Origin of the sequence: Corallococcus sp. CA049B (assembly GCF_003611685.1) — a bacterium.
GTDB lineage: Bacteria > Myxococcota > Myxococcia > Myxococcales > Myxococcaceae > Corallococcus > Corallococcus coralloides.
On sequence record NZ_RAWC01000046.1, the window covers coordinates 1 to 51337 of the forward strand.

The 51337-nt window shown below is 68.7% G+C and carries 42 protein-coding genes; 21 read left to right on the forward strand and 21 right to left on the reverse strand.

Annotation, left to right across the window (positions count from 1 at the left end; genetic code table 11):
* The first annotated feature begins 54 nt into the window (after window positions 1-54).
* Together D7W82_RS13350 and D7W82_RS13355 are read left to right on the forward strand one after the other, a co-directional pair.
* Window positions 55-1350 (forward strand): MFS transporter, encoded by a 1296-nt coding sequence (locus D7W82_RS13350; RefSeq protein ID WP_233587494.1) that lies wholly within the window; start codon window positions 55-57, stop codon window positions 1348-1350.
* 286 nt (window positions 1351-1636) lie between these two features.
* Window positions 1637-2674, forward strand: coding sequence for a hypothetical protein (locus tag D7W82_RS13355; protein WP_120618717.1), 1038 nt, complete (start codon window positions 1637-1639; stop codon window positions 2672-2674).
* 81 nt (window positions 2675-2755) lie between these two features.
* Here the strand turns inward: D7W82_RS13355 and D7W82_RS13360 are convergent, their stop codons facing one another.
* The 7 genes from D7W82_RS13360 to D7W82_RS13390 all read right to left on the reverse strand — a co-directional run bounded on the left by D7W82_RS13360 (window position 2756) and on the right by D7W82_RS13390 (window position 16144).
* The gene (locus D7W82_RS13360) at window positions 2756-5821 is read right to left on the reverse strand and encodes a hypothetical protein (RefSeq protein ID WP_147439313.1); all 3066 of its coding nucleotides are present in this window, start codon (window positions 5819-5821) and stop codon (window positions 2756-2758) included.
* Window positions 5818-6990: a tryptophan 7-halogenase gene (locus tag D7W82_RS13365; protein ID WP_120618719.1), complete on the reverse strand. Its 1173-nt coding sequence runs from the start codon at window positions 6988-6990 to the stop codon at window positions 5818-5820. Before D7W82_RS13365 ends, D7W82_RS13360 begins: the two co-directional genes overlap by 4 nt.
* A complete protein-coding gene (locus D7W82_RS13370) occupies window positions 6987-8996 on the reverse strand; it encodes a LodA/GoxA family CTQ-dependent oxidase (protein WP_120618720.1) in 2010 nt (669 codons plus the stop codon). The genes D7W82_RS13365 and D7W82_RS13370 overlap by 4 nt, the downstream gene beginning before the upstream one ends.
* Window positions 8997-9234: 238 nt before the next feature.
* Entirely contained in the window at window positions 9235-10467 is a 1233-nt protein-coding gene (locus D7W82_RS13375; RefSeq protein WP_120618721.1) for an HlyD family secretion protein, read from the reverse strand.
* A 3-nt stretch (window positions 10468-10470) separates the two neighbouring features.
* Window positions 10471-12102, reverse strand: a complete 1632-nt coding sequence (locus D7W82_RS13380; RefSeq protein WP_120618722.1) for a DHA2 family efflux MFS transporter permease subunit — start codon at window positions 12100-12102, stop codon at window positions 10471-10473.
* Between the two features lies 1 nt (window position 12103).
* A complete protein-coding gene (locus D7W82_RS13385) occupies window positions 12104-12724 on the reverse strand; it encodes a TetR/AcrR family transcriptional regulator (RefSeq protein WP_120618723.1) in 621 nt (206 codons plus the stop codon).
* A 147-nt stretch (window positions 12725-12871) separates the two neighbouring features.
* The gene (locus D7W82_RS13390; protein ID WP_120618724.1) at window positions 12872-16144 is read right to left on the reverse strand and encodes a C45 family autoproteolytic acyltransferase/hydolase; all 3273 of its coding nucleotides are present in this window, start codon (window positions 16142-16144) and stop codon (window positions 12872-12874) included.
* A 219-nt stretch (window positions 16145-16363) separates the two neighbouring features.
* On the opposite strand from D7W82_RS13390, the gene ada reads away from it, so the two are divergent.
* Window positions 16364-17437 carry a bifunctional DNA-binding transcriptional regulator/O6-methylguanine-DNA methyltransferase Ada gene (ada, locus tag D7W82_RS13395; protein ID WP_120618725.1) on the forward strand — a complete coding sequence of 358 codons (1074 nt, stop codon included), beginning with the start codon at window positions 16364-16366 and terminating at the stop codon, window positions 17435-17437.
* Window positions 17438-17454: 17 nt separating this feature from the next.
* On the forward strand, window positions 17455-18135 hold the full coding sequence (locus tag D7W82_RS13400; RefSeq protein WP_233587496.1) for a 2OG-Fe(II) oxygenase: 681 nt from the start codon (window positions 17455-17457) through the stop codon (window positions 18133-18135).
* A 71-nt stretch (window positions 18136-18206) separates the two neighbouring features.
* On the opposite strand, the gene D7W82_RS40055 is transcribed toward D7W82_RS13400, so the two are convergent.
* A complete protein-coding gene (locus D7W82_RS40055) occupies window positions 18207-18839 on the reverse strand; it encodes a hypothetical protein (protein WP_147439314.1) in 633 nt (210 codons plus the stop codon).
* A gap of 797 nt (window positions 18840-19636) precedes the next feature.
* Between D7W82_RS40055 and D7W82_RS40060 the strand changes: the two genes are divergently transcribed.
* Together D7W82_RS40060 and D7W82_RS13410 are read left to right on the forward strand one after the other, a co-directional pair.
* Window positions 19637-20257: a hypothetical protein gene (locus D7W82_RS40060; protein ID WP_147439315.1), complete on the forward strand. Its 621-nt coding sequence runs from the start codon at window positions 19637-19639 to the stop codon at window positions 20255-20257.
* An 809-nt stretch (window positions 20258-21066) separates the two neighbouring features.
* Entirely contained in the window at window positions 21067-22131 is a 1065-nt protein-coding gene (locus D7W82_RS13410) for a DUF3103 domain-containing protein (RefSeq protein WP_233587498.1), read from the forward strand.
* A gap of 80 nt (window positions 22132-22211) precedes the next feature.
* Here the strand turns inward: D7W82_RS13410 and D7W82_RS13415 are convergent, their stop codons facing one another.
* A complete protein-coding gene (locus D7W82_RS13415; protein ID WP_120618729.1) occupies window positions 22212-22769 on the reverse strand; it encodes a cysteine hydrolase family protein in 558 nt (185 codons plus the stop codon).
* Between the two features lie 112 nt (window positions 22770-22881).
* Between D7W82_RS13415 and D7W82_RS13420 the strand changes: the two genes are divergently transcribed.
* Window positions 22882-23865, forward strand: coding sequence for a GlxA family transcriptional regulator (locus D7W82_RS13420; protein WP_120618730.1), 984 nt, complete (start codon window positions 22882-22884; stop codon window positions 23863-23865).
* A gap of 38 nt (window positions 23866-23903) precedes the next feature.
* On the opposite strand, the gene D7W82_RS13425 is transcribed toward D7W82_RS13420, so the two are convergent.
* Window positions 23904-25322: a cytochrome P450 gene (locus D7W82_RS13425; protein ID WP_120618731.1), complete on the reverse strand. Its 1419-nt coding sequence runs from the start codon at window positions 25320-25322 to the stop codon at window positions 23904-23906.
* A gap of 21 nt (window positions 25323-25343) precedes the next feature.
* Entirely contained in the window at window positions 25344-27374 is a 2031-nt protein-coding gene (locus tag D7W82_RS13430) for a lipoxygenase family protein (RefSeq protein ID WP_120618732.1), read from the reverse strand.
* A gap of 283 nt (window positions 27375-27657) precedes the next feature.
* On the opposite strand from D7W82_RS13430, the gene D7W82_RS13435 reads away from it, so the two are divergent.
* Window positions 27658-29721, forward strand: coding sequence for a lipoxygenase family protein (locus D7W82_RS13435; protein WP_120618733.1), 2064 nt, complete (start codon window positions 27658-27660; stop codon window positions 29719-29721).
* A gap of 6 nt (window positions 29722-29727) precedes the next feature.
* On the opposite strand, the gene D7W82_RS13440 is transcribed toward D7W82_RS13435, so the two are convergent.
* Window positions 29728-30621, reverse strand: a complete 894-nt coding sequence (locus D7W82_RS13440; RefSeq protein WP_120564234.1) for a 1,4-dihydroxy-2-naphthoyl-CoA synthase — start codon at window positions 30619-30621, stop codon at window positions 29728-29730.
* An 87-nt stretch (window positions 30622-30708) separates the two neighbouring features.
* Here D7W82_RS13440 and D7W82_RS13445 point away from each other — a divergent pair, with 87 nt between their 5' ends.
* From D7W82_RS13445 to nth, 3 genes are read left to right on the forward strand one after another with little or no spacing between them, the layout of a single operon-like run.
* A complete protein-coding gene (locus D7W82_RS13445; protein ID WP_120618734.1) occupies window positions 30709-31026 on the forward strand; it encodes a putative quinol monooxygenase in 318 nt (105 codons plus the stop codon).
* A gap of 1 nt (window position 31027) precedes the next feature.
* A complete protein-coding gene (locus D7W82_RS13450; protein WP_120618735.1) occupies window positions 31028-32194 on the forward strand; it encodes an iron-containing alcohol dehydrogenase in 1167 nt (388 codons plus the stop codon).
* Window positions 32195-32204: 10 nt separating this feature from the next.
* Complete coding sequence (gene nth / locus D7W82_RS13455; protein WP_120618736.1) at window positions 32205-32840, forward strand: endonuclease III; 636 nt, start codon at window positions 32205-32207, stop codon at window positions 32838-32840.
* Window positions 32841-32844: 4 nt separating this feature from the next.
* Here the strand turns inward: nth and D7W82_RS13460 are convergent, their stop codons facing one another.
* The 3 genes from D7W82_RS13460 to D7W82_RS13470 all read right to left on the reverse strand — a co-directional run bounded on the left by D7W82_RS13460 (window position 32845) and on the right by D7W82_RS13470 (window position 35229).
* Entirely contained in the window at window positions 32845-33642 is a 798-nt protein-coding gene (locus D7W82_RS13460; protein WP_120618737.1) for a hypothetical protein, read from the reverse strand.
* 102 nt (window positions 33643-33744) lie between these two features.
* Window positions 33745-34095 carry a hypothetical protein gene (locus D7W82_RS13465; protein WP_199727744.1) on the reverse strand — a complete coding sequence of 117 codons (351 nt, stop codon included), beginning with the start codon at window positions 34093-34095 and terminating at the stop codon, window positions 33745-33747.
* 108 nt (window positions 34096-34203) lie between these two features.
* Complete coding sequence (locus D7W82_RS13470; protein ID WP_120618738.1) at window positions 34204-35229, reverse strand: AraC family transcriptional regulator; 1026 nt, start codon at window positions 35227-35229, stop codon at window positions 34204-34206.
* Between the two features lie 96 nt (window positions 35230-35325).
* Between D7W82_RS13470 and D7W82_RS13475 the strand changes: the two genes are divergently transcribed.
* Both D7W82_RS13475 and D7W82_RS13480 read left to right on the forward strand, forming a co-directional pair.
* Window positions 35326-36129 (forward strand): hypothetical protein, encoded by an 804-nt coding sequence (locus D7W82_RS13475; RefSeq protein ID WP_120618739.1) that lies wholly within the window; start codon window positions 35326-35328, stop codon window positions 36127-36129.
* 4 nt (window positions 36130-36133) lie between these two features.
* Entirely contained in the window at window positions 36134-36382 is a 249-nt protein-coding gene (locus D7W82_RS13480; protein ID WP_147439316.1) for a hypothetical protein, read from the forward strand.
* Here D7W82_RS13480 and D7W82_RS13485 read toward each other — a convergent pair.
* A complete protein-coding gene (locus tag D7W82_RS13485; protein WP_120618741.1) occupies window positions 36379-36876 on the reverse strand; it encodes a hypothetical protein in 498 nt (165 codons plus the stop codon). The two genes, D7W82_RS13480 and D7W82_RS13485, sit on opposite strands and share 4 nt — an antisense overlap.
* A gap of 365 nt (window positions 36877-37241) precedes the next feature.
* Here D7W82_RS13485 and D7W82_RS40065 point away from each other — a divergent pair, with 365 nt between their 5' ends.
* From D7W82_RS40065 to D7W82_RS41500, 6 genes are all read left to right on the forward strand, one after another.
* Window positions 37242-37970, forward strand: coding sequence for a collagen-like protein (locus D7W82_RS40065; RefSeq protein ID WP_233587500.1), 729 nt, complete (start codon window positions 37242-37244; stop codon window positions 37968-37970).
* Window positions 37971-38151: 181 nt separating this feature from the next.
* Complete coding sequence (locus D7W82_RS13495) at window positions 38152-38703, forward strand: IS630 family transposase (protein WP_120618742.1); 552 nt, start codon at window positions 38152-38154, stop codon at window positions 38701-38703.
* Window positions 38601-39197, forward strand: a complete 597-nt coding sequence (locus tag D7W82_RS13500; RefSeq protein ID WP_120618743.1) for a transposase — start codon at window positions 38601-38603, stop codon at window positions 39195-39197. Before D7W82_RS13495 ends, D7W82_RS13500 begins: the two co-directional genes overlap by 103 nt.
* Before the next feature lie 514 nt (window positions 39198-39711).
* Complete coding sequence (locus D7W82_RS40070) at window positions 39712-40572, forward strand: collagen-like protein (RefSeq protein WP_147439318.1); 861 nt, start codon at window positions 39712-39714, stop codon at window positions 40570-40572.
* A 218-nt stretch (window positions 40573-40790) separates the two neighbouring features.
* A complete protein-coding gene (locus D7W82_RS41495; RefSeq protein ID WP_233587502.1) occupies window positions 40791-41207 on the forward strand; it encodes a hypothetical protein in 417 nt (138 codons plus the stop codon).
* A complete protein-coding gene (locus tag D7W82_RS41500) occupies window positions 41183-41470 on the forward strand; it encodes a hypothetical protein (protein ID WP_233587509.1) in 288 nt (95 codons plus the stop codon). Before D7W82_RS41495 ends, D7W82_RS41500 begins: the two co-directional genes overlap by 25 nt.
* A gap of 2 nt (window positions 41471-41472) precedes the next feature.
* On the opposite strand, the gene D7W82_RS13520 is transcribed toward D7W82_RS41500, so the two are convergent.
* The 3 genes from D7W82_RS13520 to D7W82_RS13530 all read right to left on the reverse strand — a co-directional run bounded on the left by D7W82_RS13520 (window position 41473) and on the right by D7W82_RS13530 (window position 44533).
* Window positions 41473-42423, reverse strand: a complete 951-nt coding sequence (locus D7W82_RS13520) for a DUF1152 domain-containing protein (RefSeq protein WP_120618747.1) — start codon at window positions 42421-42423, stop codon at window positions 41473-41475.
* Window positions 42424-42430: 7 nt separating this feature from the next.
* Window positions 42431-43360 (reverse strand): hypothetical protein, encoded by a 930-nt coding sequence (locus D7W82_RS13525; RefSeq protein ID WP_147439320.1) that lies wholly within the window; start codon window positions 43358-43360, stop codon window positions 42431-42433.
* Window positions 43361-43477: 117 nt separating this feature from the next.
* On the reverse strand, window positions 43478-44533 hold the full coding sequence (locus D7W82_RS13530) for a hypothetical protein (RefSeq protein ID WP_147439321.1): 1056 nt from the start codon (window positions 44531-44533) through the stop codon (window positions 43478-43480).
* Window positions 44534-44662: 129 nt separating this feature from the next.
* On the opposite strand from D7W82_RS13530, the gene D7W82_RS13535 reads away from it, so the two are divergent.
* Window positions 44663-46327: a M14 family zinc carboxypeptidase gene (locus D7W82_RS13535; RefSeq protein WP_120618750.1), complete on the forward strand. Its 1665-nt coding sequence runs from the start codon at window positions 44663-44665 to the stop codon at window positions 46325-46327.
* A gap of 172 nt (window positions 46328-46499) precedes the next feature.
* Window positions 46500-49226, forward strand: a complete 2727-nt coding sequence (locus D7W82_RS13540; protein WP_120618751.1) for a CHAT domain-containing protein — start codon at window positions 46500-46502, stop codon at window positions 49224-49226.
* Window positions 49227-49238: 12 nt separating this feature from the next.
* Here D7W82_RS13540 and D7W82_RS13545 read toward each other — a convergent pair whose 3' ends face one another.
* Together D7W82_RS13545 and D7W82_RS13550 are read right to left on the reverse strand one after the other, a co-directional pair.
* Complete coding sequence (locus D7W82_RS13545; protein ID WP_147439322.1) at window positions 49239-50120, reverse strand: hypothetical protein; 882 nt, start codon at window positions 50118-50120, stop codon at window positions 49239-49241.
* The gene (locus tag D7W82_RS13550; protein ID WP_120618754.1) at window positions 50117-50929 is read right to left on the reverse strand and encodes a cupin-like domain-containing protein; all 813 of its coding nucleotides are present in this window, start codon (window positions 50927-50929) and stop codon (window positions 50117-50119) included. Before D7W82_RS13550 ends, D7W82_RS13545 begins: the two co-directional genes overlap by 4 nt.
* Between the last annotated feature and the right edge of the window lie 408 nt (window positions 50930-51337).

A 51337-nucleotide genomic window follows, 5' to 3' on the forward strand; every position in this document is an offset into this window, starting at 1 on the left:
GTTCAGGACGCCAGAGGTGTCTAGAATCCCACCCTCCCCTGTCCTCCCCTGTAGGTGTCGCCCTTGATTGAACAAGAGACCGCCCTTCCGGCCACCGCTCCCGCCGAGGAACCGCGCTGGGCCTGGCCCCCGCTGTTCGGCCTCTTGGAGGTGCAGTTCGGCGCCGCGGTGGGCTACCTGCAGACGGCGGTGCCGTACTGGCTGGCGAAGGACGGGATGCCGCTGGCGGAGATTGGCGTGCTGTCCGGCACGGCGTTCTCACCGCACGCGTGGAAGCTGTTGTGGGTGCCGCTCATCGACCTGGGGCCGTGGCGCCGCGTCTGGTACGGCGTGAGCACGCTGCTCACCGCGCTGCTGCTCCTGGCGTGCGCGATGTTCCCGGAGCCCGCGCGGCACCTGGGCGTCTTCACGCTGCTGCTCACGGCGTTGCAGGCCGCGGCGACGACGGCGCACGCGGCGCTCAACGGGCTGATGGCCACGACGTCCAAGCCGTCCGACAAGGGGCGCACGGGCGGCTGGCAGATGGCGGGCAACGTGGGCTCCACCGCGATGATGGGCGCGCTGGCCATCTTCCTGGCGACCCAGTTCTCCCGGCAGGTGGCGGGCATCGTGCTGGCCACGCTGGTGCTGGCGAGCGGCGCGGGCATCTTCTGGATCACCGAGCGGCATGACCCCTCCGCCGTGCCCACCGGGCCGCTGTTCAAGGCGGCGGTGGACCGGGTGAAGAGCATCGTGATGGACCTGGTGAAGACGGCGTTCAGCCGCGACGGGCTCATCATGCTGGTGCTGTGCCTTGCGCCGGTGAGCTGCGGCGCGCTCAGCAACCTCTTCAGCGCGATGGCGGGCGCGTACCAGGTGCCGGAGCACACGGTGGAGATGGTGAACGGCCCGGGCATGGCCGTCACCGGCGCGGTGGGCTCGCTGATGGGCGGCTGGCTGTCGGACCGGATGAACCGCAAGCTCGCGTACGCGCTGATGGGCGGGGCCACCGCGATGGCCGCGTTCGCCATGGCGGCGGGGCCCATGACGACTGACACGTACATCTGGGGCTCGCTCGCGTACAGCTTCGCGAACGGCGCGGGCTTCGCGGCCTTCGCCGGCATGGTGCTGGAGATGGTGAGCGACGGCGCGGCGGTGACGACGAAGTACTCGCTCTTCGTCGCGGCCTCCAACTTCGCCATCAGCTACACGACGGCGCTGGACGGGCACGCGTCGGAGTTCCGCGGCATCGGCACGCGCGCCACCATCGCGGCGGACGGGCTGATTACCCTGGTGGGCATCAGCATCGTGGCGATCATCTTCGTGCTCTTCCTGCGCAAGAAGCCCGCCGCGGCCCCCGCCACCGCGTGAGCGCCCTGGCCCCTGCCGGCAGCGCGGCGCGAGGCGGCGGGTCCTGGTGACGAACAGCGCGGACGTGGAGCCGGCCGTCACGCGCTGATGGCATGCGGGCTGACACGTCAGCCCCTGTGCCTGCCACGTCAGGGTCGTGGCGAAGGCCCACCGCTTCGCCGGGCCGCCCGAATGGTTCCAGCCAGTTGGGGTTCGAACATCCTTGGCATTGAGGCTGCACTTGCGGGGCCGCAGCCCCGCGAGCCACGCCTCACGGGGAAAGTCACCCAAACCAAGGTGGACACCCATGACCCAGTACAATGACTTGTTCTTCCGTGTGAACACCGGTGACACCGGTGAGCGCAACTTCGGGAACGAGCCGACCAACACGATTGCCTATCAATCGCCGGACATCATCCCCCAGGGCCTCGGTCCCACGCCCAATCCGGCGGAGTTCTTCACCGGGAACTACAGCTCGGACGTGGGGCAGAACCTGATCGAGAGCGGCGACAACTACATCTACCTGCGCGCCAAGAACCTGGCCGGTGAAGCCCGGTCCGGGAGCGTGTCGCTGTATGCCGTGCCGGCGAACCTGCTCTTGTACCCCTACTTGTGGGCGGGCAATGAGTTGCAGACCAGCGACAAGAACGTCGACAACGGCAACAAGAACATCATCAAGGCAGACAGCGGCAGGATCGCCGTGACGGACAACCCGTTCGTCTGGAGGGCCCCCACCCCGGACCATTACTGCCTCATCTCCCGGGTCTCGACCGCGACGCACCCGGACCCGATTCCCACCACGGCCGTGGGGAACATGGATCAGCTGACGGAGTTCATCCTGGACAACCCGGGATTCGGCTGGCGGAACGTCACCATCGTGGACGCAAACAAGCCGGACTACACGACCAAGGGCATCGCCTTCGAGCAGGGCTCCACCTCGGCAATGGTGACCTTCGACATCAAGTGCGTGAACGTCCCCCCGGGCGCGAGCGTCTCCTTCTCCGCGGGGACGCCGGGGCCTTCGCCCCTCATCCGCATGGACGCGACCCCGGTGGGCAAGACGCTTCCGGACCAGGATGGCAACACCAACTGGCACACGGGGATCGACTGCCTCGTGCCGGCCAACTACAAGACGACCATCGACTATTCGTATTGGTCCAACAACCTCGCTCCGAATCCGGGGATGTCCATCACGGTCCGGGTCCTCCCGTTCGTCTCCTCCGACCACCGGCTCTACGGCCGGCTCTTCACGCCGGAGCAGCTGGGGATGACCCCCGAGCGGAGCAAGGCGCTGGCGGGCAAGCGCGGCATCGTGCTCGGCTCCCACACCACCGTCTTCCGCTGAGCGGCACAGGGCGCATGGAGAAGTGAAAGCGGCCACCGGCTCTTGAGAGCCGGTGGCCGTTTTCGTTGATGCCGCGGTGCTTCAGCGCTTCGTCACGCGGGCCTCACCCAGGACCATGGACCAGTTGTTCATGACCTCCGTGGGCTGGGTTGCGCCATAGGTCTGGCCCTGAATGGATGTCTTCGTGTTGAGGTGGCTGCTCATGTAGATGAGCCGGCTCATGGCGGGCCCCGGCTGCTGGTTTCCCTGGAGCGCGTCCTTGAACCGCGCGCCGAGATAGCCCGGAGGGATGCTCTGGTAGTTCAGCCGGACCCGGATGGAGGCCCACGAAGGAATCTCCGACAGGGGTACCTGGTACACCAGCGTGTCCTCGCCCTCGGCCTCCCGGGGCTGGCTGTCGCTGGGGTAGTCCGGATCACTCTCGATGCCAGGCTGGGTTCCCTGGACCTCGCTCAGGGGCATGGTGATCCGCGCCAGCTGGTAGAGGTCCAGCCCCAGCTGAAGCTCGCCGCCCTTGCGCAGGCTCGGCGGCTTCCAGCCCGCGGGGAGGATCCGGTTGTCCTTCAGGTCCTTGAACTGCTGGAGCTCCAGGCTGGTGACCTTCTTGGCGTCGTCCATGACGCGGGTCTCGTAGATTTGGACCTGATCCTGCCGCTGGAGCGTCTGGTAGTGCGGCTGGAGCTGGCCGGGGTCGGACGAGAACTCGCCCGCGAGGATGTTGTCGCCACTGGCATTGCAGGGGCCATTGCAGATGGCGCCTTGCGCGTTGGGTTGTCCCGACGCCCAGAGCGCCTTGCCGGACGCGTCCAGGACCTCGAACTGGATGAAGGCCCGGCGGAAGCCCGCGCCGCTGGGGAACTTGTGCCCTGCGTTGTTGAGGAGGGTGACGGGGACGCTCAGCATGCCGTTGTCGGTGGACATGTTCCCCAGGGAGATCTGCACGGCGGGGAGCCGTGGATTGTAGGAGCCCTGGGCCGTGCTGTACGCGAGGTCCAGGATGGACTGCTCGGCGTTGAGCAGGTTCTGCGCGACCACGTAGTTGCGCCTGGCATCCGTCAGCGGTGCGACGGTGCCATCCGGGAAGCGCAGGGCGAGGAAGAGGTCATCTAGGAGGAGCACCTCGCCACTCCGGCCGGTGAAGCCAAGCTCCAGCCGCTGGACGTCCGTGCCCAGGGCCATGGTCGCCTGACGTGCCTGCCACCTCGACTGTCCCGGGTCGACCGCGAGCGGAGGGGTCGTGGACGCCGCGACGCCTTGCGCGTTGAAGGTGCGCACGACGAGCTCGCCGCACGAGAACTGGTCGCACCAGGCGGTGGCGCCCCAGAGGAGGGTCGTCTTGCCACCGCCCTTCTGGAGGGCGTCCTGGTAGCGGCCGAGGTCGATGCTCAGCGTCGCGCTGCCCTCCTTGAGCTGGAAGAAGTAGCGGCCGTGGCTCGGGCGGATGGAGCGTCCCTCGTCGCCCGTGAGCTTCTGGACGGCGGCGATGGCGCTGTGCTCGCTCCAGCCCGCCGTGTTGCCATCCTCGGCGCCCGGGTTGGGGACGAGGTTGGGCGTGCGGTTCAGGATGTCTGGGGATTGGAGATAGGGCGGGACGCGTGAGTCCGCCGACAGGTAGAAGTCCAGCCCGAGCACGTCCGGGAACTGCTGGAACATCTCGTGGACGAACAGGTTGATGCCCAGCAGCGTGTGCCGGTTGTATTCGCGCGCCACCGGGGGCGGGCTGCCCTGGTAGAACGGGTCCAGGTCGTCGTTGTACTGCGCCACGTACACGCGGTTGTCGTGGGGGGATGACGGCGAGGTGAGCGGCATGTGGCAGCCCTGGCACGTCGTCTTGGAGTCGGGGTAGCCGCTGTTGAGCCACTCGAAGTAGGTGGTCTGCTCATAGGCGAGCGCGACGCAGGGGTCCTTCGTGAAGTTACCGTTGGCGTCGAAGGTCGTCTGGCTGGCGTCGCAGCTCGCGGGGCGCTCGTAGCCTTCGCTCGCTTCGGAGATGGGCATGCCGGGCCTGTAGTTGGTGGGGACCTTGGGGAGGATGACGACGTGGCAGGCGCCGCAGACCATGGAGTCGCGCAGGTAGCTGTGTCCGTCCACGTGCGCCGCGGTCTCCAGGCTCACCCCCGCGGCGGCCATGGGCTTCGCGTTGAGGCCGAAGTCAGGCCCGAGGATGGCGCCGGGGTGCAGGTTCATGGACGAGGTGAAGGGGAAGGACGGCGGCGTGAGCGTCTTCTTCTCCTCCGCGCTGACCAGCCGGTCCGACACGGTCGCGCCGAAGAGGTCTCCGTCGGAGCCGTAGAAGAGGCTGTAGTCGGTGCCGTTCCAGGGCTGGCCCTCCTTGGGCGCCATGGAATGACAGACGGCGCAGGAGAGTCCGTCCCGGGCCAGCGCGCCGTAGGTCGCGTATTGCGAACCCGCCTCGGGGGTCGAGGGGAACGGGTTCTTGTAGGGCGCTCCCTCTGGCGTCGCGTAGAGGGTGTAGTGGTCGAACGGGGCGTTGTTGGCCAGGGCCTGGCGCTCCGCCAGGGGGGAGTGGCATCGCATACAGAGCTGGTCCACCTGATAGTGCTGGTGCGGCGACAGCGAACGGGTCGTCTCCACCTGGGCAAGGAAGACAGGGTCCCGGCCCGCCAGCGCCTTGATGGAGGCGCTCCAGTCTCCGAAGGGGGACCAGTTGGCGGTCAGGTTCATGGGGTCCCCGCCGCTCGGCCAGAGGCTGCTGACCGTGGGCTGTTGCCAGAACGCCATCTCCGGCAGGTCGCTCTTCTCGGCCTTCCAATCCGAGTCATGGCAGGACTGGCACACCAGGGAGGAGTTGAAGTCCTGGCTGCCAAGGTTCAGCCCGTTGTGCGCGATGTCCAGGTTCCGGGGCGGCAGCTTGACGAGGTCGCCGCTCTGGATCCTGGGCAGCTGAACGCCCAGCTGCGTCGAATAGAACTTCAGGAAGGCCTGGGCCTCGTCGCTGGACTCGGCGAGGGGCTTGAGCAGGGCATTGCCTCGCGGGAACACGGGATAGGGCGGAGGGACGAGGCCATCCCCTCCGCTGCCGCTCGTGGCCAGGACCACGGGTTTGGGCGCCTGGCTCCGCACGACCACCGCGGCCGCGATGGCGAGCACGGCGCCCGCCGTGACAATCACATACCTCGTCTTCATGGGTTCACCTCGGTGGAATGGGGGCGGAGGAGCTGCGCTGGGGGCGCGGCGGGAGCGGGCAAGGCCTCCCACCGGTTCTTCCAGAAGGGGGCCTGGGGCCACCGCTGCTCCTGGCGGTAGTAGGCCGCGCGGGTGCGTTGATGGTCCTGGAACCGCGTGTTCAGCGTGGACTCGTAGTCCTGGAGCGCGTCCGCGTCGCCGCGCAGGCAGCGCTCCAGCGCGTCGGCGGCCAGGAGCGCGGAGTCCAACGCCTTGGTGATGCCCTGGGAGGACAGCGGATCATAGGTGCAGGCCGCGTCGCCCACGGCGAGCCACTGCTCCCCCCGCGCCCGGTCCAACTGTCCGACGAGCACGGGCACCGCGACGAGCGCCTCGCCGGCGAAATCACAGACGTCCAGCCGCGCCCGGGTCGCCGGCGCCTGCCTCAGCAGGTTCATCCAGGAAGCGGGCGTGGCCCAGCGAAGGCCGCGCAAGGAGTCGCCATCGCCGATGAGCGCGACGACGACCCGCCCCCTCGGCAGCAGCGCCGAGTACCACCAGCCCTCCGGGCAGGCCTCCACCAGCGCATGAGTGGGGAAGGCCGCGTCGCCCGGAAGCTGGAAGGCGCCATACACGGCGAAGCAGCGGTCGCTCACGAGCCGCCGCGCGCCGCGTGCCGAGGCGAAGGTGGCCTTGCCTCCCGTGGCGTCCACGACGAAGCGTGCCCGCAGCGTGCTGGGGTCTGCTGCCCCATGGGCCAGGCGGAGCCGGTAGCCGCTGCGCCCCAGGGACTCCGAATCCACCAGGGTCGCCGCTCGAAGCACCCGAGCGCCTTGCCGGAAGGCTTCGAGGCTCAGCCGTTCGTCGAAGCGCGCCCGGTCCAGATGCCAGGCGGAGCCCCAGGGGGACATCATCGTGTCATGGAAGCCCGGCTCCGCCCTGCCCCAGCATGACGACGTGCCGCGGGAGGCCAGGTGTCCGTCGCGCAGGAAGCCTTCCCAGACACCCAACCGGGACAGCGGCAGGCGGACGTCTGGAGGAAGGGTCTCTCCCAGCCGGGGGGCGTCATAGGTGGTTCGCTCGACCAGGGTGACGGAGAGCGACGGCGCCCGCCTCCGCAAGGCCACGGCCAGGGCCGCGCCCGCGGGGCCACCGCCGATGATGGCCACGTCGCAGGAGTCCTCGCTCACGAGTTGGCCACCTTGGCGAGGGCCGGTTCCTCTTGGCCCGAGGCGGGCGCGTACGTCCGCTCCACCTCGATGAACGTGGGCGCGGGCGGATTTCCTGGCGCGGCCTCGGGGCCCTGCAGGGAGACGGGGGCATCCGACCGCTTGAGGACGAAGCCCAGCTCCTTCCAGTGGAAGACCATGTCCTCGTCCGTGTCGAAGTTGATGTCCGTCGGACGCGTCCAGTAGTCCTGGTGCCATTGCTGGTCTTCTCCCAGGTAGCTCACGAAGTAGGGCCGCTGGGCGGGCCACCACCAGAGCGACGTCCCCTGGACGGTCTGGTTGGAGCACTCGTTGAAGTCGGCCTGCCAGGGCAGCGCCATGTACTTGCTGGCATCCCCCGGCTCCAGGCCCAGCCCGTCGTGCGGGTTGATGTTCCACTGGAGCGGCTGGTCCCTGGGCCTGTCGCGGTGCTTGAAGCGGAAGCCCGCGGCCGGGTCGTCCTGGAAGAAGTTCGCGTCCCGGGCAATCCACGTCATCTCGATGCCCGGGCAGAACGCGCCGCCCACGCAGTTCTCCAGCACGGCGCGGTCCAACCGCGCGCCCTCCGACGCGGGGGACGCGGGGGGCGAGTGGTCGACCTTGCCCGCGCTGTATTGCTGGAGGAGGAAGTACTGGGTCCGCGTGAGGCTCAGGAACTTCCGGGGGAGGGTTTCGGAGATGGGGTTGTCGCCCGCCATCTTCGGCATGAGGTCCGGCGTCGGCCCGTTGACGTCGTCGGGGTTCCGGATCTTTTGAAGGAAACGGGGGCCCAGGTTGCCGCCCTGGAAGGAGTCGTGTCTGCCATTGCCCTGCGGGCCCACGTCAGCGACCCACTGATAGGCGGCGGGGCGGCTCAGGATGGGGAGGAGCTCCGCCTGGAAGTTGGGCGTGTAGTCCTGCTGGAACTGCCCGTTCTGGTAGAGCCCGGGGACGAGCCCCCGCTGGGTGACGAAGGTGTCGAAGAGCGTGTCGTAGAGCGTGATGACGTTGAGGATCTGCGGCGCGTACCCGGGGGGCCCCACCACCACCCACGCGGGGAACTCCACCTCGTGCTCGGAGTCGTCCTCCATGACCAGCGTCGCGGTGACGGGCCCATCCGAGACGTCATCCCACCAGAAGGAGTTGTTGGCGTACGTGTCCAGCCGGGGCTGGGGGTAGGCGTTCATGTCGATGAACCCCTTCGCGGCGGTCTTCTGTTCGGACGAGAGCCCCAGACTGGGCTCCGCGAGGACGGAGTCGACGGCGGCGTCGAACGCATCCTGGGTGTCGTAGCCGATGTCCGCGATGGCCTTCAGCGCGACGAGGATGTCCTGCGCCTTGTCGTGCAGGCATTTGACGTCTTCCAGCGTGTGGTGCCGCTGCCAGCTCTCCAGCAGATCGCTGGTGATGTCATAGCGGACTGACACACCGGACCTGCCATAGCCGCCCACCGCGTGGAGGTAGCCCCGGGCATCCGTGACGAGCTTCCCCAGGGTGGTGATGTCGCTACCTTCGGGGAGGAGTCCCGCAGGGCGGGCCGACGCCGCGAGCAGCTCACACTCCACGGTGGTGGGGCAGCCCGCGCTGCCAAGGCAGGCGACGGTGCGCGCCCCCGCATCGAGGATGAGCGCGTTGCGGGCATCCCCCACGGTGCGAGGATTTCGCAGCGGGTGGTCGACGGCGTAGGTGCCGTCCGCGCCCTGCTGCTGCCGGAACTCGTACCAGGCGGACTTCTTGTTGGCCAGGTGGACCGTCCAGCGGATGTCTTTGATTCCGCCCTCCCCCGGCTGGACCCTGCGCCCGTTCGAGCCGGGCGAGTCATAGGCGTGGATTTGAAAGCGCGCCGCCTGCCTGCGCACCGCCAGGCTGGCGTCGCGAAACCGGGTCACGCTGCCGCCCCCTACCTCCAGCGGCAGTCCTCCTGCCTCCTCGGGCCCCAGGTAATAGTCCTCGCTGTCTCCGACGCGGGCCACGCCGATGGCCGGGTGAATCTTGTAGGTCGTGCTCATGCCTTTGCTCCTCGCGGTGGAGGAGGAGCTGATGCAAGACACACTCCCAGCCGTGCAACCGCCGGAATTCCAGGAACCGCGAGCTTTTCCAGACAGAGGCCATCTTCCGCCGTGCCAGACGTGGCCCTTGACGCGTCAATCATTGCCCCTGACGTGTCAGCCCCCCTTCGGGTCAAAAAGAAGCGCCGCGTCCCTGTGCGGGGCGCGGCGCCGGGGTGTGGGGCTTCAGGCTGGGGGGCTACTTCGTGTGCACCGTCACGTCGGCGGAGAGGCCGGCGCGCAGGGCCAGGCCTTGCGGCGGGTGCACCCAGGAGATGCGCACGGGCACGCGCTGCACCACCTTCACGAAGTTGCCGGACGCGTTGTCGGGCGGCAGCAGGGAGAAGCGGGCGCCGGTGCCGCCGGACAGGCTCTCCACCCTGCCCTCCAGCTTCTCACCGGAGAAGGCGTCCAGCTCCACCTCCACGCGCTGACCGGGCTGCATGTGGCCCACCTGCGTCTCCTTGAAGTTGGCCACCACGTAGGTCGTCGTGGGCACCAGCTCCGCCACGGCCTGGCCGGGGGTGAGCAGCTGGCCCGCGTGCACGGACAGCTTGGACACCTGGCCGTCCGCCGGGGCCACGATGCGCGTGTCCTCCAGTTGGAGCTTCGCCTGGTCGAGCGCGGCCTCCGCGCCCTTCACCCGCGCGTGCGCCAGCGACGCGTTGGCCTGGGCGGCGGCGATCTTCTCGTCGATGGGAGCGCTCACGTCGAGCTGCCCCCTGGCCTCCGCCACCCTGCTCTCCGCGGTGCGCCGGCCCTCCTCCGCCAGGGCGAGCTGCGCGCGGGCACCTTCGAGCGCGGCCTGCGCCGTCTCGTGGGCCGTCCGCGCGTCATCCAGCGCGCTCTGCGCCACCACGTTCTGCTGGCGCAGGCTCTGGGTGCGCTCCAGATCCAACGTGGCCTTGCGGGCCTGGGCCTCCGCGCGGGTCAGCGCCGCGCGGGCCGCCGCCACCTGCGCCTGGGCGCCGCTCACCGCGGACGTGCTCGTGGACACGAGCGCCTTCGCGCTGGAGAGGCCGCCCTTCGCGCCCGCCTCCGCCACCGTGGCCTGCGCGTCCGCCGCGGCGGCCTGGGCTCGCGCGGACTCCAGCTCGGCTTCCGCCTGCTTCACGCGCGCCTCGTACGGGCGCGGGTCGATTTGAAGGAGCACGTCGCCCTGGTGCACGGTGGCGTTATCCAGCACGGCCACCTTCACCACGGGGCCGGACACACGCGCGGCCAGGGGCACCACGTCCGCCTCCACCTGCGCGTCGTCGGTGGTCTCCTGCCCGGCCGTGACGACCTTGAAGCCGCCAATGGACAGCACGATGGCCGCCACGACACCGCCGAGGATGAGGAAGCCCCGCTTGCCGCGCTTCGCCTGCGCCGCGGAGGCGGGCGCGGGCGCCGCTTCAGGGACGAGTTGGGGAGCTGTCGTTGTCGTTGCCATGTCTCAAATCTCCACGTCGATGTGCGGTTTCTCGTGGGAGCCCCCGACGCTCGGGGGGTCCTTGAGGAAGTAGATGAGCGGCAGCACCACCACGAACATCAGCGCCGCCAGTACGAAGAGCTTGTCGAACGCGAGCACCATGGCCTGCCGCGACACGTTGCCCACCATCAGCTGCAGGCTGGCCATGCTGGCGCTCGCGGCGTCCAGGCCGTGCTGCATGAGCCCCTTCTGGGTGGCGGCCATGCGGCTGGCCACCTCCCACCGCTCCGGGTTCAGGTGCGCCGCGATGGAGGCCTTGGACAGCACGGTGTAGCGCGACAGCAGCGTGGTGAAGATGGCCAGGCCCACCGACCCGCCAATCTGGCGCAAGAGCGAGTTGAGGCCCGTCGCGTCCGCCATCCGCTCGCGCGGGATGCTGCCGAGCGCCGTGGCGCTGAGCGGCACGAACATCAGGCTGAAGCCCACGCCCTGCAACGCGATGGCCGCGATGATGTTGTTGGAGCCCGTCGCGAGCGAGAAGTGGCTCATCTCGTACGCGCCAAAGCCCGCGAACACGATGCCTATCCCCACCAACACCCGCGCCGGCACCTTGCCGTACAGCCGCCCGACGATGGGCATCATCAACATCATCACCAGCGTGCGAGGCATCAGCGAGAAGCCGGACTGCGTCGCGGTGAAGCCCAGCAGCTCCTGCATGAACACCGGCAAGAGGAACATGCTGGCCATGAGCACCGCGAACACCAGCGCGCCCAGGAGAGTGCCGGACGCGAACACCGGGTCCTTGAACAGCCGCAGGTTCACCGCGGGCGCCTCCGCGGTCAGCTCGCGGATGACGAAGGCGATGAGGCACGTGGCGGAGAGCAGCGCGCAGATGACGATGACGGGGGACTCGAACCAGTCATCCGCCTGTCCCTCTTCCAGGAAGTACTGGAGCGTGGCCAGGCCCATGCAGAGCAGCGTGATGCCGGACCAGTCCATGTGCTTGCGCTGCTTCTCGGCCTCCTGGCGCGCGGTGGCGCGCAGCTGTTCGTCCTCCTGGACGAAGCGGGCCACCATGAAGAAGCCCAGGATGCCCACGGGCACGTTGATGAAGAAGATCCAGGACCAGTGCCAGTTGTCCACGATGTAGCCGCCCAGCGTGGGGCCAATGGCCGGGCCCACCATCACGGCCATGCCGAAGATGGCCATCGCGGTGCCCTGCTCCTTGGGCGGGAACGTCTGGCGGAGGATGGCCTGCTCGGTGGGTTGCAACGCGCCGGCCCCCAGCCCTTGCAGGAAGCGGAAGAGCACCAGCGTGGGCAGGTTCCACGCGAACCCGCACAGGAACGAGCCCGCGACGAAGAGCACCAGACACGCCAGGTACACGCGCTTCTGGCCGAACATGCGGCCCAGGAAGCCCGTGAGCGGCATCACCATCACCGTGGCGATGACGAAGCCGGTGGTGGCCCAGGTGATCTCCTGCACCGTGGCGCCCACAGCGCCGCGGATCTGCGGCAGCGCCACGTTCACGATGGACGAGTCGATGGCGCCCATCAGCGTGCCGAACGTCACCGACAGGGTGACGAGCCACTTGTTGACGGGGGCCTTGGGCGTGGCTTGCGCCAGGACCTCCGGTGTCGCGACGGCTGTCGCCATGTCAGTCGACCTCGATGCCCTTCAAGAAGACGCGGAGGATCTCCTCCGCCCAGGCGGCTGCCGGAGGGTTCGCGGCGTCGTCCTCGCGCAGGCGGTCCAATGCGCCGCGCACCATTCCCATCAGGAGATTCGGGTAGAACGCGCGCCCTTCCGCGCGGACCTCCCCGGCCTGGATGCCGCGGTCGATGATGCCCGCCACGCGCCGGCTGAGCTCCGCCAGGATGCGGCTCTTGCGCGCCGGGTCCTCCGGCAGCTGCACCAGCACCCGCACGAACGCGTCGCGCTCCGCCGCGTGGGCGAACAGCGCCGTCACGAAGGCGCGGAGCTGTTCACGCGCGGGCCGCTCCGCCACGGGGGCCAGGGCCGCGTCCAGCCGGTCCAGCATCAACTGCCGCCGCTTCGCGCGCAGCGCGTCCAGCAGGGCCGCGCGGTCGGTGAAGTGGTTGTAGAGCGTCCCCACCGACACGCCTGCCTGCTCGGCGATGGACTCCATCTTCGCCGCGTGCAGGCCGTCGCGAGCGAACACCGCCGCGGCCGCCGCCAGGATGGCATCAGCGGTCGCTTCCTTCAGACGGGAGCGCAGCTTTTTGACGGGCGCCTCAGATTTTGAATCCCGATTCATTTTCTGAAGAGAGATTTAACCCTCTCCGCGCCGGAGTCAAATCGACCGGGTTTCCAGAGGGAGACAGCAGGCGAACGCAAGAAGGGCCGGCGGGGGTGCGCTCCGCCGGCCCTTCCTGGGCGCTGCTGGATTTTCAGCGACGGTGGCTCAGGGGGTGAGCATGCCCAGCTTGGGCGCGGGCAGGTCCACGGACAGCTCCTGGGTGAAGCCCTCGGTGGCGTGGAAGCCCTTGCCGCTGACCTCGCCCGCGCGGAACAGGGCCCAGCTCTGGAGGCCGCGCTGGAAGGAGCGCGTCATGTGCCACAGCTCCAGGCCGCTGTTGGCGACGAAGAGGTACAGCGTGCGCTTCGGGTTCCAGGGGTTGGGCAGCGCCAGGGCCAGGCCGTCATCCGCGCGGCCGTACGTCTTCCCCTGCCAGCGGAAGTAGCGCCGGCCCAGCTCCACCGGCAGCTTCTTCTCCGCCGCCAGGCGCGCCATGAGCCCGTTGTCCTCCAGGCCTCCGAAGACCACGAGGTCGCGGTCCGCCAGCTCCGCGTCCGTCACCTCGGCGTCCGGCTTGAGCGGGGCCAGGCGCTCCGGGGACGCGTCCGCCAGCTGCTCGCGGTAGTTCGTCGCCAGCGTGCGCATGGACTCCACCTGTCGCGCGGAGCCGTACACGAAGAGGAGCTTGTCCCAGTCATCCAGCGTGTTGGCCAGGGTCTGGTAGCGCTCGCGGGCCACGGGGATGTCGTTGCCCACGTTGAACACCACGCGCACCGGCCGGTCCGCGACCTTCACGGTGAAGGTGTCGCTGGCACCCTTCACCTCCACGCGCTCCAGCACGCTTCCCTTCTCCGTCTGCACCTCCACCAGCGTGGCGAAGCGCCAGGGCGTACCGGACTGGTCCACCTTCAGCGTCACCTCATATCCCTCCTTGGCCTTCTGGGCGCGGGAGGTGAGGCGCGGCGCGGGCAGGCCCCCGCGCTCCACCCACTGCTTCACCCACGGCCCCACGTCCTGGCCCGCGGCCTCTGAAGCGGTGCGGATGAAGTCCTGGGTGGTGAGCTTCTTGTTCGCGAACTTCGAGTGCACCGCGCCCATCACCTTGGCGAACTTCGCGTTGCCCAGGGTCAGCCGCAGCTGGTGCAGCAGGTACGTGCCCTTGATGCGAGGCACCGCGTACTGGCCATAACGGCCGTAGTCCGTGCGAGCGGCGGTGGGCACCACGTCGCCCTCGCGGGCCGTGACGTACAGGTAGCGGGCGTTGAGGTCCGCGAGCGCGTCGCGCTGGGCGTCGAAGGCCTTGGAGAGGTCATCCCCCTCCGGCAGGTCCCTCAGCTGGGTCCAGTACGCGGCGGAGCCGCTGCCGAACCAGTTGTCCGCGTCCGTGGCGGGGAACACCGTGTTGGCCCAGAGCTTCTTCTCGTCGAAGGACAGCGCGTCCTTCACGCGAGCGAAGTCGCGCTTGGGCCTGTCCGCCTTGGGCTCCGGCTTCTGCTTGGCCTTGGCGGCCTTCAGCTGGTCCGCGACGTAGATGGGGCTGAAGGCGGTGTAGCCCAGGGACAGGTGCGGCGTGGCGCCGGGCAGGTCCGGAATCCAGCGGCTGCCCACCATCTTCTCGCGCAGCGTCGTCTTGCCGTAGTGGGCCAGGAACATCAGCTTCTCGGTCATCTCCGAGGTGGTGACCTTCCCGTCACACGCGTGCGGACGGTTGATGGGGCTGGACGCCATCATGCGCGTGGCGCTGTCCACGTCGAAGCCGCCCTTGCCGTATTTGGCGTAGGCCTCCTGGAAGGCGATGTCGCGGTTCCAGGTGTTGAAGGCCAGGTCCACCGGGGCGTTGCTCGCGTTGGGCACGGACTCCTTGCGGACCTCCGGGTCGCGGTTGTTGTTGTTGGCCCAGATGAAGTCCTTGAGGTTTCCGGGCGTGTCAGAGGCCTTGCCCTTGCTGCCGGTGCGCCACAGCCGCGTCTTCGAGGTGCCCAGGAGCAGGCACGCGCCCTCGTCCGTCTTGGTGTCCGCGAGCGTCCAGTCGTTGGTGTAGAGGCCGTTGTTGCGGTCCTTGAGGATGCGCTCCACGTCGTCGATGGAGTTGGCGTACTGCACGGCCTTGCGGATGCGGTTGCTCTGCGGGGTGCCGTCGATGTTGAAGGGCGTCTGGCCCACGGTCGTCTCACCGATGACGATGCCCGCGTCGTTGAGCATCCAGTCGGAGCCGCTGTGGATGCCGCCCGGGAAGGTCTGCATCACGAAGCGGTGGCCCTTGGTGGGCTGCACGTCCAGCACCACGTCCCAGTGGACGCCGGTGTAGCCGTTCCACATGAAGATCTGGCCCATGACGACGCGGCCGTCCTTGGTCGCGGATTTGGTGGCCACGAAGGACGAGCAGTGGTCGCCCTCCCCTGCCCGGCCGTTCTCGTCCTCGCCCTTGAGGAAGGTGCGGCCGGAGAGCGGAGACGCGGTGACGCGGTTGGCGTCCTCCAGCTGGCCCAGGTCCACGGCGGAGTTGATGGCGACGACGTCGAGCACGTCCAGGGCGCGCTCCTTGCCATCCGGCCCCTTGAACTTCGCGCCGCCCACGTTGGCGCCGTCGGCGATGCCCTTCATCTCCTCCAGGTACTCGGGGTCGAAGCGGCGCAGGAACAGCGAGTCCGCGAGCAGGCGCACCTGCGCCCAGCCCTTCGCGGCGTCCGCCTTGTCCTTCTGGATGCCCAGCTTCTCGATGTAGCGGACGATCTCCTGCGACACGAGCTCGCCGTACTGCCGGCCGCGCTCGTAGGGCTCGCCCTCGATGTGCACGTACACCCAGCCGCCGTCGTCGTAGCGGAAGCCCTTGCCGGCCCACCGCACGCTCTCCATGGGGATGTACTGGGTGATGTCGTCCACCGGCTCCAGCTTCACGTCGTCGAACCAGGCGGTGCCGGTGGCCTTGCCGTTGTGGCCCAGGTGCGCGCGCACGCGGTCATTGGACGTGGTGGCGAAGAACAGCACCTGCACCCGGCCGCTCTGGTCCGCACCCTGCGGCGGAGAGCAGTTGGTGAAGGGGAAGCTCTGCATGGACAGACACGCGCCCAGCGCCGTGGGGTAGCGGGCCTGCGCGTCCGCCTGCACGCCCTGGGTGCGCACCCAGGCGGAGAGCCGGTAGAGGCGGCCCACCTGGAGCTTCACGGACTCGGAGACGACGGTGGTCTCCGCGCCGCCCTGGGGGCTTTCGATGACGAGGCTGCGGCTGCCCTCCGACTTCGCGTCGGTGCGGGCGGACACCTTGCCCTGGCCGGACGCCGTCCAGCCCTGGGGAAGGCCGGTGGCGGCGGCGGTTTCGAAGCCGGCGTTGGGGACCGCGATGGACGCAGGGGCCGCCCAGGCGGAGGCCGAGGCGCACGCGGCCAGCGCGGGCCAGAGCAGACGGGAGCGTTTCCACATCAGACGCAGGTGGGACATGGCTTGCTCATGGGAAGGAGGAATGGGTGCGGCATCCTGTCACGTCGTACGCGGGCGTGCTGCCACGCATTGCGTGGGGTCCACTCCCGGCGCGATTGGGGCGCGTCACGCCATGACGCCCTGTTCCATGGCGGTCCGAATTCGACCGCAAGGCGCGGAGTGCTGGCCTGTGCACCGGGGGTTAGGTTTCGCCTCGTGGACATCGAAGGGAGGCGGAGCATGGCGACGAAGACGGAGGCCCTCGCGGCGGCGACGGTGGGCGACCCGCGCTGGGCGGCGGTCGTCGCTCGGGACGCGGCGGCGGATGGGCGCTTCTTCTATTCCGTGAGGACGACGGGTGTGTACTGCCGTCCGTCCTGCGGCGCGAGGACGCCGAGGCCGGAGAATGTGGGTTTCCACATGACGGTGGCGGCGGCGGAGCAGGCGGGGTTCCGGGCGTGCAAGCGGTGCAAGCCGGGGGAGCCCTCGCTCGCCGTGAAGCACGCGGACCGGGTGGCCGAGCTGTGCCGCTTCATCCAGGCCGCTGAAGAGATGCCGAGCCTGGAGCAGCTGGCGGAGCGCGCGGGGCTGTCCCCGTATCACCTGCACCGGGTGTTCAAGGCCGTCACGGGGCTGACGCCGAAGGGCTACGCGGCGGCGCAGCGGGCGGAGCGGATCCGCACGGGGCTGACGAAGCGCGGCTCCGTCACCGAGGCCATCTACGACGCCGGCTTCAATTCGAGCGGTCGCTTCTACGAAACCTCCAGCCAGGTCCTGGGCATGACGCCGACGAACTTCCGCGCCGGGGGCGCGAACACGCAAATCCACTTCGCCATCGCGGAGTGCACGCTCGGCCCCATCCTGGTGGCCACGAGCGACCGGGGCGTATGCGCCATCCTGATGGGGGATGATCCGGATGCGCTGGCGAAGGACCTCCAGGACCGCTTCCCACAGGCGACGCTGGTGGGTGGGGACGCGAAGTTCGAGCAGCTGGTGGCGAAGGTCGTGGGCTTCGTGGAGGCGCCGCGCGTGGGATTGGATCTGCCCCTGGACGTGCGGGGCACGGCGTTCCAGCAGCGCGTGTGGCAAGCGCTGCGGGAGATTCCGGCGGGGAAGACGGCGAGCTACACGGACATCGCGGAGCGGATTGGTTCGCCGAAGTCCGTGCGGGCGGTGGCGCAGGCCTGCGGCGCGAACGCGCTGGCGGTGGTGATTCCGTGTCACCGGGTGGTGCGGAACGATGGCGCGCTGTCTGGGTACCGGTGGGGCGTGGAGCGCAAGCGCGCGTTGCTGGAGCGTGAGGCGCAGCGGTGAGGAGACGGGTTCGCGCGGTGGATTGGGAGGGAACGGGCCGGGAGCTGGATGCCCGTGGGTGCGCGGTGCTGGAGCAACTGCTCACGCCTGACGAGTGCGAAGCCTTGGCGCTGCTCTACGACGTGGACGACGCCTTTCGCAGCCGCGTGGTGATGGCGCGGCACGGGTTTGGCCGGGGTGAATACAAATACTTCGACCACCCGCTGCCGGAGGTCGTGACCGAACTGCGCACGGCGCTGTACCCTTGTCTGGCGCCCATCGCGAACCGCTGGAACACAGCAATGGGAATCGACGTGAGGTATCCAGACACGCACGCGGACTTCCTGGCGCGCTGCCATGAGGCCGGGCAGGTACGGCCCACTCCCCTGCTGCTGCGCTACGGCGTGGACGACTACAACTGCTTGCATCAGGACCTGTATGGCGAGCACGTCTTCCCGCTCCAGGTGGCCATTCTCCTCTCCGAGCCAGGAAGGGACTTCACGGGCGGCGAGTTCGTGCTGACGGAGCAGCGCCCGCGCATGCAGTCCCGCGCGGAGGTCGTTCCCCTGCGTCAGGGAGACGCGGTCGTTTTCGCGGTGCATCACCGTCCGGTCCAGGGCACGCGAGGCACCTACCGCGTCAATCTCCGGCACGGTGTCAGCCGCGTGCGCGCCGGCATAAGGCACACGGCTGGCATCATCTTTCACGACGCAGCCTGATACGATTTGGTCACTTTTAGTCTTCCACGAGGAGCACCTTCCTCGATGTTCGACCAAGCCGCGAACTGAACTCACTCCTTTCCTTGAATCGACGAGGTCACACCTCTCGCTGTGGCATCAAGGTTCGCCCCGATTGTTCCTGTCATCCGCTCGTTATTGGCTGGGAGTTCGGTTTCAGCATCCGCTTGCGCCAGAGCTGATGCCAGGTAGAGCCGGGTCAACAGGTAGCCCCCAAAGAAGCCGAGCGTGAGAAAGTAGAGCAGCAGCGCCATCGCAAAGGGCTCGGCTCCCGCATCCTTTTCGCCTTCCACCACCAGTCCCGTAGCGATGGTCCGAGCCGCGCGGTGCAGTCGCTCTGGAAGCGTCTGTAACTGCACGAGTCCAAGTCCAACGAAGATTTTGGTCAACCAGTCGGAAATCTGCTCCAGATTGGTGTTCACCCGATAGCGAGTTCCAGAAGGATTCTTGTGGCTGACGAAGCCGTTCGCTTCCGGCAGCGATGGAACAGGAACATCCTGCTGGAGGGCGCGTGGAATTCCAAAAATGAACCCAACAATACTCCCAACAGCCACGCACGCAAAACACCACAGCAATGCCATGGGGATGAAACTTTTGGGTTCGGCCCACTGCCGCAGCGCCACCACGACAAGACCGCAGAGCAAGGCAAACCCGAGCCCCCAGCCCGCCTGCTTCCGAATTTCCATCTTCCGTCTCTTCTGGCGTTTGAGGCTCTTCTTGCCTTGACCCAGGGCCAGTATTGGCATGGATGCGCCCCCCCATGGCATGACAGTAGCGCACAGGCAATTCTATCCAGAGGCCAAGGCCCTCACGGGTTACAGCACCTAACGAAAGACAGGGCTGGGCTGGCTGTTGGTAAGGGGCGTCCTCAGCTTGAGGGTCAGGGTCCGTGAACCCGTCCCCGACGCCTTCTGGCAGCGCGTGGCGCCCCTACGCCTCCGCCTCGGCCGAAGAAGAAACTGGGCCGCCCTCGTGCGGACGACCGGTTGTGCTGGAGGCCATCGTCTTCGTACTGAGGAGCGGCATCCCCCTGGGAGATGTTGCCTCGCAAGCAGTTCAGCCTTTCGGACATGACAGCCTGGCGCAAGTTGGAGTAATGGGCCCGGGCTGGCGTGTGGGAACAGTTCCAGGCGCGGCCGCTGGATGATCTGGGCCTGCGAGGCAAGGTGGACTTCTCGCGAGCTTCCATCGACTCCTGTCCGTCCGGGCGTCAAAAAGGGGCTCTCAGGGACCCACGCACGACGGATAGAGCGAAGTCGGGTAGCAAGCATCATCTTCTCGTAGACGCCGAGGACCTGCCGCGCACCGAGTCCGCAATGGCCGCCAACGTCCACGACACAGGGGGGGCCGATGTAGAAAAGGCCTGGAGGATTTGAATCACATGCGCATATGCGTGTTGCTCGCCTTGGGCCTCCTGGTGGCCTGCGGGGCGAAAGGGGGGTGCACCCGAGGGCAAGAACCCACGGGCGACGAGGCACGGAGCATGGTTGGTGTGCCCACCGATGCCAGCCCTGCGGCCATCGAACCGTCAGCAGACATCCCTCTTGCTACGCTGCGTTGCTCATTGGCGGGGACGTCCAAGGGTGTCGTTGCCCGCTGGTTCGGTGAGCCGGTCCCAAAGGAGTTTTCGCCTGTCTTCGGGTTTCACGCCCTGCGCTTTCAGTTCCCAAGCGGTGAGGAACTGGAGTTCAAGCCTGAAGAACTGTTGTTCCCGGCCGACTGGAACTGCAACATCTTCTCTCCGGGCTGTCGCTATGTCGCTTTATTTCTGGGGCGCTCGGCGGGCTATCACATTGTCGAACTGGAGGCCCTGCAAGACTACCTGGCAGGCCGCCGCCCCCCGTTCGCAACGCTGCGTTACTCGGGAGAATTGCCCGAGCCTCATCACCAGGGTCATGGCCGCTGGGTGTCCCCTACGGAATTTGAATTCTTTGTCTTCGCTCCCGGTGACGTTGATGGCTGGGCTGCTGACGGGGCGAGCGTCAGGCTCAGGGCAGGGCTCGCCGGAATGCGCCAGGGCTCTGCTCCGCCGCTCCAGGTGATTCAAGAGAAACTTGCTCATCCGCCAGACGATGGCTGTGGGGCAGCGACTGTTCACCCCTGACGGCCTCTCACCGCCTGCCAATGGCTGTGTACGCAAACCGTGCAAGACAATAAAAGCGCCGTCCTTCGACGCCATGAGATTCGAGCGTCGCCGTTTGAGCGAAGCCTGCCCAGCGCAACCAACGGAGGTGGGCGACGTTTCTGCTGTCCACGTTGCACCACAGGCAATGATAGCTCTGGTGGAGCTTCGGAACCCACTCAAAGGTCAGTCGCACGATTGACTTCGGGTGCGTCATGAACTCGTCCGTCCCGAGGAGCCACGCTTCGCCTGACTGAGAGTGGCTCGGGACAGCGCCAAACATCCCAACAATGTCCCCCGTCTGACCTAGAAGCGTGAGACAGGGCGCGGATTGACGTAGGAGGCGTTCCAGAACTGCCGTAGGAGCCTCAGCCGTTGTCGCTTGAAGTTCTCGCAAGTCCGCTGTGCGCAAGCGGCGCGCGAGGGGATGGATATGATGGGAACGCGCCGGTACGACGATCATGGGAGCGAATGAGCGACCTGGAGGGCCGTCTTCCAGGAGGTCAGGCAGGTGAGCCTACACCCGGGCGGCGATTTCGTACTGTTCGTCCTGGGCCGGAGATGCGCACGTGAGGCGGCCTCGCTGGGAGCAGATCACGCAATCCTGCTTTTTCTTCTATATCGAGAAATGCAGGCCGTGATGAATAATGGCCGGGACAGCGTTGCCGTGCACCTGCGGCTGCTGTCGCAGTCCCCTCGCTCACCCACCGGAGAATCCAATGAAGCGGATAGGGATGGTCATCGCGCTGTTCGTTTGCGTGAACGCAGCCCCCCAAGCTCGAGCCGCCGCCATGAAACCAGCGGCGCTGCGCGAACGCATCAGCGTGTCGCTGGCCGCCGACAAGCGCGAGATGGCGCTGACCCTGGCGAAGCAGGACACGGTGCTGCGAAAAGCTCTGGCCTCCCGCTTGAGCGGCGAGCACCTCGCCGTGGATCTGAAGCAGTGGCTGGGCACCGTGTCGGCCCCGTCCTCCGTCATGGGCGTGGCGGAGCGAGCGGACCTGAACATCCGTCGGCTCAAGGGCATCGATCGGGAGCTCGACAGCCTGCTGCAGCTTCGTCTGGCCAGCGCGTCCATGCTGGCGGCATTGCAGCAAGGCGTTGAACCCCTCTACGCGTACGAACCGGATGGCAATGACTCCCAGTGGCGATTCATCGAGGCCTTCGATGGCCTGGGCCGCGTGCACCACCTCGACGTGCACCGAATGCCCGACCAGCCGGTGCTGGTGGTGGACCTCGACGGGCGCAGGGACCTGGCCGCCGGCATCAAGCTGATGCGCGAGCAGCTCGTGGCACTCGGGCAACGTCCCCTGCCCGTCCTGGACACGGCCGCCGCGGCGACCAGCACTCCTGTGACGATCCTCGATCGCATCTACCTGAACGACGACCAGGAGCCCTGGATCTCCGGTAACGCGGAGGTCTATGCCATCGTCAACGGTGTCGACCCCAGCCGTGACGCGCCGCAGGTGGACATCGTCGACATGCCCTATCTGGACGTGGCCGGCAGGACCTACTCCCCGAACCAGGTCCTGATCTTCTGGGAGCGTTACCGCTGGGCGGCGGCGAACGTCATCCTCATGGAGCACGACGACAACACCAGCTACCAGGAGCTGGTGAGCTACCTGTTCAATGTCGCGAGCCAGATCCTGACCGCCATGGGCCAGCCGGAGATTGGCGCCCTGGTGGCCCTGGGCAGCGGGCTGGTGGACCGCATGCCAGGCGAATGGTTCACCAACGACGACGACTACGTCGATTCGTTCTACACCCTGGAGAAGAACCACTTCTACACCGACTACAGCGGAGCACGCGGCAACGCGGTGGTGTCGCTCAGGCCGTACGAGCTCGCGAGCCAGTAACCGTCGGCGGGCACGGGAAGCCGTACCGGCGCTGCTGGCCGGCGGTGGGGGGCGAGGTGGCCATGCTCGCCCCCTCCTGGTCAGCGTCCGGCCTGGGCCAGGAAGTCGGCGGTCGGCAGGACCCTGGCGTAGCCCATCCCCAGCGCGGCCAGGAACGCGGCATGGACCTGGGGCGCGGGCACGTGCTGGCCCTGGAACTCCAGGCTCCGGGCCGCGCACGCATCCCCAAGCACGGTGACCGTGTAGCCCAGGTCCGCGGCCGCCCGCACGGTGGCATCCACGCACATGAGGGTCATCATCCCCACGACCACCAGGTGCTTCACCTCCAGGGCCCGCAGACGCTCCTGGAGGTCCGTCTCACGGAAGCTGTTGGGGAAGTGCTTGAGCACCACCGCTTCACCCTGTCGGGGCGCGACTTGAGGATGGATCTCCGCGCCCGGAGTCCCCGGCAGGAAGAAGGTGGCGCCGGGCTGCGGTGATTCGTGGCGGATGTGGATGACCGGAGCGCCGCGCTCCCGGAAGCGGTCCAGGGCCGCCCGGGCCTCCGTGGCCGCGGCATCCGAACGATCCAGTTCGAACCGCCCCCCGGGGAAATAGTCATTCTGGATGTCGATGAGCAGCAGTGCGGTGTTCTCCACGGACGTCCTCCTTCAGTCGGGTCCTGGTGCGTCGCCACGTCGAATACGCGGGCCCGCGCCCCGAGGGGAGTGTCCGGATTGACAAATCCGGGGCGGAAACCGACAAACGCACATGCCTGCCGAGTCCTCGTCGATTCGTGTCGCGGTGCTGGCCCTGGAGGGCTGCGTGGCCTCCAGCGTCTCGGGCCCGCTGGACGTGTTCGCCATGGCCAACCGCCTGAGCAGGGACCACGGAGGCGGAGAACCCTTCACGACGGAGCTCGTGGCGCCCCTCCCCGGCCCCGTTCGCAGCTTCCATGGCCTGATGCTGGGCCCGGCGCGAGTGCCGGATCCGACGGAACGCTTCGACGTCGTCATCATCCCCGCGCTCGTGGGCGACCTGGAGCAATGCGTGGCGGAGCGCTCCACCCGGGACTGGCTGGCGGGACAGCACACGCGAGGCGCGAAGCTGGCGGCGGTGTGCGCGGGTGCATTCCTGCTCGCCGAGGCAGGGATCCTGGAGGGCCGGGAGGCCACCACCCACTGGGGGCTGGCCCGGGACTTCGCGACCCGCTATCCGCGCGTGGCGCTCAAGCCGGAATTGCTCCTGGTGGACCATGGCGACGTGCTCACCACGGGCGGCATCACCGCCTGCCTGGACCTCTGCCTGCACCTGGTCGCGAAGCAGGTCTCCGCGGAGCTGGCCGCGCTTTGCGCCAGGATGCTCCTGGTGGAACCCGGCCGGCGGTTCCACGCCCCAGACAGGGTGCACGCCACGCCTCGCGACCACGGCGACACCGCCGTGCTGCGCGCCCAGGAGTGGCTGGAGGCCCACCTCTCGGAGCCGGTGACCGTGGCGGGAGCGGCCGGGGCCGCGAGCCTGGGCGAACGCACGCTGCTGCGTCGGTTCCGCAAGGCCACCGGCGATACGCCCCTGGACTACGTCCAGCGCCTGCGCATCGAGGCCGCCCGGCGACTCCTGGAGACCACGCCTCGAACCGTGGAGGACATCTCCCAGTCCGTCGGCTACGCCGACACCACGTCGTTCCGGCGCCGCTTCAAGGCTCGCACCGGACTGTCTCCAGGCTCCTACAGGAAGCGGTTCGCGCTGCGCTAGAGGTGCCGTGCGCCACTTCCACCGGGAGGGCCTCCGTTCTAGGCGCTCCGGGCGCGTACGTCCTGGAGTGACGTGGCTGTCCGCGCGACGAGCCTCCCCGTGACGCCCTTCGGCAGCACCACGCCGAAGAAGAAGCCCTCCTCGAAGGGCTCCGTCGAATCCAGGTGGACCTTCACGCGGGAGGCAATCGTCGTCAGCGCCGTCTTCAGGAACACCATCGCGAAGTCCGCGCCCACGCACGCGCGTGGCCCTCGCCCGAAGGGGAAGAAGTAGCCGCTCCCCAGCGGGTCTCGCGTCGTGCCTCCGTCCAGCCAGCGCTCCGGCTTGAACGTGTCCGGGTCCGGCCAGTGCGCCGGGTCGCGGTGCAGGTGCTGGTTCGAGATCATGATCATCGACCCCGCCGGCAACGTGACCCCGGCCAGCTGCGCATCCTTCGACGGCGTGCGCGTCATCACCCGGACCGCGGGCAGGATGCGCAGCGCCTCATAGGCCACCGCCTCCGCCCACTTCGCGGACTCCAGCTTCTGGGACGTCAGCGGCCCGTCCGCCACCAGCGCAGCCGCCTCGGTGGCCAGACGCGCGTCGGCCTCGGGGTACTTGTTGAGCTGGTGGAACGCCCCCACCAGCGTGACGCTGGAGGAGAACGCGCCTCCGAAATACGTGCCCCCGAGCATGTGCGCCAACACCTGATCATCAATGCCCGGTGTCTCCCGCAGGTAGCGGGACATGACGTCCATGGCCCCCGGGTCCTGCCGCTTGCGAGCCTCACGGATGCGGTCCACGAAGTGCCCGTAGAAGCGGGCCTTCACCGCCTCGAAGTCCTTCGGCGGCTTCACGAACTTCAGCGGCAGCTTCGACTGGATGCGCGCGTCCGCCGCCCTCGCGAGCAGCATGAAGTCCTCGAACACCTGATCCGGCAGCTTCTCCCCCACCTGCGCCACCGAGAACGCGTCGAACGTCAGCCGGCGCAGCGCGGGCGTGAAGTCGATGCGGTCCTGCTTCAGCAGCGCGTCCACGGACTCGGAGATGGCCGCCTGCATGGGGCCCACCATGTCCGCCAGCGACTCCGCGGCCCACGGCCGGGCCGTGGGCTCCAGGGCGCGCTTCTGGGCCCAGTCGCCACGCAGCTCCGCCGTGAAGGCCGTGTCGTCCGTCGTGGAGGGGCGGATCTGCTCGCTGATGTTGCCCTTCTCGAACTCCATCCGGCGCGGGGACTCGTAGACCTCCGCGATGAGCGCCGGGTCGTTGAGCACCAGCCCGGGATTCGGTCCCATCCAGATGAGCGTGACGCCGCCGTACTCGCGGCCATAGCGGGCGCAGACGTCCCAGGGCGAAGCCCCCAGGAAGTCCCCAGCCGTGCCAAGGATCCCCGGCGGGGGACCGGGCAGCGACGCGAACGGCTTTCGCTTCGCGCCGAAGAAGAGGTTGAAGATGCCGCGAGAGAGGGCGTTGGGCACGGGCGGTGTCTCCTGACGGCGCTAGACGGTGATGCCGCAGGGGATGCGGTCGGCCTGCAGGACGGTGTAGGGCACCGCGAGCTTCGCGTTGCGCGCCTTCACGGCCTCGCTCTGCGCGCGCAGGCGGGAGTGGAAGCGGTCGCGGATGGCGAGGAGTTCCTGCTCCTGGAAGTACTCCTCGCGCCAGCCGTCCTCGTGGAGCAGGTACTCCTCGTCGTCACCGAAGCTGGACAGCGCGCGGCCCACGGCCACCTGCCAGAGCATCTGCGTCTTGGAGGGAATCATCGCTTCGATGTCCTTCTCCCCCAGGACGCCCTTCTGGCGCGGCGGAGGCTGGCGCATGCACAGCGGCGCGTTGGGCACGAAGGCGTAGTGCTCGTACTGGAGGTAGTTCACCGCCGCGTGCTGGACGCTGACCGTGAAGAGCACCGTGGTGAGGATGTCCGTGAGGTCGGAAACGCGCTTCAGCTCCGCGCACGGGAGCTTCTCCACGGGCAGGCCGTGCTCGGTGAGGTCCTTCCACCAGCGCTGCATGTCGGTGTCGTGCACCAGGTCCTCGTCGGACCTGTAGAAGTGCCCCAGCACGCCGCCCACGTACTCCTCCAGGGCGTCCCACAGCAGCAGCGCGTCATCCCGGTATGGGTAGTTCGGGAGCACCGCGGGGTCGAGCACGCCGCGCCGCTCGATGTCCTGGCGCGGCTGGTTGTCCGTGAGCCTCCAGGTCCGGTACCCCTTCTTGCCCAGGAACACATGGCCCTGGTCGGGGCCGCCGGTGGCGATGAGGTCGTCGAACACGCCGCCTTCCGCGAGCAGGCCCTTTCGCGCGCCCTCGTTGATGGCGAGCGTGTAGCGGAAGTGGCGGCGCAGCAGCTTGTAGACCGGGTGCGGGTCCGGGAGGTTGCGCATCGTCGCCATGACGAACGGCTCCGCCACGAAGTGGGTGCGCAGCGCGTGGCCCACCATCTGGTGCGTGTTGCCCTCGCTGCACCGCAGGTAGATCTTCGCGGCCAGCCAGTCGTGCGCACTGTCATTGGGCGTGAACACCGGATCCAGCTCCGGGTCACGGCCGAGCTGGATGGCGAGGGGCCGCAGCTGCCGCGTGTCATCCAGGTACAGCAGACACCGGGACGCGGGCGCCCACCGGCGCTCCTCGACGCCCTCCTTGTTGGTCTTCTTGAACATGGGCACGTCGCCCAGGATCTCGAAGTCGAGCAGGAAGACGCGCTTGCCGGCCAGCGCCTGCTCCAGCGTCGTGCCCGGCGACAGCTGCCCCTTCAGCGCGTCATCCGTCACGGGCATGCCCTCCGGCAGCGCGGTGATGGACTGGATGTGGACGGGGCTGATGCCCTGCACCGCCTGCCGGGCGAACTCGGCGTCGTCCTGCCAGCGCCGGGCGAGCGTGGGCAGCTCGAGGCCCTTGAAGAAGTCGAAGATGTCCACGAGCCCGTTCCACGCCTTGCTCAGCACGGGCATGTGCAGCTTGATGGCCGCGAGCGTCTTCGCGATGACGACCTCGTAGCTGCCGTCCACGAGCCCCCGGTAGAGCTCGTCCTTGGGCAGCGGACGCGCCTCCGTGATGTCGAGCGCGCCGGGCAGCCCGGCGGTCGCCTCCGCGGGGCGCCAGGGGTACATGCGCTGGCGGGCCAGGAGCAGGTCGTTCCGGGCCATCTTCTCCCGCTCGTGCTGGACCTGCTGGGGCAGCCGCGCGGTGCCCTCGAGGACGTCGGCGGTGGTCTTGCCCAGGACCCAACGGTAGTACGGGAAGAACCAGTGCCTCCCCGTCGTGGTGACGGTCACCGAGTCCAGGAGCCAGTCGCCCCCGACGCCACCGCCAGCGTTGGAGAACCGGAGCACGAGCAGGTCGCCCAGGTCCTCGGCCTTGACGGTGTAGGCATCCACCGCGCCGGCCTCGAAGTCGTTGTGGAAGCGCTTGTCCAGGAGGTACGGCCGGCTCTCGCCCTTCGTGCCCACCAGGACCACGGAGATGGCAGAGTTGGTCCCCGCACCGAGCTTCGAGCTCGTGCGAATCGTTAGCGTGTAATCGGTACCCATGGATTCTCCACTAGCACGTGGCGCGCAAGGTACGCCTGTGGAAGCGGGGCGGACAATGTGCGGAGGCGTCGCCGCTCATGCGGAGCAGGTGACGGCGGCTGGCTGCCGTGGATCCGATAGCCGCCTGCCCTCGGGGGCGAGGGCGCGAGTATGGGATTGCCGCAGGCATGCTACCTTCCCGCGAGATGAAGCCTGCTTCCCGTTGTCCCCCGGCTGAGGGTGGTTCCCGCGGTACCTATCGGGGGTCGGCTCCGACCACGGCAGGCACTGAGGCGCGGAGCTGATGCCGACCGCGTGGCGCCGGTTGTTGACCTCGCTGGGGTTCTCTTCCAAGGCCGTGGAACCGCCGCTCCTGGAGGCGGAGGAGCTGGCCCGGTGGTACGCGGGGCTGGGATTGAAGGAGCGGCTGGCGGTCAGCCGCAACCTGGTCAAGCAGGTGCGCGCGCCGCGAGCGCTCCGGGCTTCGTCGAGCCTCCCCGCCGTCGTCACCGGCAGGTTGATGTTCGAGCAGGACGGGCCCCAGGGGCCCATTCCCCTGCATCACATCAAGCTCGAGCTGTGGGACCGGGACTTCGGCACGCCGGACGACTTCCTGGGCGAGGGCTTCACGGCCGCGGATGGCTCATTCACCATCCGCTACGACCCGGCGGACGCGGGTGAAGGAGACACGCCGGACCTGGAGCTGCGCTTCTTCGAGCCGCAGCACACGTTCCGCCAGGACGGCCGCGTGGTGGAGACCTGGAGGCGCATCGGTTCGGAGCGCGGGCCGGACGATCACGTTGGACTGGAGCACGACTTCGGGACGCTGCGGCTGCCCTACTGGGAATACGACCCGTCTACGCCGCTGGCGCGGTTGCTGGTGGTGGAGGAAGGCACTCCGCCAACGGCGTATGCGCCCGGGCGCGCGCTGGCGATGATCAAGGCCGTCGCGCCCATCGAACTGGTGAAGCGGCAGCACCAGATGCAGATCCGGCTGGGCCAGGCGCCGAGCCTCGCGAAGATCCAGGCGGACTACCCGGAGACGCTGACGGTCCGGATGGAGCGCGAGTCCCCGGGCTCCTCGCGGAGCGATGCGTGGTTCGGAGAGCGGCTGCTCAACGGGATGTTCTCCACCCTCCTGGACCGCGACCCGGAGGTGCCTGGGGACGACCAGGCCTTCCGGCTGTACCTGCCGTGGAATGCCTATGAGCAGGACGGCGTGCATTGCCTGCCGGACGTGGACCTCCGCCTGCGGCTGGTGGACGGCAAGCTGCTGCCCCAGCGGATCATCCTGGGGATGCGGGAGCCCGGAGCGACGGCGCCCGGCTCACCGGTGACGCGGCGGACATACACGCCCGCGGATGGCGCGGCCTGGGAGGCGGCGAAGCGGATGGCGCGGGTGAGCGCGACGCTGGACGTGGAGCTGGGCAATCACCTGGGGCAGTGCCACTTCAACGTGGAGCAGTACGCCATCGCCGCGCACCGCAACCTGCGGCGCAATCCCTTGCGCTGGCTGCTCATGCCGCACCTGCGCGAGGTGGTGTTGATCAACCACGCCGCCAACGGGTTCCTGGTGGGGCCCTCGGGGTACATCACGCGGGCCAGTGCGCTGACGGAAGCAGGCATCCACCAGCGGCTGGAGCACCTGATGGGCAGCTATGACTGGAAGGGCTTCGCGCCCGCGGCGCCAGTCTGCGAGGGGCACCGCTACGCGCACGCGGGCCAGCTCTTCTGGAAGCTGCTCGGAGAGCACATCGACGCGTTCTTCGCGGAGCACGGCGCCGCGGTGGAGGCACAATGGCAGGAGGTGCGCAGGTTCTCGGACGACCTCGTCGCGCACTCCGCGCCAGCGTTCGTGTGCCGCTATCTGCGGGCGAAGGTGCCGGGCAAGGACGCGCCGTGGTTCGTGCGCTCGGAGCGAATGGACCTGGACGCGAAGGTCGCGGAGCCGGCAGCCAGGGCCGTGAGCGCGGTGACGCGGACGGAGACGCCCCAGCCCGGTGAGGTGGAGGCGCTGAAGCACCTCTGCCGCTACGTCATCTTCTTCGCGACGTTCCGGCACGCCTGGGCGAACAACCTCCAGTGGGAGGACGCGGGAGAGGTCCTGTACTCATGTCTGGGATTGCGCTGGGGCAAGGGCGGCGCGCTGTCCACCGAGGAAGACCTGGACGTCGCGCCGCCGCCTGACGCGGCGACGGAGATGCTGTGGATCTCCTGGATGTTGTCCAAGACGAACTACGGCTTCATCCTGTCCAACGAAGAGGAAGACCTGCATCCCCGTCTGCTGGAGCTGCTCCGGGCTCATGCCGCGGACTTCGCGGCCCTGGGCCTGGATGTCCGGACGGTCAGCTCCCGCATCAACATCTGAGCGGCATCAGTACGTCCAGGGGAAGCGCTTGAAGTCGCGCTTGCGCTTCTGCACGAACGCGTCGCGGCCTTCCTGTGCCTCTTCCGTGCCGTAGCCCAGACGCGTGGCCTCTCCCGCGAAGAGCTGCTGGCCCACGAGCCCGTCATCCGGGAGGTTGAAGGCATACTTCAGCATCTTGATGGCCGTGGGGCTCTTGGTGTTGATCTCCGCCGCCCACTCCAGCGCCACCTTCTCCAGGTCCTTGTGCGGCACGGACTTGTTGATGGCGTTCATCTGGAACGCCTCGTCCGCCGTGTAGGCCTGGCCCAGGAAGAAGATTTCGCGCGCCCGCTTCTGTCCCACCTGCCGCGCCAGCAGCGCGCTGCCGTAGCCCGCGTCGTAGCTGGCCACGTCCGCGTCCGTCTGCTTGAACATCCCGTGCTCCTTGCTCGCGATGGTCAGGTCGCAGACGACATGCAGGCTGTGCCCGCCACCCGCCGTCCAGCCCGGCACCACCGCCATCACCACCTTCGGCAGGAAGCGGATCTGCCGCTGGACCTCCAGGATGTGCAGGCGCCCCAGCCGCGCGGGGTCCGCCGCGTCCTCTCCGGGCTCGTACTTGTAGCCGTCCTTGCCTCGGATGCGCTGGTCGCCTCCCGAGCAGAACGCCCACCCGCCGTCCTTCGGCGACGGGCCGTTGCCCGTGAGCAGCACCACGCCCACGTCCGTCATGAACCGCGTGGCCTCCAGCGCCCGGGCCAGCTCGTCCACCGTCTTCGGACGGAACGCGTTGCGCACCTCCGGCCGGTTGAACGCGATGCGCACCGTGCCCTGATCCACCGCGCGGTGGAACGTGATGTCCTTGAACTTGTGGCCTTCCACCGGCTGCCAGCGGGACGCGTCAAAGAGGTCCGAGACCATGCGCAGTCTTGCTCCGAAATTGAGGGAGTGAACGGCCCGGAACCCTAGCGGTTTCCGCTCGGGGACGCCCGCGCTACCGTGCGCGCCATGTCCACGAGCCTGCTCGTCGTCCATGTCCACGTGCACGTGCTGCCCCAGCACGTCGACGCCTTCCTCCAGGCCACCCTCGCCAACGCCCGCGAGAGCGTGAAGGAGCCCGGCATCGCCCGCTTCGATGTCTGCCAGGACAACGAAGACCCCACCCGCTTCGTCCTCGTGGAGGCCTACCGCACGGCGGAAGCCCCCGCCGCGCACAAGGAGACCGCCCACTACCTCACGTGGCGTGACACCGTCACCTCCATGATGGCCGAGCCCCGCACCGCGCGCCGCTACTCCAACCGCTTCCCCGACGACGCGGCCTGGTGACATGCCCACCGCCCCCTTCGAGTTCGCCACCGCCACCCGCGTCCTCTTCGGCCCGGGCCGCGTCCAGGAAGTCCCCGACCTCGTGCGCGGCCTCGGCGGCCGGAAGGTCCTGCTCGTCACCGGCACCAACCCCGCCCGCGCCGAACCCGTCCGCGCGGGGCTCGAACGGCTGGGCATCCCTTCCGCCTCCTTCCGCGTCCCGGGCGAGCCCACCGTCGAGCTCGCGCGCGAAGGCACCGCCGCCGCCGTGGACTCCGGCTGTGGCGCCGTGGTCGCCATCGGCGGAGGCAGCGCGCTCGACGCGGGCAAGGCCATCGCCGCGCTCGCCGCCAACGGGGGCGACCCGCTGGACTACCTGGAGGTCATCGGCCGGGGGCAGGCCCTGACGAAGCCGTCGCTGCCGTTCGTGGCCGTGCCGACCACGGCGGGCACCGGCTCGGAGGTGACGCGCAACGCGGTGCTGGGCTCGAAGGAGGCCGGCGTGAAGGCCAGCCTGCGCAGCCCGATGATGCTCCCCCGCGTCGCCCTGGTGGACCCCGACCTGCTGGAGCACGCGCCCGCGGACGTGCTCGCGGCGGGCGGTCTGGACGCGCTGTCGCAGCTCATCGAACCGTTCCTGTCCATCCGAGCCCAGCCGCTCACGGACGCGCTCGCGCGCGAAGGCATGCAGCGCTCGGCGCGCTCGCTGCGCAAGGCGGTGCTGCACGGCCCCGGCCCGGCGGAGCGAGAGGACCTGGCCATCGCCAGCCTCTTCGGCGGCCTGTGCCTCGCCAACTCAGGCCTGGGCGCGGTGCATGGCTTCGCGGCGCCTTTGGGCGGGATGCTCGGCGCGGCCCATGGCGCGCTGTGCGCCGCGCTGCTCGGGGCCACGCTGGAGCTGAACCTGGAGGCGCTGCGCTCGCGCGCTCCGGACCACCCCGCCCTGCCCCGCTTCCGCGAGCTGGCGGTGTTGCTCACCGGCCAGTCCAACGCCCGCGCCGAGGACGGCATCACCTGGGTGAAGGACCTGGTCCACGCCGTGCGCATCCGGGGCCTGCGCGACATGGGCCTCACCGACTCTGCCATCCCGGAGCTCGTCACCAAGGCCCGCGCCGCCAGCAGCATGAAGGGCAATCCGCTCCCGCTCACGGACGCGGAGTTGACGGCGCTCGTCGAACGGTCGATGTGAGGACCCACCCATGAAACCCGCCGCCCTCGTCCCCGTGGTGCTCGAACGCCTCCGCGAGAAGTACCCCGACGCGAAGTACGAGCTGAACTGGAACACTCCCTTCGAGTTGCTCGTGGCCACCATCCTGGCCGCGCAGTGCACGGACGAGCGCGTCAACCGCGTCACCGCCGAGCTGTGGAAGAAGTACGACGGCCCCCAGGCGCTCGCGGACGCGGACACCGCGGAGCTGGAGGAGGACCTCAAGCCCACCGGCTTCTTCAAGCAGAAGACCAAGACGGTGCAGGCCGTGAGCCGCGCGCTGCTGGATGCGCACCAGGGCGAGGTGCCCGACCGCATGGAGGACCTGGTGGAGCTGCCCGGCGTGGCGCGCAAGACGGCCAACGTCGTGCTCAACACGGCCTTCAATCAGGCCTCCGGCGTCATCGTGGACACGCACGTGGCCCGCGTCAGCCAGCGCCTGGGCCTGACCAAGCAGGAGAAGCCGGAGGCCATCGAGACGGACCTGATGAAGCTGGTGCCCAAGGACGACTGGACCTTCTTCGGCCCCGCCGTGGTGCTGCACGGCCGCTACACCTGCGTGGCCAAGAAGCCCAAGTGCTCGGAGTGCCTCCTCAACGACGTGTGCCCCAAGCTGGGCGTGGCCTGAGCCGTCACAGGTGCGCGAGCACCGCCAGCGTCAGCAGCCAGTCCAGCCCGGCTTCGAGGAAGTAGTACGTGGAGCCGTCCAGCGAGGTGCCAAAGCCGGTGCCCAGATGGCCGATGGGCCCCGCGAAGAACTTCATGCCCAGCTCGGCCCCCACGTTGATGGGGATGCGCCGCGAGGACGAGTTGTCCAGGTACGGGCCCACCAGCGCCCGGCCATAGGGCGCGAACCAGTTCGTCACGAAGTGCTGGTAGCCCACGGTGGCGTTCAGCGACACCAGGTTCGGGCCAAGGCCCAGGTTGGCGCCCAGCGTCAGCCGCCGGGCCTTGAGCCCCATGGGCTGCACGTTCACGTCCAGGGCCATCCCCAGGCCGCCGTCGAACGGCACGCGCCAGGCGAACGCGAACTCCGTCGTCGACTTGTCGATGGACAGCGCCTCGTAACGCAGTTGCGCCGCGCCCACCTGGTCACCGCGCGCGTCCTGGAGGTCCGCGAGCGCCAGCGTGGCCTCCTCCGAGTCCTCGTCATAGACCTTGCGCAGCGGTGGCTCCGCGCCATCCAGGTCCCCGCGCGCCAGCCGGTCCTTGCCCTGCGTCAGACAGGCGGACGTGGAGCCCATGGCGCACGCGAGCCCGAAGGCCCGGTCCGCCTCCTCCGTTCGGCCATCCACCTGGAGCTGCTTCGCCCAGGTCTCGCAGGCCCAGGCGCTCCCGCCGTCGCACTTCTCCTCCAACGAAGGGACGCGCGTCACCTCGCTCGTCGTCACGCACGCCACCGGCAGCAGGCACGGCAGCAGGCACGACACACGGAGCAGGGACTGAAGAGGACCACGGAGGGCTGGGGCCGCAACCATGGTCCACATTCAAACACACCGCCGGGCCGCGGCGTGTCCGGCGCGTTGCGTCTTTCAGCGTTCTTCCAGCGGCCCCTCCCCGTCGTGGATGACGCCCGGGTCGCGGCCGAGGTCCGGCCCGTCCCCGCTGCGCTCGTCGGCCTTCTGCTCCTCGGAGGCCGTGTCACCCGAGCCGCCCACGCCTTCCCGGAAGCCATCGGCGGCCTCGCGGCTGGACTCGCTGAGGCTCTCCGCGGCCCGGCTGGCGCCGTGCTGGACGTCCTTGGCGGCCTCGCCTACCTCCTGGCCGACCTGACGGGCGTTCTCGTTGACGGCCTGCTGCTGGCGCTCATTGCAGCCGGCCGTGAAGCTCACGGTTCCAATCACACCCAGCACGACGAGCCCGTTGAAGCGGCGTGTCCACATGGTCGTCTCCCCGAGGGTCCCGGCCCTCTGGCGTGAAACGTAGGCACGCCTGCGCCCCAACGAAGGCCTGGCTTCCCTCCCGGAAGGGCTCGGGGGGCCGCTTGCCTGTCAGCCCCCGGCGGCGCGGGTCTTGCGGAAGGCCTCCGGGGACGTGCCCCACCAGCGCTTGAAGGCGCGGTGGAAGGCGGCCGGATCCGCGTACCCCAGCAGGAAGGACACCTCCGCGATGGACATGCGCCGCTGGAGGTAGCCCTGGGACAGCTCGCGCCGCAACGCCTCCACGATGCCCGCGTAGGTGCGCCCCTCCGCCGCCAGCTGGCGCTGCAACGTGCGGGATGGAACGCGCAGGGCCCTCGCCACCGCGGCAAAGGAGGAGTCGCCTCCCGCCAGCGTCCTCCGCACCTGTTCCCGCACGCGGTCCGACAGGGTGTCCGCGACGGGCAGCCGCGCCAGGACGCGGCGGGCGTGATGCTCGAACACGGCGTTGAGCAGCGCGTCCGCGTGGACGAAGGGCCGGTCCGCGTCTCTGGCGGAGAACTCCAGGTCGTTCGCCGGGGCGTTGAACTCCAGAGGACAGCCGAAGAGGGTCTCGTGTTCGCGCAGGTCCGCGGGCGCCGGGTGGACGAAGCGCGCGCGCAGGGGCCGCACGTCCGCGCCGGTGAAGACGCGGATGCCCGTGGCCAGTTGCACCAGCGCCACCTCCGCCAGGTGCCGGTGCGCGGGCCGCCACGAGGGGCCCACGGGCGTGAAGCGCATGCGCGCGCCGCGCGGCGTGTCCTCCACGACGAAGCGCTCGCCGTCGCCCCACACGCGCTGGTAACGGCAGCCGCGAACCATGGCCTCGCGGAGGTTGGCGCTGGTGAGGATGACGAGCGACGCGGGGTCGTCCGCGTCCATCACGTCCATGCCCGCCATGTGCAGCCCCAGGTTGTCATCCCCGGTGAGCGACACGGCCCGCTCCAGGATGTCGTCCAGCACGGCGTAGGGGATGCGCGCTTCCGGGTCGCCCAGGTCCGACCACCGCAGCCCCACCTCCTCGCAGAGCCGCTCCGAGGGAACGCCGCGCTTCGCCGCCGCGAGCAGTCCCTGCCGGGCCAGGCGGGCGGAGAGCGAAGGGGGAGCGGAGGACGTCACGGGCAGGGACGCTAGCGACCGCCTGGCGCGAGCGGCAAGCCGTTCTGGCGCCAGCGGTCAGTGCATCCCCCGCGCGCGAGCGGCACCTTGTCCCGCATGGACGCCACCGCCACCGAGCACCCCGCCCTGCTGCCCCGCCTGCACCTCTTCGAGCTGATTGATCAGCCCTGGTATCCGCGCGCGGCGCGCAACCTGTCCACGGACTACCTGCACGCGGTGTCCACGCGGATGGGGTTGTTCGACGCGGCGGCGGACGTGCTCGCGAAGGGGCTCCAGGCGTCCGGCACGGACACGCTGGTGGATCTGGGCTCCGGTGGCCAGGGGCCCGTGCCCCGCTTGCAGAAGTTGCTGGAGGCCCGCCACGGCTTGAAGACGCGGGCGGTGCTCACGGACCTGTACCCCAACGCGGAGGCCGCCAAGCGGGCCCAGGCGGAGGGCGCCACGTACCTGCCCCGGCCCGTGGATGCGCGGCAGGTGCCAGAAGACCTGCGCGGAATGAGGACACTCTTCAACGCCCTGCACCACTTCCGCCCGGAGGAGGTGCGCGAGGTGATGGAGGACGCGCAGCGGCGCGGTGAAGCGTTCGCGGCCTTCGAGGTCGTGCACCGCACGCCGGGCGGGGTGCTGGGCACGCTGTTCGTGCCGCTGCTGGTGCTGCTCTTCACGCCGTTCATCCGGCCGCTGACGCCGCTGCGCCTGCTGCTCACCTACGCGGTGCCGGTGGCGCCGTTGGCGCTCGCGTGGGACGGTCTGGTGTCCACGCTGCGGGCCCACCGGCCGGAGGAACTGAAGGCCCTGACGCAGAGCCTCCAGCGCCCCGGCTACACGTGGGAGGTGGGCGTGGTGCGTGAGAAAGGCAAGGGCGCCGTCACCTACGTGCTCGGGATTCCCGTGCGCTAGCAGGGTGCGGAAGAAGCCGGAGCGGTTGGGCGTGGTGAACTCGACGCGGCGAGGGGCCACCCAGAGCATGTTGTTGCGGTGGGTGAAGATGGTGTCGTCACTCCAGGTCGGAAGCGCGAAGACGCAAAGCTGGTGGAGACGGTTCGTCACCGCGCACAGGCCCTTGATGGTGGAGATTTCCTCGTCGGAGCCATTGGCGCTGATGGCGATGACACCCTTCCCGTCCAACAAGTCCTGGAAGACGCTGGGCTAGATGGCGGAGAGCGTCTTGCCGGAGCCCGTCTGTCCCATGACGTGGCGGTGCATGGATTGGTCCTGCTCCGAGAGGTAGACGGGCTGCCAGGACAGGGGGCGAAAGCAGCGGGCCACCGGCGTCATGCCGACGAACTTTTGCTGGGGTGGGCGCCGACGAATGGCCTCAGTAACGTCGTAGGTGTGGAAGGGCAGGCTGCTGGAGTCCGGGGTGAGATGCATGCCGGTGAGGAAGGGGACGACGTGGTTGAACCACCCGAGGAGAAAGGCCCGGTAAAGGAGCAGCACCGCGGTGAGCGCGAGCGCGAAAAGGACGGAGGCCAGCATCGGGTGGGAGAGCGTCCAGGCCCGCGCCTCGCCGTAGGCGGGAAGCAAGGGCCCCAGCAGACGGGAGGGGGCGGAGAGGAGCGCGGAGGATTCGAGGGAGGTGGGGTGGGCCGTCTGGAAGGAGGCTTCGAGGACGCCAATGCACATGGCGGCACCGAAGAGAGCCACCCAGACGGGACGGATGGTGTTGGGAGGGCCAGCGGGAGCCTGGTTGAGATCGCTCAGGCGCGACTCCGGTGAGGGTGCCCGGAGACGATGCACTAATTAGTGCAAAATCACAGCAAGAGGTGCGAGGGGCGCAGACGTCTGCGGCCGCCCCCCCCCCGCCATTACGGCTCACCGAGACTGAGAGAGGGAGCGCACGCCAGAGGTGATTGGCAGGCCAGGGATGACCCATGCGGGTAATCAATGACACCCAATAATTAACGGCAAAGCCTGTACTGCGTGCCGATTTTGAAGTTCAACTCGCGGCTCTTCCTGCTTTCAGCGGAGCCGAAATGACGGTAGCGGAACGAATTCGTGGTTGGACATACATGCTGGGTGTGATTGCCCTCTTGGGCTCTGCGACCGCGGCCCATGCGGCTGGCCAAATGGTCATCACTTCGACGGAAGCGGACCCGCCGACGGACACGCTCTATATCTACGGCGAGAACTTCGGTTACGTGAAGTCGTTGGTGAAGTTCGCAGGCATCACCGTCCAGAACAACAAAATCCAGGCATGGGGGGACACGGCGATCACCATCACTGTTCCCTATTTCTTGCTGAAATCGCCTGGGACATACCGGCTCAGCGTCTCAACGGGGCCCGCGCCGGAACAGAATGCTGACATTGACATCACAGTAGGGCCGCAAGGGCCCAAGGGCGACAAGGGCGACAAGGGCGACAAGGGCGACACCGGTTTGACGGGTGCGCAGGGGGTCCAGGGCTCCGAAGGACTTAAGGGCGAAACTGGAGCGGTGGGCGCGACGGGTCCCAAGGGCGACAAGGGCGACAAGGGCGACACCGGAGCGGTGGGCGCGACGGGTCCCAAGGGCGACAAGGGCGATGTGGGACCTATAGGGCCCCAAGGCCCTGGGGCTCTCTATGTGACTCTCGGCTGGGGCACCCTCGGCTCTTACGTCGGAAGCTGCACGTATGCCAACAGGGAGAGTCAGGCCTGCGCTTCAGCAATGAGTCGTTACTGCAGAGCGATCGGATATACTGCAAGCACGGGAATTCAGGAGGCAATTTCCGCCAATGCCGGTTTCGCCTGCGTAAAATGAGGTTCTGTTAGGCGGAGCGGAACCGAGTGCAGGAGTGCCGTTGCCGGGCCGTCAGGCACGCAGCGGCACCCCACCCGCTGCTGGGGCCGGCGCGCTGCCTCTCAGAGCGCCCTGCCACACCTAACCCCCTTCAGGGAAGTCGGGTAAGGGGCTGAGGGTTACGTCATGGAGGAGGGCGTCCATGGCGTGGCAGCCAAAGCACTGGACGGCGCAGCAGCTTGAGGAGCGGCGGCTTGCGGCCGGAAGACTCCTGCGGCGGGGGCACCTGTCGCAGGCGGAGGTGGCGCGCCGTGTGGGTGTCAGCGAGGCCTCCGTCAGTCGTTGGGCGCGGCGACTGAATGAGGCGGGCGGCAGCACACGCGGGTTGAAAGCGAGGCCGCGCACGGGCCGGCCGTCGAAGTTGAGTTCGGCGGAGTGGCAGCAGGTCGCGCAGTTGGTAGGGGCAGGGGCGCGCACCTGTGGCTTCCCTACCGAGCGATGGACGCTCACGCGAGTGGCGCACCTCATCCACCGCACGTTCGGAGTGCGCTACCACCCCAATTACCTGGCCGGATGTCTTCACCGGTTGGGTTTGAGTCCGCAGCAGCCTCGCACGCGAGCCAAGGAGCGTGACGATGAGTTGGTGGAGGCATGGCTGAAGCGCGACTGGCCCCGCATCAAAAGGGGGCTCGAAGAAGCGGGCGGACCATTGCCTTCGTGGACGAGACAGGTAGTTCGTTTCGGGCCCGCGTAGCGTCTACCTGGGCGCCCGTCGGGCATCCGCCCATCCTGCGCCGTCGTGACAAGCGGCGCGAAGTCTCCAGCATCGTCGCCCTCGTTGCCCCGTACAGCCGCAGGCCGGCGCGCCTGTATTCGCGCCACCGAGAGGGCAGCTTCACCAGCCAGGACATCATCGCTGCCCTGCGCTACTTCCGCAGGAAGGTGGGCCGTCCTCTCACCATCGTGTGGGACGGCCTCAACCAGCACCACAGTGCCGAGACGCTCGACTTCGTCGCCCGCCACCCCGAGGACTTCCGCCTTGAACGGCTGCCGGGCTATGCGCCAGACCTCAATCCCGAGGAGGGCTGCAACGGCATGGTGAAGGCCGAGCTGCGCAATGCTACGCCCGACTCTGTCGCTGAGCTACGCGCCCAGGCACGCGCTTCATTCGTGCGCCTGGGCCACCGCCACGACGTTCTCGCTGCCTTCTTCCTTCACGCTGGCCTGCGCCTTACCGGACTTCCCTGAAGAGGGTTAGCGCGATCCGCCGTGCCTGCGAGGGATAGCGCACGCAGAGCAACGGGGCGGCCCGGCCTCTGGGGCCCAGCGGCGGCCACCGCCCTGCCTACCACCCACGCCAGGAGCTGGAGACGGGGCGCGACCGAGTCCCGCGAGGCCGTGCCCCACCAAGTGTTGCTGCCAGGGCCGTCAGGCGCGGGGCGGCACTCCATCACGTGCAGCAGGCGCGGGCGCGCCGTTTCATAGCAAGCCCTACCCCACCTCCGGCGGCCGTCCGAGCCTGCAAGGAAGAAGTGGATCTGCAGAGGCCGCGTAGGGCGGGGACCGTGGCGGCTCCCCGTCTCGGGCGTAGCCAGGGTCCCCACCCAGTTCCTCCGCCCACGTCGGAAGTTAGAGGCAGTAGAGAGGCCGGGAATGACCCAGGCGGGTATTTAATGAAAATCAAGATTTAGCATTAAATCATGGACTTTATGTAAATTCTGAAGTTCAAGTGACGGCTCTTCCTTCTTACAAAGGAGCCGACATGACGGTGGCGGAACGAATTCGTGGGTGGACGTATGTGCTGGGTGTGATTGCGCTCATGGGCACGGCGACGTCAGCCCATGCGGAAGGCCAGGTAGTCATCACTTCAACGGAATCCGACACGCCGAACAACACGCTCTACATCTACGGCGAGAACTTCGGACTCGTGAAGTCGTTGGTGAAGTTCGCAGGCATCATCGTCCAACCCAACAAAATCCCGGCTTACGGTGATACGGCGATCACCATCATCGTTCCCTACAATCTCCTGGAGACGCCAGGGACGTACCGACTCAGCGTCTCAACGGGGTCCGCGCCGGAGCAGAATGCTGACATTGACGTCACGGTGGGGCCCCAAGGGCCGAAGGGCGACAAGGGCGACAAGGGCGACAAGGGCGAGACCGGCGCAACGGGTGCGCAGGGGGAAAAGGGCGACACTGGTTCGACGGGCCCCCAGGGCGAAATCGGTTTGACGGGTCCGCAGGGCATCCAGGGCGAGAGGGGCCTGACGGGTATTAAGGGCGACAAGGGCGACAAGGGCGACAAGGGCGACAAGGGCCTGACGGGTGCCACTGGCCTGACGGGTGCCACTGGCCTGACGGGTGCCACTGGCCTGCAAGGCCCCATTGGCCCTAAGCCATTCGTCCACTGTTCAATAGCTACGGGGCATGATGCGTCTGCTGGAAATTGGAGTTATGCGTACTGTCCGGCCGGTTATCTGGCGATGGGCGGTTCGTGCCGGCAGCGGAGTGGGGGGACCGGTCAACTCCAATCTATGCTGCACGAGACGACGTATGGTTGCTACCTCTCATCCTCAACCGCTGGCGTGTTCTATGCGGTGGCACGTTGCTGCTACATCCAGTAAAGCAGACACATGTTACATAGGGACGGCGCGCTGCCTCATCTGCGCGCCCTACCCCGTCCCGAGCTCGCGAGGAGGAAGCGCGGACGGCTCCAACGTCTGAGGCGAAGGCGGCCTGGACGTCGCCGGGCGCCACCGGGGGTCCCCGCGCAGCAGGGGCCGAATGGAACCATGATTTTCGCCGCGCAGTTCGAGCCAGGCGGCTGCACTTCCTGGTGGGCGTGCAAGGCAACATCAACGTGTGGCGCCCAGGTGCCAAGCCGCGACTTCCTCACCGATTGCCGCACCAGATGGGCCGTCCTCGCACGCGCTATGTCGATGAGTCAGGTCACCGCCCGTCCTCATTGAGCCGTTGGCGCGCACCCTGCCTCGTTCCGCCTTTCACGTCGTGCGTTGGAGGCAAGGAAACCGTGGCGTGCAGTCCTCGCGCTTTGCCGCCATGCGAGTCCACACGGCGGAGCACCACTTCTGGCGCGAGCCGCCAGGGGAAGATGTGTGGCTGCTGGTGGAATGGCCGCGCGGCGAGGCAGCCCCGACGAAGTATCACCTTTCGTCCCTGCCTCCAGACACAACGCTCACGGAGTTGGTTCGTCTGTCCAAGCTACGCTGGCGAGTGGAGCGCGACTATCAGGAGTTGAAGGGAGAAGTCGGCTTGGACCACTTTGAGGGCCGCAGTTGGCGAGGCATCCACCACCGCGCCACACTCTGCATGGTGGCCCATGGCTTCCTCGCCCTCCGCCGGGTGCTTTTCCCCCCGGAGCAGGACGCGGTGGACGCTGCCCCCAAGTGCGGCGGCAGTTCCAAGTCCTGCTCCTTCGCCGCATTGGGCACTGCCCCTGTGCCTGCGACCGGTCAACGCCCAGGCGCCTCCTCGTGGGCGCTCATGCATGTGACCGAGTAGTATTAGACGGGAATGTCCTCCCACGGCTTCGTGGGGTGCCGGGCGCGGAAGGTCTCGATGCGTGCGCTCACCTCCCAGCTCGTGTGCGTGTCCCGCAGCTGGTCCAGGTACAGGCAGCGCCTGGCGACGGCGTTCAGGTCGAAGGCCCAATACATGCTCATCAGCGGGTTGATGAACAGCTTGCTGCCCTGCGTCCGAGACGTGCGGTGCTGGTCGCCATAGTCCCCGTCGATGGCGCCCACCACCGACAGCGACACGATGCTCGGGCGCCGGGCCATCTCCTCGGAGGAGAACATGACTGCCTCGCGGTAGAGGTCCACCTCCGGCATCCCCGGCAGCAGCGCGGTGACGCCTAGATACGCCCCGCGCCGGCTCAGGTCCGCGACTGCTTCCAGGTAGTGCGCGTGACAGATGCCGTGGAACGCGTCCACGCCGAACCCCAGGCAGACGATCAGCTTGTCCCGCAGCGACAGCGAATCCACCGCCGCCAGGCTCGAGATGTCCTCCTCCGGTGTGCCCAGCCCGGCCTCGTCCCCGCGCATGAGGATGTCCGTGCCGCCGTCCACCAACACCACCGTGTCGAAGCCCAGCTCCTTCTGCAATGCAGCCCAGGCCTCGCTCAACGGCGCGACGCCAACCTTGTCGAAGCAGAAGATGGAGACGGACTCGCCTCTCGCCTGGAACCAGCGGGCGAGCACGCCTTCCGGAAAGTAGTGCGCCGGTCCCTGCGTCTCCGCGCGGACCTCCATCAGCCCCGGGGCCACGACGCGTCCATCCACGCGGTCCAGGACCGTGAAGCTCAGGTTCGCCAGCGACACGCGCTTGCCCATCTCACGCAGGCGGAAATACAGCGGCAGGCCGCAGTAGATGTCGAAGCCGCCGCCCGCGCCCGCGAGGAGCACGTGTTCCGCGCGCTGGAGCCGTTCAAACAACGGTGAGGTGGCCAGGTCCATGGTGATGTCAGTCCGCCGTCTCTTCATCCGGAGTCGACGGCGCCTGTGGGAACTCCACCTCGGGGTCGTAGGCGTCGCTCTCGTCCATGTCCGTCACTTCCTCGGCGGGCTCGTCTTCAATCTCGTCCGCCTCCGTCGTCTCCGCACCGGGGTCGAGCTCGTCCGGCTGCGACTCCTCCTCGTCGGAAGCCTGGAGGACCGCGGACTTCTCGAACCGCAGACGAACCGGCGCCTTCTCCGGCTTCGACTCGCATCCCCGCGCATCGAGGAACAGGTCCAGCGTGTTCACCTCGTCCCAGCGTTTGGAATCCACGAACTCGACGCTGTCGGTGAAGGTCTTCGTCGCCCCGGCCGCCAGGCTGTGCATGCTCAGGTCGTCCGCCAACACAGAGGCCCTGTCCTCGCTCACGTCCTCGTCCGCCCCATACCCCTGGATGCAAGCCTGGGCATTGATGCGCCGCCGGCTCACGTTCTTCAGCGTGTATTCAAGGACGTACTCGTCGGCTTCGGATCCTTGTCGCAGCGAGACGCCGGACAGCTCGACTTCTCCCGGCTCCAGCTTTCCTGGCCGTTTGGGTGTCGGCGCGTCCGCGGCGGCGGGCTCTCCCGTGGCACGCAGTCGCAATGGCTCGCTGGCCGCATGGAAGTCGGCCCCCTCGCAGCGCATCCCCCTGACCGTGAACAACAGCACCGTCAGGGCCGAGTCCCACTTCTCCTCCGGCAGGTAGAGATTGTCGTTGAAGACGTCGTCCGTGCCGCCCTTCACGGTGATGCTTCCCAGGTTCCGCTCATGGGTGACGAAGCCCATCTCGTCGAGCGGCGCCAGGCAGGCCTCCCCACGTCCCTGCGCCGTGCCGGGGTTGGTGAGCGTGTAGGTGACGTTCACGAAGGACGGGGTCCGCTTGAGCTTCACGCCGGAGAACCGCAGCGGCTTCACCACATGCGCCACTGGCTTCGTATCCAGAGCACCCGCCTGGGGCTGTTCCTTCTTGCACCCCGCGCCCACACCGCCGCGAGGCCCAACAACAGCACCCGGCCTAGCACCTTCCGCGGCTCACTCCCCATTCGGTGCCTGCTGCTCGTGGTTGAATTCCTCTTCCGGGTCATAGGCGTCGCTCGAGTCCATCCTCGTTTCGTCCTCGGGGTCCCCGGCGGGCTCGGCCTCCACTCCATCCACCGGCGCGTGGATGGACTCGGGCTTCACGATTCGGAAGCCCGTGTTGTCCGTGTCCGCGTCGTCCGCGCAGCCAAAAGGGCTGGTGAAGAGGCGCAGCACCGTCACCCGGTCCCAGTTCCGGTCGTTGTCGAAGACGACAGAGTCCTTGAGGGTCTCCGAAGCCCCCGGGGCCAGACTGAAGTCTCCCACGGGAGTCTCCTCCACGTGGGGGGGGGCGCCATCCTCCCCCACGTAGGCCCGCAGGCACCCCGAGCCCGACGCCCGGTGCTCACTCATGTTCGTGACCAGGTACTTGATGGAGTAGTCGTCGGACTGCCCGGCCTGGATCAGCTCGACGCCGGATACCTCGAAGTCGGTCGCCTGTGTGGCGTGGAACGCCTGGGGCGCGGGGGCGTCCGCTGGAGCAGGCTGGCCCGTGGGCTGCAGGCGCAGAACCTCGCTGGTCATCGTCGGCACGAGAACGCGCGAACAGCGGTTGTCGCCCGTGGTGTAGAGCATCACGGTCCGGGTCTGCTTCCAGGTCGTCGTCCCCAGGGACACCTTGTCCTCGAACGTGTCCGTCGTCCCGCCCTTCACGGTGATGCCGCCCATCCGCATCACTTCGATGACCCGGCCCTGGTCGTCGAGCAGGGATAGGCACGCATCCCCGCGCCCCTGCGCCGTGCCCGGGTTGGTCAGCGTGTAGGTCACCATCAAGGTGGTGCCCTGGGGCCGGAGCGTCACGTCGGAGAACCGGAGCAGCTTCGCCACCTTCTCCTTCGCGGCCGTCCCCGCGTCCGGAACGCCCGCGGCCACGGCGGCCACGGCCACCACGCCCGCGTCCACGGGGGCGCTCGTCACGGGTTGCTCCTTCTTGCAGCCGGCGCCCCACACCGTCGCGCATCCCAGCAGCAGCACACCCAGCGCGTTCCCGCGCCGCTGATCACTCCGCATGATGAAGCCCCCTCGGCTGCACGTCTTGCCGCCGGGTTTCATATGGGACACCGCCACGGCGCGGCAAGGCAGCCCCACGTCGCGCGAGCTTGACGCGGCAGGGCCGGAGCGCTCGGATGCGCGGCACCTATGCCCACTCCCAAGCTGCTCACCCGCGCGGAAGCCACCGACTACCAGGAAACGTCCCGCAGCGCCGACGTGGTCGCCTTCGTCGACGCCCTCTGTGCCCAGACCAAGCTCGCGAAGCGCGTGGACTTCGGCCAGAGCGGTGAAGGTCAGCCGCTCATGGCGCTCATCCTCAGCGACCGCAACTGCTTCACGCCAGAGCTGGCGAAGAAGCAGAAGAAGCTCATCGTGATGGTGGAGGCCAACATCCACGCGGGTGAGGTGGAGGGCAAGGAGACCCTCCAGGCGCTCGCGCGCGACCTCACGCTCACGTCGCTGGGCAAGAAGATCCTGGACCGGCTGTGCCTCGTGTTCGTCCCCAACTTCAACCCGGACGGCAATGATCGCATCAGCAAGGGCAACCGCGCGTTGGACCTGAAGAACCTGGAGGGCCAGGTCAACCCGCCCGGTGGCGTGGGCATGCGCTACACGGGCGAGGGCTGGAACCTCAACCGCGACAACATGAAGCAGGAGGCGCCGGAGACGCGCGCCCTGGCGAAGCTGTACCAGGCGTGGTGGCCGCACCTCTTCGTGGACTGCCACACCACGGACGGCAGCATCCACGGGTTCGACCTCACCTTCGACATCCCCCACGGCAACGCGGAGCTCCTCCACACCTCGCGCGGCTACAACCGCGAGCTGGCCGAGCGCGTGTCCGCCGCCGTGAAGAAGAAGCACGGCTTCGACAGCTTCTGGTACGGCAACTTCCTCAAGGAAGGCGACCCGACCTCCGGCTGGCACACCTACCCCGCGCTGCCCCGCTTCGGCAGCCACTTCCGCGGCCTCCTGGGCCGGCTGGACGTGCTGCTGGAGACGTACAGCTACATCGACTTCCCCCGCCGCTGCGCCGTCATCCGCGCGTGGGTGCTGGAGCTCATCCGCGACGCCGCCCGCTACGCCAAGGACTACCGCCGGGTCACCGAGTTCGAGGAGGCCGCCATCATCGCGCGCGGCAAGTCCCCCGACGCGAAGGAGTGGGTGGGCATCAACTTCGGCGTCGCCCAGCGCGACGCGGAAGGGGCGCTGGTGTTCGACTACCCGGCCTACGTGCTGGGCAAGGACATCGCCGCCATCAGCTCCTTCGACGAGGCCAGCATCCAGGCGCGCCGCTACCCGGGCAAGCGCAAGAAGGTCTACAAGACGCCGCACTACCGCACCTTCGTGCCCACCCAGTCGGTGAGCACGCCGTCCGCGTACCTGGTGCCCGCGTCGCTCGCGTCCCGGCTGGAAGGCCACGGCATCCGCTTCGAGAAGCTCGCCAAGGCGCAGCGCTTCCAGGTGGACAGCTACCGCATCGCCCGCCGCGAGGAGACCTTCAGCCCGGACGTCGCCGCCAACGTGCCGCCCCCCGGCCAGGACGAAGTCCCCTTAAGCCAGAAGCCCAAGCCGGTGCGCTTCGAGACCGTCCTCACCGTGGCCCCCGAGCGCTCCGAGCGCGAGTTCCCCGCCGGCACCCTCAAGGTCCCCACCGACCAGCGCACGGGCACGCTCATCACCTACCTGCTGGAGCCGCACTCGGACGACGGCTTCTGCCGCTGGCAGTTCCTGGATGACAGCCTCACCGTGGGCGAGCTGTACCCCATCCACCGCGTCGTGGAGGCCACGCGCCCCCCCCTGAAGGTGGAGTAGGCAGTACACCGCCGGACGCCTCCTCGCCCCCGGGTTTGTCAGCCCCGGGGGCATTGGCCCTAGACTGGAGCCCGCAGGACCCGCGGAAGATGGTGCGGGGGCACGCGGGAGGCCCCGGATGGCTGGCATGCGGCAAACGCCCCGAGGCACACGCCCTCCGGGACGCACAGGCGTGGCGCGCGTCTGGGGACTCGTGGCCCTGGCCCTCTGCATGGCGCTGGGCTTCGTCGCCGTGCGCGTCTGGAAGCAGCGGGGCTCCGGGCCGGACACGCCCGCGCTGTGGCTCACGGACGCCACCCACCGTCCCCTGGAGGTGCGGCTGAGCCTCCCCGCCGCGGACGGATACCGTCCCCATGCGCCCCCCCGGCGGGACGTGCTGGCCCCGCCGGTGCCCCTGGGCGCGCTGTCCCGCCTGGAGGAGCGCGGCGACGCGCACGGGCTGGGCATCAGCTACCTCTTGCATGGCGACACGGAGCAGGGGCTCGCGTACCTCAGGCGCGCGTCGCCGTCGTTGGACCGCGACAGTGACCTGGCCGCCGTCGCCATCCTGCGCGGCCACGCCGACGAAGCCCTGACCCTGCTGGACGCCACGCTGGAGGCCATGCCCGAGCACCCGCAGGCGCGCTGGAACCGCGCCGTGGTGGCGCGCGAGCTGGGGCTGACGCTCCTCTCCGCCACGGCCTTCGAGGCGGTGGCCGCGAAGGGCGAACCCGGCTGGAGCGACGAGGCGCGCGAGCAGGCGCGGACGCTGCGCGCCCGGTTCCAGGCCCGGGCGGACGCGTGGAAGGCCACGCGAGAGGCCTTCCACGCCCGGCTGCGCTCACCCCAGGCGCCCCTGCCGGTGGAGGGCGCGGCCCGCTTCCCGGGCATGGCGCGCGAGTCGTTCTACGAGCTGCTGGCGACCGCGGAGAGCTCCGAGCAGGTGGAGTCCCTGCTGCCGCTCGCGGGGGTGCTGGACCACGCGGCCGGCGGAGGCACCGTGCTGGAGGACGCCGTGCGGCGGCTGGCGGCGCAGGACTTCGCGCGCCGGGCGCCGCTCGCGCGCGAGTACGCGAAGCTGGTTCAAGACGCGCACCCCACCCCCGCGAGCCTCATCGAGCGGCTGCGCCAGGAGCCCACGGCGAAGGACCTGCTGCTGGGCGCGCTCTTGCGCACGCCGGGCGTGGCGCGCACGCACGAGGAGCTTCGCGCCCTGTCGGTGGGCGAGACGGACCCCTGGATCCTCTCGCGCGTAGCGCAGGAGGGCGCGCGGCTGGACGACCTGTCGGGACAGGGGACCCAGGCCGGGGACCGGCTGCGGGAGGCGCTGGGCGAGTGCCGCGCGAAGAAGCTGCCCCTGCGCTGCGTGGACCTGCTCATCCGGTTGAGCAGCCGCGCGACCGCGTCGAACCGGCTGGTGGAGGGAGAGGAGTCCGCGAGGGCCGCGTGGCAGGAGGCCGCCGCGCTGGGCGAATGGGAGCGCGAGGGACAGGCGCTGGTGATGCTGGCCAACGCGACGCGCTTCCAGGTGCGGGTGGCGCTCTCGCGCGCCTATCTCACCGAGTCCCTGGCCCGTCAGCCCGACGACTGCGCAGCGCGCACGCTGGCGCACCGCAACCTGGCCTCGCTGGCGCTGATGCGCTTCCGTCCGCAGGAGGCGCGGCAGGAGCTGGAGGCGTCGTTGGCGTGCGGCCAGACGCCCGGGCTCCAGGGCGCGTGGATCCTCGCGGACCTGGCGCGGCTGGCGCCCCGTCCGACCGACGAAGCGCTCCTGATGGCGGAGCTGGCACGCGTGAGCCCGCTCAGGGAGAACGCGGGGCGGCGCGTGCTGGCCACGCTCATCCGGGGACGCTTCGCGGTGGACCGCGACTGGCGCGAGGGCCAGCGCGTGCTGCGGCAGACCATCGCGGAGGCGGAGCCGCTCCTGCGGGTGAACGCGGACGCGCGCGACGCCAGGGCGGTGGCCTTCCAGACGCTCGCGGTGAGCGCGGGCCACGCCGGGGCCTTCCGGGAGGCCATGGACGTGGTGGCCGAAAGCCTCCAGGTGCCCGTGCCGGAGGGCTGCGTGCTGGCGGCGGCGGTGGAGGCGGAGCGCACCGTGACGGTGGTGCGCGGTCCACAGGGTCAGGTGCAGGGCCACTATGACGCCTCGCGCACGGTGCCCCTGCGCGATGACCTGACGGGGCTGGTGCCCGGCGAGCTGGTGGAACTGCTGCGCGACTGTCCCCGCGTGGCGGTGCTGGCCGCGCCGCCCCTGGACAGCCGCGCGGGCCTCCTGCCGGCGGACCTGGCCTGGAGCTACCGGGTCAGCGCGGGCGTGCCCGCGACGTCGCCCGCGAAGCCGCCCCTGCACGTGGTGGTGTCGGACGTGGAGCCGCCCCTGACGCTGAAGCTGGCGCGGCTGCCCTCGGCGGCGGAAGTGGACCTGGCGGGAGCGCAGCGGCTCCTGCGGCTCAAGGGCGCGCAGGCCACGCCCGAGCGCGTGCTGGAGGCGATGGAGCAGGCCACCGACATCGACATCCACGCGCACGGCGTGGTGGACCGCGCGCTGTCGGACGCCACGGTCATCGCGCTGTCGCCGCAGCAGGACGGCCGCTATGCGCTCACCGCGGAGGAGCTGCGCCGCCGGCATCTGGACGGCGCCCCCCTGGTGGTGCTGGGCGCGTGCAGCGCGGCCCGCCTCCCGCCCATCCTGCATGAGACGTCATCGCTGCCGCAGGCGTTCGTCGCCTCCGGGGCGCGGGCCGTCTTCGCCGCCACGGCGGAGATCCCCAACGACGCGGGCGCCTTCTTCCGCGCGGTGCGCGAGCGCATCCAGTCCGGCGAGGAGCCCTCCCAGGCGCTGCGGGCCGAGCGCCTCGACTGGCACAAGAAGCAACCCCACATGCGCTGGGTGGACAAGGTGCTGCTGTATCAATAGCGCCCGCGTCCCTCAGTCACGCGGAGGCAGCGGCGAAGGCTGGGGCTCCGCGTCGGCGTCCCACGTCACGTTCGGTTCCGGCAGCGCGAAGGCCTCGAACGAGACGGCGACGCCACCGTCTGGCGCGCTGAAGCCGTACCACCACCCCACCGGCAGCAGCAGCCACTCTCCCGGAGACAGCGTCACGTCCAGGCGCAGGGGTGCGTCGCCAGCCCCCGTCACGCGCCGCAACTCGAAGGCCGGAACGAGCTGGAGCCTCCGCTCCCCGTGCACCTGCGCCAGCAGCACGTTGTGCCGCGCCGCGCGCAGGGGAACTTCCGCGCCGGCCGGCTCCCACCACAGGCGGGGCTCGCACGCGCGCGCGTCCTCCGCCGTGAAGCCGCGAAGCGGCGTCAGCCCCCGGGCCAGGGGCTCCAGCCGCGAGTCCTCGAACAGGGGCACGCAGCACGCGTGTCTCGCCTCGCGCTCGCCCAACCGCGCGGCCACGCCCCCGGGGCTCCAGGCCTCCGGCTCCAGCGACGCGCTCCACTCCGCGCGCAGCACCACGGGCAGGTTGTCGAAGTAGTAGCGCTCGAAGAACGCGGTGGGCGTCAGCGCGTCATGCCGGTCCACGCGCGGCGGTCCCTCCGTCTGCTGGAACAGCTCCGCGTACACGTCCAGCAACCCCTCCAGCTTTCGCTGCATGCCCACCGCCCGCAGCGCGCCCGCGACGAAGGGCTCCTGCTGCTCCACCTCCACCGCCCGCCGCGCCTGCTCCGCCGACACCCCGGCCTTCTCCAGCGACGCCACCAACTCCTTCGGCGACGCACCGCGCACCAGGTTCTCCACCAGCCACCGCCGCCACTCGGGTGTCAGCGGCGAGGTCCCCGCCTCCACTTCGCGCGAAGCTCTCATCGGTGCTCCTCCGGAGGCGTGGCGCCCAGCCAGCCCTCCCGCCAGCAGGTGTTCATCCCAGGTGTCTCTTCGAAGCTCACGAACGTCACCGACAGGCTCGGCTCCAATGCCCGCAGCGCGTGCCACCACCCCACCGGGATGAAGAGCGTCTCTCCCGGCCCCACCTCCACCGTGTGCAACGCCACCCGGGCGAAGTCCGGGAAGCGCTCCAGGTCCGGCGCCAGCACGTCCACCGCGCTGTAGAAGCCGCGCACGTTGGACATCCACGGCGTCTCCCACGACGGCGCCAGCCACACCTGCTTGCGTCCCCATACCTGGCAGAACAGGACGTTGAGGTGATCATGATGCAGGTTGGACAGCGTCCCCGCCGGCCCCAGCCATAGATGCACGCGGTCGGGCCCGCGCAGGTCCGGCTGGATGTATCCCTTTGGCGCACGCAGGTCCTCCAGCAACGGCCGGAACGCGTCACGCAAGAGCAGGCTGTTTCGAGCCACCAGATACATGTCGTTCGCCGGCGCACCGTCGAACCGCGCCAGCAATTCCCGCAGCGGTACGTCCCGGCGCAGGCGGTCCGCGTGCAGGTCCGGCATCTCCTGGGCGTCGCGCCCCGCCATCACCTCCACCGTCTCGTCACCGAAACGCTCGGCCATCCACCCGGGCGTCCACCGCGTCCGCGCCGGCCAGTCCTCCATCAAGCCTTCAATGACAACCGGCCGGTTGCGCCGGTAGAAATCCGTGAAGAATTCCGCTGGCGCCAGCCGCGACCGCCGCTCCACGCGCGGCGAGGGCAATGCCTGTCGCCGCGACACCGACCGCGTCTCCAGCAGCGATTCAAGCAATCCCAGACGTGTCGTGAATTCACGCGCCTGTCTCACCGCCGGGTGTGTCTCCGCGGCCCGAAGCGTTTCCCAGACAACCTCTGGCGTGACTCCCACCGCCTCCAGACGGGCCGCGAGGCGCGCTGAAGGCACCCCACGCGCAAGGTTCTCCGCGAGCCACGTTCTCCATACAGGGGGGAAGGCAGACGTCATCGCCAGCCCCCTTGAATCGGGCTGAACCCTTTGGGCCGTCCACATCCACCCCGAGCGGACTCCATGACGCCTCCCGAAAACTCATACAAAATCGTCCCGAACCCCAATCCCCCGTGTGACCCCGCGCAGGAGGACCTCAGCCGGAAGCGGACGCCTGAAGTCCCGCCGCCCACGCCGCCGCCGTCC

Coding starts and splice junctions, on each gene's coding strand:
- D7W82_RS13430 (WP_120618732.1), bottom strand. CDS start 27,374: ATGGGTACCGATTACACGCTAACGATTCGCACGAGCTCGAAGCTCGGT.
- ada (WP_120618725.1), top strand. CDS start 16,364: ATGGCGACGAAGACGGAGGCCCTCGCGGCGGCGACGGTGGGCGACCCG.
- D7W82_RS13500 (WP_120618743.1), top strand. CDS start 38,601: ATGGCTGAAGCGCGACTGGCCCCGCATCAAAAGGGGGCTCGAAGAAGC.
- D7W82_RS13445 (WP_120618734.1), top strand. CDS start 30,709: ATGTCCACGAGCCTGCTCGTCGTCCATGTCCACGTGCACGTGCTGCCC.
- D7W82_RS40055 (WP_147439314.1), bottom strand. CDS start 18,839: ATGGAAATTCGGAAGCAGGCGGGCTGGGGGCTCGGGTTTGCCTTGCTC.
- D7W82_RS13375 (WP_120618721.1), bottom strand. CDS start 10,467: ATGGCAACGACAACGACAGCTCCCCAACTCGTCCCTGAAGCGGCGCCC.
- D7W82_RS13520 (WP_120618747.1), bottom strand. CDS start 42,423: ATGGACCTGGCCACCTCACCGTTGTTTGAACGGCTCCAGCGCGCGGAA.
- D7W82_RS13370 (WP_120618720.1), bottom strand. CDS start 8,996: ATGAGCACGACCTACAAGATTCACCCGGCCATCGGCGTGGCCCGCGTC.
- D7W82_RS13390 (WP_120618724.1), bottom strand. CDS start 16,144: ATGTCCCACCTGCGTCTGATGTGGAAACGCTCCCGTCTGCTCTGGCCC.
- D7W82_RS13360 (WP_147439313.1), bottom strand. CDS start 5,821: ATGAAGACGAGGTATGTGATTGTCACGGCGGGCGCCGTGCTCGCCATC.
- D7W82_RS13475 (WP_120618739.1), top strand. CDS start 35,326: ATGGACGCCACCGCCACCGAGCACCCCGCCCTGCTGCCCCGCCTGCAC.
- D7W82_RS40060 (WP_147439315.1), top strand. CDS start 19,637: ATGGTTGGTGTGCCCACCGATGCCAGCCCTGCGGCCATCGAACCGTCA.
- D7W82_RS13410 (WP_233587498.1), top strand. CDS start 21,067: ATGAAACCAGCGGCGCTGCGCGAACGCATCAGCGTGTCGCTGGCCGCC.
- D7W82_RS13385 (WP_120618723.1), bottom strand. CDS start 12,724: ATGAATCGGGATTCAAAATCTGAGGCGCCCGTCAAAAAGCTGCGCTCC.
- D7W82_RS13450 (WP_120618735.1), top strand. CDS start 31,028: ATGCCCACCGCCCCCTTCGAGTTCGCCACCGCCACCCGCGTCCTCTTC.
- D7W82_RS13495 (WP_120618742.1), top strand. CDS start 38,152: ATGGCGTGGCAGCCAAAGCACTGGACGGCGCAGCAGCTTGAGGAGCGG.
- D7W82_RS13545 (WP_147439322.1), bottom strand. CDS start 50,120: ATGAGAGCTTCGCGCGAAGTGGAGGCGGGGACCTCGCCGCTGACACCC.
- D7W82_RS13355 (WP_120618717.1), top strand. CDS start 1,637: ATGACCCAGTACAATGACTTGTTCTTCCGTGTGAACACCGGTGACACC.
- D7W82_RS13435 (WP_120618733.1), top strand. CDS start 27,658: ATGCCGACCGCGTGGCGCCGGTTGTTGACCTCGCTGGGGTTCTCTTCC.
- D7W82_RS13420 (WP_120618730.1), top strand. CDS start 22,882: ATGCCTGCCGAGTCCTCGTCGATTCGTGTCGCGGTGCTGGCCCTGGAG.
- D7W82_RS13465 (WP_199727744.1), bottom strand. CDS start 34,095: ATGTGGACACGCCGCTTCAACGGGCTCGTCGTGCTGGGTGTGATTGGA.
- D7W82_RS40070 (WP_147439318.1), top strand. CDS start 39,712: ATGACGGTGGCGGAACGAATTCGTGGGTGGACGTATGTGCTGGGTGTG.
- D7W82_RS13535 (WP_120618750.1), top strand. CDS start 44,663: ATGCCCACTCCCAAGCTGCTCACCCGCGCGGAAGCCACCGACTACCAG.
- D7W82_RS40065 (WP_233587500.1), top strand. CDS start 37,242: ATGCTGGGTGTGATTGCCCTCTTGGGCTCTGCGACCGCGGCCCATGCG.
- D7W82_RS13530 (WP_147439321.1), bottom strand. CDS start 44,533: ATGCGGAGTGATCAGCGGCGCGGGAACGCGCTGGGTGTGCTGCTGCTG.
- nth (WP_120618736.1), top strand. CDS start 32,205: ATGAAACCCGCCGCCCTCGTCCCCGTGGTGCTCGAACGCCTCCGCGAG.
- D7W82_RS13440 (WP_120564234.1), bottom strand. CDS start 30,621: ATGGTCTCGGACCTCTTTGACGCGTCCCGCTGGCAGCCGGTGGAAGGC.
- D7W82_RS13380 (WP_120618722.1), bottom strand. CDS start 12,102: ATGGCGACAGCCGTCGCGACACCGGAGGTCCTGGCGCAAGCCACGCCC.